Source organism: Glaciimonas sp. Gout2 (assembly GCF_035018905.1).
GTDB lineage: Bacteria > Pseudomonadota > Gammaproteobacteria > Burkholderiales > Burkholderiaceae_D > Glaciimonas.
In genome coordinates this window covers 1-50,102 of the sequence record NZ_JASJXA010000034.1, presented here as the reverse complement: position 1 = coordinate 50,102, position 50,102 = coordinate 1, and the positions used below count along the sequence as shown (strand labels likewise).

Sequence of the window (50,102 nt, the reverse complement as noted above, 5' to 3'; positions counted from 1 at the left end):
GGCGATAGCCCGCTAATTCTTGCCGATTGAATTTCTCTGCCGGAATTTATCGAGACGGCCGTGGGAATACGCTTACTGTTATTGACCGCGCACCATATTTTGTATGGTGGCCCAATTTTTCAGGCCAAACCAAGTTTAAATAACAGCATTATGATCAGATGTTGATTCCGATTGATGCCGTTTGAAGTCTTTGACATCTGCGGCTGCTTCTGCCGGCATTGTACTCACCTCATCAGGAGTAGTCGCCGGCGCTTGCGTCACAACGTGCACAGGACGTTGTTTTGGTGCGAAGTTCGGAACCACGGCACCGCGCGAGGATACGTTTTTCCCTGTGGCAACATCTTGCAGGCGACGATACTCGGCAAGTACACGACTGCCGTAGCCGCCATCATTGGCAAAAGCCGCCGCACCAACGTAACGTTTTAGACCAGCCTCAACTGAGCCGCCTTGAACGACGTAATCCTTCAGGATGAGCGATCCGACCTTAATATTGGCAGCTGGATTAAGGGCCGCTTTTACACCACCAAAGTTCTCAAATTTTTCTTGATGAACTTTTGACATTACTTGCATGAGTCCTTGCGCGCCAACAGGACTTTCGGCAAACGGGTTCAATCCCGATTCGATCGCCATCACGGCTAAAATCAGAAGCGGATCAAGTTTGGTTTCCTTAGCAGTCTTGTACGCGGTGCTGACAAACATATTCGTCGCGTCACTGGCCACGCGATAACGTTTTGACAGCCAGTTGGTGACCCACTGTTGCTGATGCGCATCCGACGTTTTCATAATTGGGCTCTTTGCTTTACCCAATTGAGGCTGATTTGACGGGTTCTGCGCCACTGTCTCAGCGATTGCAGCCAGATTATTGGCGGTACGCGCTTCAGTATCAACCACATCGCTCTCATCGACTGCTGATACCGCTGGCAGCGCAGACCGTATCTGGCTAGTCGGCATAAATGCCGAAAGACCTTTAAATCCGTCGACTAACTCTGGTTTTGCGACTAAGGTTGTTACACCGATAACGGAAATCAGTCCAACCATTAGCACAGCCATACCTGCCATGCCAGTGCTACCAATGACGTCGCTTACGGTGCTCCGGGCAGTCGATAGTGCATTTACTGTCAGACTGGCAGATTGAGTGCCTAGTTGTTTTACTGCATCTAACGGTGTTTGATGAGGGCCGACTCTGACCCTTGTAGTTCCTACTTTTATTGATCGTGCTAACAAATTGAACCTCCTGTATCGTTGCGTTGCATGCAGCGGCCCAAATGGGCGCATAAGCCAAAACATCGGCTAAATCCCGCATACAACGTAATCAATATCGCTTGGCGCTTCCTTGAGCCTGAAAAGGCTCCTACTTATATATGGCGCAAAACAACGTTTTGTTTGCAGTCGACTGGTGGTTAGGAAAATCACATTCGGTTTAATGTGCCGACCAGTTGCAAACAAATTTTTTGGGAAGGCTGATGCCTTTTGCTACATTCCTTAAAATATCATCGTTTAAAAATGATATTTGGGACCCCAAATCCCGTGTGTGGTGAGAGCTGAAAATGCGGTGGAAAGGGCGTTTCGACCCCTGTTGACTTCACCTAGACTGCCGCGCATTGTAGGGGGCGGTTTATATCAAGTCAACACTATAGAACATAGATTCTATTACTTTTAAATCTAATGATTGCAGGTGTACGGGGGTAAAAGTCAATAGAATCAATGGCTTGGCTGAAATGCTTAAATTGTAGGCTTCACAAATAGAAACACTCAAAACCCATGAAATATACCGATTTACGTGATTTTATTGTCAAGTTGGAGCAGTTAGGAGAGTTGAAACGTGTTTCTGTCCCCGTTTCTCCCTTTCTTGAAATGACGGAAATATGTGATCGGACCCTTCGCGCGTCCGGTCCGGCATTGCTATTTGAAAGCCCCACTGGCCACACAATTCCGGTTTTGGGTAACTTATTTGGAACTCCTCGACGTGTCGCGTTGGGTATGGGGGTCGACGATGTCAGCGAGTTGCGTCGTATTGGGCACGTTTTGGCACGCTTGAAAGAGCCAGAGCCTCCAAAGGATTTTAAGGATTTATTGGGCCTGGGCTCTTTAGTGAAATCGCTATGGGATATGGCGCCTAAAGAGCGTCGTTCGGCACCATGTCAGGAAATAGTCTGGGAAGGTAACGATGTTGATCTCGCAAAATTGCCAATTCAGCATTGCTGGCCAGGGGATGTTGCACCATTAATTACATGGGGCCTGGTGATTACTAAAGGGCCGCATAAAAAACGTCAGAATCTTGGTATTTACCGCCAACAAGTGCTGTCGCGGAATAAGGTCATCATGCGCTGGTTGGCGCATCGCGGTGGTGCGCTTGACTTTCGTGAGCATGCAATTGCCACTGGCGGCAAACCGTATCCAATAGCGGTCGCGCTCGGCGCCGATCCCGCTACTATATTAGGAGCCGTGACGCCGGTTCCGGACAGCTTGTCTGAATATCAGTTTGCAGGATTATTGCGTGGCAGTCGCACCGAGTTGGTAAAAGCTGTTGGATCTGAATTGCGCGTTCCGGCTTCGGCAGAAATTGTGCTGGAAGGCCATATCAATCCAGACCCCAATCATCCTTCTGGCTATGAAATGGCGCTTGAGGGGCCGTTCGGAGATCACACCGGTTATTACAACGAGCAAGATTATTTTCCTGTATTTACGATTGACCGTATTACGATGCGCCCGTCACCGATTTATCATTCGACTTATACCGGTAAACCGCCCGATGAGCCAGCCGTACTCGGCGTGGCGTTAAATGAAGTTTTTATTCCATTATTGCAAAAACAGTTTACTGAAATAATCGATTTTTATTTGCCGCCGGAAGGATGCAGTTACCGCATGGCCGTGGTTCAAATCAAGAAGGCGTACGCCGGTCATGCCAAGCGTGTGATGTTTGGCGTGTGGAGTTTTTTGCGGCAGTTTATGTACACCAAGTTTATTATTGTGGTCGATGAGGATGTCAATATTCGCGACTGGAACGAAGTAATCTGGGCGATCACGACACGGGTTGATCCATTGCGCGATACCACGCTGGTCGATAACACGCCGATAGATTATCTGGATTTCGCTTCTCCGGTCAGTGGCTTAGGAAGCAAGATGGGGATTGACGCCACGAATAAATGGCCCGGTGAAACGACGCGCGAATGGGGGACAACTATTTCGATGACGAAAGAGGTAAAGGCGCGCGTGGACCAAATTTGGCAAGAGATGGGTTTATAGGCTGTCGACAACCCGCTTCTAGCCGGTTGCATTCAATTGAATTTTTGATGAGGCAGCGTTACCACGAAAAAAAAGCTTCCATTTGTCGATGATGCGGTACAATCTGGGCTGGCGGGCCCCTGCGCATTGTGGCATGGTGAATCTGGTCAGGTCGGGAACGAAGCAGCCACAGCTATTTCCCGCAAGTGCCGCAGACAAGGCTCGCCTCTTAATTTCTCGCGGTTTTTCTTGTTATATTCTTTATATTCTCTTTCCGCACGTGCTTGAGCGCTGGCCAAGCTTCATTTAGCTGAGAATTGCATCACCAGTATTAAGTTGTCATTGCTGGTTTGTGCATCCTACGTCTTAAATAATAACGATTATCACAGGATCGGTCTGCAACTAAAAAGTTGCTGGCTTCAGTCCGTTTGTTTATTTCTATTGTTTATTTTGCGTTATATTTGCAGGATATTTCAATTTGGTCGCATCTACACTTTTCAGAATCCTCCTATGCGCGTCTCCTATAAGTATTCTCTTATTTTAGCGGGACTGGCATTGGTCGGTTCGGCTAGTTATTTTGGCCTTCGCGGAAAACCTTCTGGCACTGCTCAAGTCAGTGAACAAGCCCCGCAAATGGTCAGAACCAGCATAGCAGAACAAAAAACCATACCGATTACGGTAGCGGCCAACGGATATGTTACCGCTATCAATACTGTAGACGTCCGCCCACAAATACAAAACGTAGTACGACAGGTTCATGTACGCGAGGGGCAGGACGTCAAGGCCAACCAGCTTCTGTTTACCCTCGATGAGCGTAGCGATACTTCTGGCGTGGATAAGGCCCGGGCGCAACTGGCGATGGATAAAGCTAATCTGAATGACGCGGAAATGGTGTTAAAGCGCAATCAGGATTTGCTGGTACAAAAATTTGTCTCGCAAGCGGTGGTGGATAGCGCGACGAACAAAGTTAACTCTCTGCGTAGTGTGGTGCAAGCCGATCAGGCCATGGTTCAGTCTAGTAGTATTGCTTTGGGCTTTAATCAAATTAAGGCCAGTATAAGCGGTCGCATCGGCGCTATCAGCGTGCATCCGGGCAGTTTGGCCCAGCCAAGCGGCGTGGCGATGGTTACGATATCTCAACTGGATCCGATAGCAGTCAGCTTTTCACTGCCGGAAAGAGAACTCCAATCGATCCGAGCCAGTTATCCAAATGGTGACGCACCGGTCACGGTGCAAATATCCGCTACGCAACAGTTGGTTGGTAAATTGATTTTTATCGATAATACGGCCGATACGCAAAGCGGCACTATTCGCATGAAAGCGCAGTTTGACAACGCCAAACGCATTATGTGGCCCGGCACATACGTTAACGTACGTCTGGTTTCACGGACGTTGACCGACGCTGTGATTATTCCTGCGCAGTCTGTTGTGACAGGCCCAACCAACAAGTTTGTCTATTTGGTTAGTGCGGATAACACGGTCAAAATGCAAGCGCTTGAGGTCACTGAAATTACAAATGGGCACGCCGCTGTGACTGGCTTGACGGTAGGTAGCCGCGTGGTCATTGAGGGCATGCAAAACTTGCGCTCCGGAGTGTTAGTCAAAGAATCGCAGACGAAACCGCCAGCAACGGGGCCAGAAGTGGCTATTTGATTTCATTGCTCTGAACGTAGCTAGTGCCAACTCACTTTTTTAGCGAAAAGCAAAAATGCAGAAGTGGCGCATTCCCGAACTAAAGTCTGGTAGAAATCCGAACATGGCCGAAATATGGTTGGTCCGATCTAATGAGCAGAAAAGATTAATGTGAATATCTCCGAACTGTGTATCCGTCGCCCCATAATGACCGTGCTGTTATCGGTGGCGATCGTCGTACTTGGCGTTTTTTCCTATTCGAAACTGCCGATCGCGGCGCTACCGAGCTACAACACGCCGGTGATTAACGTCAGCGGGTCATTGCCCGGTGCAAGTCCCGAAATCATGGCGGCATCGGTGGCGACGCCATTGGAAAAACAATTTTCGACGATTCCGGGGCTGGCGACTATCAGTTCAACCAATACGCTAGGCAGCACGTCCATCACGCTGGAATTTAACTCAGACCGTGATATCGACGCGGCAGCAGTCGATGTGCAGGCGGCACTCTTGCGTGCCCAACGCAATTTGCCTGTGGAGATGACCTCTTTACCGGCCTATCGCAAAGTCAATCCAGCTGATGCGGCAGTGTTATTGCTGGGATTGACGTCTCCGTCGCTTTCTTTAGCGGACTTGAATGACTACGCAGAAAATCTGATCTCGCCTTCGCTGTCGACCATCGCCGGTGTTGCGCAGGTGGCGGTGTATGGCCAACGCCGCTATGCAGTGCGCGTGAAAGCGAAGTCGGATCAATTAGCCGCACGTAACATGACCATGGACGAATTAGCGATTGCCATCAAAGCGGCGAACGCGAATAGTCCGGTTGGGGTATTGGATGGACCACGTCAAAGTTTAACTATTCAGGCCAATAAGCAATTGGCTAACGCGGCAGCATTCTCTGATCTGGTGATCAAAAGCCAGGATGGTTCCAGCATGCGCCTCAAAGATGTGGCCGAGGTTGAAGATAGCGTCGAATCCACCAAAAGCGGAAGTTGGGTGAATGGCGAACCATCCATCGTACTAGCCGTTCAGCGTCAGCCCGACGCTAATACGGTAGCGGTGGTGGATGCGGTAAAGGCCACTTTACCGCAATTTAAGTTGCAAATGCCAGCGTCAATTAACGTACATATATTAAACGATAGATCAGTCTCAATCAGAGATGCGATTGCCGACGTTAAACACACATTGTTGCTGACGGTGGTGTTGGTTATATTAGTTATTTTTCTATTTTTGAAGCGCTTGTCGGCGACGGTAATTCCCGTACTTTCGCTGCCGATTTCATTGATTGGATGTTGTGCATTGATGTTGTGGTTTGGGTATAGTCTGGACAACATATCCTTGCTGGCAATTACGATCGCGGTTGGTCTGGTGGTGGATGACGCCATTGTGATGCTTGAAAATATCGTCCGTTATGTTGAGCAGGGAATGGACCCGATGACTGCTGCGCTTAAAGGGTCGAAAGAGGTCGGATTTACGATCATCTCTATTTCCATCTCACTGGTCGCGGTCTTCATCCCGATCTTTTTTATGCCTGGCGTGATAGGCTTGATGTTTCATGAATTCGCTGCTGTCGTCTCATTGGCGATTATGGTTTCAGCGGTCGTGTCCCTGACATTGGTGCCAATGTTGTGCAGCCGTTATTTAAAACATCAAAATCACGAGCAAGATGGTTGGTTAAGTAAGGGCTTTGAACGCGGTTTTCACGCGGTACTGAATACCTATACGCGCGGTCTCGATTGGTGTTTGATGCATCGGCATTGGGTATTGGGTGGCGCGGTCGCAACATTTGTTCTAACCGGCGTTTTATTTGCCACAAGTCCCAAAGGTTTTTTCCCCACAGAAGATATCGGACAGATCGGCGCTACGGTTGAAGGGCCGCAAGATATATCGTATCCGGCCATGGTTAACATGGTACGCAATGCTTCAGAAATTATCGGAAAAGACGTCAATGTTGAGAGTGTGACTTCGCGCGTCAGCGGCACCAATAGTGGTTCGTTGTTCATTGGTTTGAAAGCCCGCAAGGACCGCGCGACCATGGATCAAGTATTGGAGGGACTCCGTGCAAAATTGAGTGGTGTAGCCGGCATGGCGGTATATATGACACCGGTACAAAATTTGCGTCTCGGCGGTCGTTCCAGTAAGAGTCGCTATCAATACACGCTACAAAGCGTGCGCGCTGACGAGTTGACCGAATGGGCAGAACGGATACAAGTAAAAATGCGCGCTGATTCAATGTTCCGCGACGTTACCAGTGACTCTCAAATGAATGGTCTGCAAGCCAGCATTAACATTGACCGTGATCGCGCCAATGATGCTGGTGTTCAGATTGATGACATTCGTACCGCACTTTACAGCGCTTATGGCGACCGTCAGGTTTCCACGATTTTCACCAGCAGTAATAGTTATCAGGTTATTTTACAAGGCAACAATTCCGGTCATCAGGATGAGGCCGATCTCAGCAAAATTTATCTGCGAAGTAAAACCGGCATCTTGGTCCCCTTGCTCAGCGTGGCCACCGTGAAGCGCGAACCGACAGCGCTTTCGGTGAATCATCAAGGGCAATTACAGGCGGTCACCATTTCCTTCAATCTTGCACCGGACGTGCCACTTGGCAACGCCAGTCAAAAGATTGATCTGATTAAAGCAGAGTTGAGTCTTCCCGCCAGTATCATTGCAACTTACGGAGGTGACGCCGCAGTGTTTCAATCATCACAAAGTAGTCAGGTTGTTTTGCTTGTGTTGGCGGTTGCTGTGATTTATATTTTGCTCGGCGTACTGTATGAAAGTTATATTCATCCGATCACGATTTTGGCGGGTTTGCCATCGGCCGCGATTGGCGCTTTATTGGCGTTACGTATTTTTGGTTTCGAACTGACGCTGATTGCCACAATCGGTATTTTGATGCTGATTGGTATCGTTAAGAAGAACGCGATTATGATGATTGACTTTGCACTAGACGCCCAGCGTAGCCAGGGTTTGAGTCCGGTTGAGGCGATCCGTACTGCCTGTATTTTACGGTTTAGACCAATTATGATGACCACTTTGGCGGCCTTGATGGGAGCGATTCCTATTGCCTTAGGCCTGGGTGCTGGTGCGGAGTTGCGCCAACCGCTCGGCGTGGCGATCGTTGGCGGATTATTAGTTTCTCAAGTGATCACGCTGTTTATTACGCCTGTGATTTATTTATTGCTGGATCGTTACAGTGGCACTGGGCCGTTGCAGTTGATTGGTGACAAGCTTCCGCCAAAGGTGCAGCAAAGTCCTCAGCTGAGTTAGCGCTCAACCATGCCACAAACACCATAATCTGAACGGGTGACTATGTCTGACGCTTTAACAATCAATCCAGCTCGCAGTGCGTTACTGGTAATGGATTTTCAGGCACCTATTTTAGGTTTGCTAAAAGATCCGACACCCGTTCTGACGGCAACTGCTGCAACCATCGCCGCAGCACGCAAAGCTGGTTTACCTGTCATTTACATCGTGGTCGGATTTCGTCCCGGACATCCGGAAGTCAATGCACGCAATAAAATGTTCAGTGGGATCAAGAGTGCGGGATGGTTGGTCACGGACTCACCCGGCGCAGATATTAACGCAGCAGTTAAGCCCGCAGTCACGGATGTGGTGCTGCTCAAACATCGGGTTGGCGCTTTCAGCACGACTGCGCTTCAGACTATTCTAAAAGCGCGTGATATTGATACATTGCTGTTGTGCGGCGTCTCTACCAGCGGCGTCGTATTGTCGACTACCCGCGATGCGGCAGATGCTGACTATCGACTTTTTATTGTAGAGGATGGTTGCGCAGACCCAGAAGCGGAGGTTCATCAATTGCTGATGCAAAAAGTATTTCCGCGTCAGGCCGAAGTAGTGCGCTCGGAGCAAGTGTTAGCTGCACTGGCTTAATTTAGCTTTTTAATGGTTGAACTGCGGTTCGTACGCTAAATCCGATCGTCGTCATGCCGTCCGTGCAGGACGCAAATACGCTACCGCCATGCATTGTTGCCACCGCTCGGACTATCGCCAGACCCAGTCCGTAGCCATGCTGTTGGCCTTGATCGTGGCGTGCAGCATCTACGCGATAAAAGCGATCAAATAATCGGTTTAAGTGTGATTCTGGAATCGGTTCGCCCGGGTTCGAAACCGCAATTTGTATCACGTCGTTTTGCTGCGTGATCGTCACGATAATCTGTGCTTCGGCGCTCGAATGTTGAATCGCATTTTGTAGCAGATTGCTCATGGCGCGACGAAATAGCGCCGTTTCTATAGGCGCTTCTACGTTCACATCGCCAGCGATACACACCGTCATGTGAGAATCATCCAGAATGCATTCAAAGAACTCCACTGTTTTACTGACTTGAAGCGCGATCGACGCCACAATCAGACCCGTAGCGTGCGTTCCCTGGTCTGCTCGTGCTAGAAATAGCATATCGTTGATGATCGACCGAACGCGTTCCAGATCCTCCAAATTCGATTGCAATACGTCTTGGAACTCAGGTGCAGTGCGCTCTCGCGAGAGAGCAACCTGAGTAGCACCGATTAAATTTGCCAATGGTGTGCGTAGCTCGTGCGCAACATCCGCATTGAATCCTTCAAGTTGTGTGTACGCGTTTTCGATCCGGTCAAGCGCACCATTAAAGGTCGTCGCCAAATTCGATAGCTCGTCTGGTAATCGGGCGACTTGCAGCCGCTGAGAGAGCGCTTTTGGACTCAGTATCTGGGCTTCGTTGGAAAGTTGTTTCAATGGGCGCAAGCCAACTTGGGCGATCCAATAGCCGAATAACATGACAAGTACAACACCCGCCAGCGACAAACTGATCAACGCAATGACGAACGCACGCAAGGTATGAAAATATGGTTCTGAGTCTATACCGACGATCAAACGGACAGGCGGTCGTTGCTCAAAAGCGTCAATGGTTTTGGTCATCGTTAGTAAGGGATATTCGCGCTTGCGAAGCTGCATGGTGCCCAAGCCATCACGATCCCGCTGCAAATCGTCTATTTCAGCCAACCCCCTACCGTACTGAAAGTGGGAGTCGTCGCTTAAAACCCAGAACCGTCTACTGCCGTCGGTCGGCGTTAGAGTATCCAGTTTTGCCTGAACACGTGGCCAGCGTTCTGCGCTGCCGTTATGTTCAATCATGTACTGCATGTCTTGGAATATCGTATGCAATTCTTCTTGCTGATGTCGTTGAAGTTCGCTGTGGACGACGCTGTAAAGAGACGCGCCGATGAGTGAAAACGTCAACAAAGCAGCGGCGGCAAACATCGCTACAAGACGGACTGTAATAGAGCGCTTCATTCGGACTTTTGATCCTTCCTCAGTTCCAACACGTAGCCCATTCCGCGAATGGTGTGGAGTAACTTTGGACTAAATGGTATATCCATTTTGGTTCGAAGCCGTTTGATAGCGACTTCCACGACATTGGTATTGCTGTCAAAATTCATATCCCAGACCAGTTCGGCGATCGCCGTTTTGGATAAAATTTCACCTTGTCGGCGCGCGAGCACAACCAATAATGAAAATTCCTTGGCGGTCAGATCGATGCGGGTCGCACCGTCTCCGCGATAAGCTTTACGGCTCAGTAGATCAATTTGCAGATCGCCGATACGTAGTTGGACAGGTTCCTGGGTTCTCCCACGTCGGGTTAAAGCTTGCAGTCTCGCCAACAGTTCGAGAAATGAGAACGGCTTGATCAGATAATCGTCGGCGCCATCATGCAAACCTTTGATCCGGTCCTCAACGTGGTCTCGCGCTGTCAGCATGATGACCGGCGTGTGCTTGACGGTGCGCAGTGCGCGCAATACAGAAAATCCATCAATTCCGGGCAACATCACATCCAGCACGATGACATCGTAATCGTGTTGCAATGCTAAGTGCTGGCCATCGACGCCGTTGTGCGCCAGGTCGACTGTACAACCTTGTTCCGTCAATCCTTTAAAAAGATAATCGGCAGTCTTTAGTTCATCTTCGACTATGAGAATTTTCATACTTGGATCAGTCTCCGGTACTTCACTTATATTGTATCGGTAACGCTCACGGTACTTTTGGCGTATCTTAGATTCATCCAAAGTTACCGTGCTTGAAGCTCATTTAACAATAATTCGACAACACTTCTAGACCGATTAAAAAGCAACTCCCTATTGTTACTCAAGTACCGGCGAAGCGTTCTTTGCTGCTGCCTTACGTTCTTTGCGCTCTTTCTTACGACGTTCGTACCAGAAGTGAGTGCGATCCAGATACAGGTAAATGACCGGCGTGGTAAATAGCGTTAAGATTTGCGACAAAATCAAACCGCCCACCATTGCATAACCCAATGGACGACGCAATTCCGACCCTGCGCCGTGGCCTAGCATCAATGGCAATCCACTCAATAGTGCGCACATCGTCGTCATCATGATGGGACGGAAGCGTAGCAAGCAGGCCTGGAAAATAGCATCTTCCGGCGACATTCCTTTTTCGCGTTCGGCCGTGAGCGCAAAGTCCACCATCATGATGCCATTTTTTTTCACAATCCCGATCAATAATATGATCCCGATTAATGCAATCACACTGAGATCATAACCGCCTAACATCAAAATCAACAGAGCGCCGACTCCCGCCGAGGGCAGTGTAGACAGAATCGTCAGCGGATGGATGTAACTTTCATACAGCAAGCCGAGCACAATATACACGGCAACCAACGCTGCGGCGATCAAGTACGGTTGTGACGAAAGGGAATCGCCGAATGCTTTTGCCGCGCCCTGAAAGGCACCGCTTAATGTGTGCGGAACGCCCATTTCTTCTTGCGCTTTTTGAATTGCAGTAACGGCGTCGCCAAGCGCTACGCCCGGAGCCAGATTGAACGAAATCGTCACAGCCGGAAACTGACTTTGATGGCTAATCGATAGATAGCCGGTCTTGGTTGTGTCCACCTTAATAAAAGTTGATAACGGAATCTGTTGTCCGGTCAACGGCGAGGTCATGTACAACTTGTCAAATAATGCAGGATCGGTCTGCAATTTTGGCGTTACTTCGAGTATCACGTGATAACTGTTTACCTGCGTAAAATATTGCGCGACCTGACGCTGTCCAATGGCGTCATAAATAGTGGAATCAATCAACGCAGGGGAAATGCCAAAACTTGATGCACGTGCGCGATCAATGGTCAGGGTCGCCGTTGCTGCCGCATTTTGCTGATCGGAGGCGACATCGGTCAATGCCGGTAATTGACGGAAGCGCGCTAATAATTTTGGTGCCCACACATCAAGTTCTGATAAGGAGGAGTCGGTAATCGTATATTGATATTGGGTGCGGGATAAACGTCCTCCGACGTTAATATCCTGGCCGGCCTGCAAGAACAGATTGACGCCCTGAACTTTAGCAAGCTGCGGACGCAATCGTGTAATCACCTCGTCAGCAGTCGAAGTACGGCCTTCGTCTTTTGGCTTCAGGCTAATAAAGAAATTGCCAGTATTGAACGTTGTCTGCCCTCCGCTCATACCGAAACCGGTCACATCCGGATCCTCGCGAATAACGTCGGCAAGCTTCAACATTCTGCCATTCATCGATGCAAACGATGCATCCTGTGCGGACTCCGCAAAGCCGAAAATAAAGCCGGTATCTTGTTGCGGGAAAAACCCTTTAGGAATAATCACGAACAACACCACTGTAGCGACTAAAGTACAAATAAATACGCACAGAGTAATGAACTGATGGCGCATGACAACATGCAGACCGCGTTTATAGCCATCCAGCATCGCATCGAATCCGCGCTCAAATAATAGCGCCAGGCGACCGTGTTTTTCGTCATGATGATTGCGCAAAAAGCGTGAACAAAGCATTGGTGTTAACGTCAGTGAAATAATCACCGATATCACGATGGTCAAGGTCACAGTGATTGCAAATTCGCGGAACAAACGTCCAACAATGCCGCCCATCAGGAGCAGTGGAATAAACACTGCTATTAATGAAACCGAAATAGAAATAATCGTAAAACCGATTTCACCCGCGCCTTTATACGCTGCTTCCATCGGTGACATGCCTTCTTCCACGTAACGATAAATATTCTCCAACATCACAATCGCATCATCGACTACAAATCCCACCGCAATGGTGAGCGCCATTAGCGACAGATTGTCGAGACTAAAGCCGATCAGATACATAACCGCTGCTGTGCCCATTAATGCCAATGGCACGGTGACACTGGGAATTAATGTTGCTGGGATATTGCGCAGGAACATAAAGATAACCATCACCACCAACGCAATTGTCAGCATCAGCGTGAGTTCTACATCCAGCACGGATGCGCGGATTGTTTGCGTGCGATCTATCAGCGTGTTGACGCGCACCGAGGGTGGGATTGCTGCCTGCAAGCGTGGCAACGCGGCCTTGATCCGGTCGACTGTTTCGATCACGTTGGCGCCCGGTTGTTTGGTAATCGCCAGCACGATCGAGCGTCCATTGATCACTGTGCTGTCGGCTGGTGCGGCTTTACCTGCATAGGCCCAACCGGCAACTTTCATGTTTTCAGGCGCATCAATTGCAATACCGATGTCACTGACACGTATCGGCGCCCCGTTTTTGTACGCCAGCACCATGTCATTCCACGGTTTGGCTTTAAGTAATTGGTCGTTGGTATAGACGGTAAAGCTTTGCTTGTCGCCATCAATCGTACCTTTTGGCTGATTGACGGTCGTACTGGCTATAACGCCACGAATATCTTCAAGGTTCATGCCCAGCGCTGACATTTTGGTCGGGTCAACTTGAATCCGAATCGCAGGCTTTTGTGCGCCACCGATATTCACTAATCCAACGCCGGTAATCTGCGAAATTTGTTGCGCCAAAATATTATCGGCGTAATCGTTGACTTCAATTAGTGGCAGAGTCGACGATTGCACAGCCATGACCAGAATCGGTGAATCGGCCGGATTAATTTTGCGGAAGGTAGGCGGGTTCGGTAAGTTAGCCGGTAGTTGACCGCTGGATGCATTAATAGCAGCCTGCACGTCAAGTGCGGCCGCATCAATATTCCGGTTTAAATCAAACTGCAGCGTAATTTGAGATGATCCAAGCGCACTGGCTGAGGTCATTTGCGATAAACCGGCAATCAATGAAAACTGACGCTCCAATGGTTGGGCAACGTTGGATGCCATGGTTTCAGGGCTAGCGCCCGGCAGATTCGCAGATACCTGAATCGTTGGAAAATCAACCTGCGGCAACGGGGCGACCGGCAACAACGGCCAGACCGCAACGCCTACCAGCATAATAGCAATCGCTAAGAGCGTCGTCCCAATAGGACGCTTTATAAAGGCTGCCGAGATGCTCAATTAGTCGCTCCTTTTGCTGGTGCGACCGGCGTATTGGTTTCAATAATCTTGACGCCAGGTTTGAGCTTATATTGGCCGTCAATGACCACCTTTTCGCCATTTGTCAGGCCGGTATCGATAACCGCTACACCTTCCTGTATTTGTGCGACATGCACCGACTGTGCTTTGACGCTAGTGTCGGGATTCACGACATAGACGTAAGTACCATCCTGACCGCGTTGAACTGCCGCGGCCGGTAACGTTAACGCCTGCGGGATGTCAGTCAGGTAGAGACGGACGTTGACATATTGTCCCGGCCATAACACATGAGTCGGATTCTCAAACGTTGCCTTAAGCTGCACTGTCCCTGAAGTGGTATCAATCTGGTTGTTAAGCAAACTCAGGCGACCTGTGGCTAGTGCCTGATTACTCTGCCGATCATAGGCAGCGACTTTCAGCGGCAATTGATTTCCGTGAAGGGCCTTATTAATTGCTTGAAAGTTTTCTTCGGGCAATGTAAATAAAGTGGTGATTGGATCGATTTGGTTGATGACGACCAGACCATTGGTGTCCGTGGCGTGCACAACATTGCCTGCATCGACTAATCGCGCCCCGACGCGACCACTGATTGGCGCGCTGATAGTGGTGTAGCTCAGTTGCACCTTGGCATAACTGATCTGCGCATCGTCGGTTTGTATTGAAGCTTCGAGCTGCGTCACTAACGCTTTTTGCGTGTCGAGTGTTTGTTGGGTGGCAGCATCTTGCTGACGTAGCACGGTGTAACGTTGCAAATCCAGTTTGGCATTGCTGCTTAACGACTGGTCTTTCGCTTTTTGTGCTTGCGCTTGTTCCAGTTGTGCTTGCAATGCACGTGAATCGATTTGTGCTAACAATTGTCCTGCCCTCACATCCTGGCCTTCAATGAAAGCAACTTTCTGCAGTTGACCATCAATCCTGGTTCTGACGACGACCGTTGCATTGGCAGTGACGGTGCCAACACCGCTCAGATAAATTGGCATGTCTCGCTGTGTGACCAGCGCGGTTGTTGCTTCGACCGGTGGGATCTGATTAGCGACAGGAGCAACAACTTTGTGCTTTACCTTCCAGATACCGACAGCAATCAAAATCAAAAGAACAGCGCCAATGATATGTGTTGAGCGGCGGCGGAAAAATGGTGTGGACATGTGGTTACTCACGAAATTAATTGGTTTTATTAGTTTGGATAACGGGTTTGTTCTGAGTGTTTTGTGCGGTAGGGCCAATAGCAGGGCTATTTAGCGCATCCTTGTTCATGGCGTCTTTGCTTAAAGCGCGCACATCCCAACCGCCGCCGATGGCCTTGATCAAACCGACACTGGCTACCAATTGGCGTCCGCGTATTTGCACGGCGGTGCGAGCGTTAGTCAACGCTATTGTTTGTGCGGTGGCAACACTTAAGTAGGTCGTAGTACCAGCCTGGTATTGGCTCAGCGCTAACCGTTCAGACAGTTGCGAGGCAGCGACGGCCTGATCTTGCACGGTGCCCTCCTGATCCAGTACATGCAGCGTCGTCAGATTATCTTCGACGTCCTGAAAGCCGCCCAAGACCGTTTGTTTGTATTGTGCAACTGCACTGTCATAAGATGCGATGGCCTGATCACTATGCGCGCGCCGTAATCCGCCATCGAAAAGTGTTTGCGCCAGCGCACTACCAAGCGACCATACGCGGCCTGGCGTATCAAACCAGGTCGCCAGGCTGCCAGCAGTAAAAGCGCCGCTGGCATTCAGCATCAGAACAGGGAAATAGGCTGCCTTGGCAACGCCTATATTGGCATTGGCAAGCGCAGCGCGGCGTTCGGCGGCGGCAATATCCGGCCGTCGCTCCAGAAGATCAGAGGGCAGGCCGGGCGGGACGATGGGCAAATGCGCGACTAAAGGTGACAGTGAGGCGGACGGTATGGCGGGAAGCGAAAAGGCTGCCGGTGATTTACCGGTCAAAATGGCTATTGCGTGTTCCAATTGGCCACGCTGTGCGTTTAGATCGATAGCCTGCGCTTGGGCTGTTTTTAATTGTGCTTCGGCCTGCGCAACGTCAGAGCGTAAGGCGACACCTGCGTTGTACTGACTTTGAGTCAGTTTAAGCGAGCGCGTATAAGCCGCATCGGTGCGGGCATATAAATCTTTAAGTTGATCGGTTATCCGCAGTTGCAGATAATCTTGTGCCAATGTGGCCTGAATACTCAACCGTGCTGCAGCAAGATCGGCTGCACTTGCTTGCGTACCAGCTTCGCCTGATTCCACCGCGCGTCGCACGCCACCCCAGATGTCCGGCTCCCAACTGGCGTTGATAGAGGCATTGTAGCTATTGCCCTGTGAGGCCACGCCACTGCTGATGGTTCGCGCACGACCCGCTCCAATGCCGACGCCTGCGGTTGGCCAAAAACCTGAGCGAGCGACATCAGCGGTGGCACGTGCCAGACGATATTGGGCTTCCGCCTGACGGATATTTTGATTGGCACGATTGGCTTCAATGATGAGCGCATTGAGCGTGCTATCGCCATACATTTCCCACCATTGCTGGTTGGCATCGATTTGTTGCGGGGTTGCCGTTTTCCAGGCGGTATCTTCTTTAAAAGCGCTTGGAGTATCGATTTGCGGCCGTATGTAATCCGGCCCGACTGCGCAGCCACCCAATAGTGTAATCGTCAGTAATGTGACTGCGGTGACTGCGGCCGCCCTAACAGATACTTTTACGGCAGAAGGGCGGGTCAGATGGGCGTGTTGACAGGGATAAAATGTGGTCGAGGTCATGGCCTGCATTGAGCGGTTGGGCTATCGGACGGAATGCCCGTCCGTCAATGCAAGTAGCTGCCGGACTGGCATGTTTACCACCGTACTTTAAGCGCCGCCAAGGGACGACAGGCTGTCATGAATATGACAAATTTGTCAGTTTCAGATAAAAAATTCTTTAGGGCAATAAATACTACTTAGTCAGCGGCTACGCGTAGTTGCAAGCACACAATACGCGGTTACATTTTGGTGTTATTTTCTCTTCCGTGTCGAATACGCAAAGCGCTAATAATTGTCGCGAGCAACGTGGCTGAAGCGGCAATCCAAAGCGACAAATGGACCGCACTGGCATCGATCAACGCAGAGTTAATCGGAGAAGTAATATTCACTGAGGAATCAGGTGATGCACTTAGCGTGCTAGCCAGATGACTGCTTGCCGCCGTTAAAGCGATGGCGACCATCGCTGCACCCAGCGATTGACCGAACGTGCGGGCGATTGCCAACACGCCGGAAGCTGTACCGCTGCGCGAACGCGGTGCATTGGTCATCATTTCGCGGTTGTTCGGGCTTTGAAAAAATCCAAATCCTAGGCCACAAATAAAGGCGCGCCACAAAATATCCATCACCGATGGATGCGGGCCAAGACAGGCCAGTAACACCAGGCCGATTGTGTATACAGCCAGACCGCAAGTGGACAGTAATGCCGCCGGGTAGCGATCAGCGAGCCGTCCGGCGATGGGCGCAGTAATCACGATTGCCACGGGCCACGGTGTAAATAGGGCTGCCGACATTAGTGGACTGAAACCATATGCGCCCTGAAATAAAAATGGTAGCGCAATAAACGCAATGCCTTGACCGACGAATGAGCACAGTGACGTGGCCACGGCCATCGAAAACCGAATCGAAGAAAAAATATCGAGTGGTAATAAAGGCGCGGGTGCACGTTTTTGTCGGAAAATAAAAAGCACTACGGCGATAAGGGCAACAATGGCAAGTACCAGTTCGTTGAACAAGCTATCGTGTCGGGACAATCCGTCCACTGCAAGTACGATGGCGGCTAACGCTAGCGCCGAGAGAACCGCACCGGCCACGTCAAATTTACCGCCGCGACCACGGTCAGATGGCAGCACGCGTCGCGCTAATGTCAGCGTAAGGATGCCGATCGGAACATTGACCGCAAATAGCCAGGGCCAACTCAATACCGATAGCATCGCGCCGCCAATAGCCGGACCCGCGGCTAAGGAGGACGCGACCACCATGGCATTGATACCAAGTGCCGATCCAAGTAGACGTGTAGGAAAAATATTACGATAAAGCGCTGGACCGATACTCATGGCCGCAGCCGCACCTATTCCCTGGATAAAGCGCAATATATTGAGCGTCGTTAACGACTCAGATAAAGCGCAACCGAGCGAACTAAGCGTAAACAGGAAAATGCCGCCCATATACAAACGGCGAAAACCAATCACGTCGCCGAGCGAAGCAAAGGCCACCATCGTCATCGCACCAGCTAGAATATAGGCGTTCGCAATCCAGACAGCCGCCGACGGGACGACGTGTAAATCACGCGCAATGATCGGAAGTGCAACGTTGACAATAGAGCCGTCCAGGACCGTCATTCCGGTACCCAAAATCATGACAATAATGGCGACGCGTCTCTGCGCGCCAGAAATTCCATCATCACCTTCTACATCGCTAAAAAGTCTGCTCATATTGCTGGACGCTGAAGAGTGTGTTGCCGAGCCGTCGACAGATGATGATGCGAAATAAGAAAAAACACGGAGAAGTCCAGGTTGGCAGGCGATTGAGAGGTGTGCGGTAGTGCGGAATTATTACATGATGCACAATTTTTTGCCGACGCCGGTCTTGTAATGTCATTTTGTCCACGACATTTTTAATTTTTTTTTGACGAACAGAAGATTGCGTATATCGGAACGGGAACAAAGCTACGATGACCACTACACGATAATTGCGTGCTTTTTTCAGTAAGAATTGCCTCCGATTGAGGTATAATTCGAATTTCCCGCATGTGCCGTTCGGCACCATCCGCAATGACCAAGTTTGTATTTGTTACTGGCGGCGTCGTGTCTTCCCTAGGTAAAGGGATTGCCGCCGCTTCCCTCGCCGCGATCCTCGAATCGCGTGGCCTAAAAGTCACCCTCATTAAGCTCGATCCGTACATCAACGTCGATCCAGGCACCATGAGTCCGCTCCAACACGGTGAAGTTTTCGTCACCGACGATGGCGCTGAGACTGATCTCGATCTCGGCCACTATGAGCGTTTTATTACAACGCGCATGAAGAAAGTAAATAACTTTACTACCGGACAGGTCTATGAGGCCGTTATCCGCAAGGAACGTCGTGGTGAATACCTCGGTAAAACCGTGCAAGTGATTCCGCATATCACCAATGAAATTCAGGACTATATTCATCGCGGAGCAGAAGGCTTTGACGTGGCGCTAGTCGAAATCGGCGGTACTGTCGGAGATATCGAGTCGCTACCGTTTCTTGAAGCAGCACGCCAATTAAGTTTGCGGGCTGGTCGCAAGGCTGCCGCATTCGTGCATTTGACATTGGTGCCTTATTTGCCATCTGCCGGTGAACTGAAAACCAAGCCAACCCAGCATAGCGTACAAAAATTGCGTGAAATCGGTATATTGCCCGACGCCCTCTTGTGTCGTGCAGACCGTCCTATTCCGGATGAAGAGCGGGCCAAGATTTCGCTCTTCTCAAACGTTGAAATGGCAGCGGTGATTTCAGTGTGGGATGTCGACACAATCTATAAAATTCCTCAAATGCTCCATGATCAGGGACTGGATGCGATCATTTGCGAAAAGCTCGGCTTGACACCAAGTCCTGCTGACCTGACGATGTGGACCAACCTTGTCAGTGCGCTGGAAAATCCAAAACACGCGCTGACAATCGGCATAGTCGGAAAATACGTAGATTTAACGGAGTCGTATAAATCTTTGACGGAGGCCTTGCGTCACGCCGGGATCCATACAGAATCGCGTGTCAACATTGAATATCTGGACTCAGAAGAAATCGAAGCCAATGGCGCGAATTCACTGATGAAATACGATGCTATTTTAGTACCAGGCGGATTTGGTAAGCGCGGTGTAGAAGGTAAGATCATGGCGGCGCGGTTCGCTCGGGAAAACAAAATACCTTACTTGGGTATTTGCCTGGGTATGCAAGTGGCCTTGCTCGAATATGCACGTAATGTAGCCGGCTTGACATTGGCAAACTCAACCGAATTTGACGAACAGACCGAGCAGCCTGTCGTTGCACTCATCAATGAGTGGCAAAATCACGACGGCAAAGTTGAAACGCGTGATGCGAATTCAGATTTGGGCGGAACGATGCGTCTGGGTGCTCAGACTTGTCAAATCAAACCAAACACGCTAGCTTCTGAAATCTACGGTTCAACCGTGACAGAGCGTCATCGTCACCGCTACGAGGCCAACAATCATTATCTGGACCGTATCGAAGCGGCCGGTTTAGTGGTTTCGGCACGTACGCCTACCGAAGATTTATGCGAAGTGATGGAATTGCCGCGAACTGGAGAACATGCGCATCCTTGGTACGTCGGCGTGCAATATCATCCAGAATTCAAGTCGACGCCGCGTGATGGGCATCCATTATTTATTTCGTTCATTTCTGCAGCGTTAGCACATCAGCAAGCCGTTGTGAGTAATGCAAAGACTTAAAGCATGACTATGATCCATTTAGCTTAAAATTTAGATATGCGTCATCATCTTGGAATGATGGCGTATCACTTTTGTTAAGCTACATTAGCCGAGCTACATTATTATTGCGTTACATGAATCGCCTTAAGGCGAGAGTCGGTGGTCAGTCTGGCAATATTGGAATAGCCAAAAAGCGACTTCTCCTCATACTTTTTTTTGGGATGCTTTTTAGGCAACAACCGAGATACTAAGCTGAGGATTAATCTAAAGCATGAGGTTAAGTACGAATTCAGGCACTAAGTGAGACATGAAGTGAGACATTTAGTCACGTATTAATTAAGACGCATCATTACGGAGATAGAAATACATGAGTGCAATTGTTGACATCATCGGCCGCGAAATCATTGATTCACGCGGCAATCCAACTGTCGAATGCGACGTCCTGCTAGAATCCGGCGTGATGGGGCGTGCATCGGTCCCATCCGGTGCTTCGACTGGTTCCCGGGAAGCAATCGAATTGCGTGACGGCGATAAAAATCGCTACGGCGGTAAAGGCGTATTGACTGCCTGTGAACATATTAATACAGAAATTTCTGAAGCGATCATGGGTTTGGACGCTAACGAACAAGCATTCCTCGACCGGACGCTGATTGATCTTGACGGCACCGAAAACAAAGGTCGTTTGGGTGCCAACGCCATGCTGGCAGTTTCAATGGCAGTCGCTAAAGCGGCGGCTGAAGAGGCCGGCTTGCCACTGTATCGTTATTTTGGCGGTAGCGGTGCGATGCAAATGCCTGTTCCGATGATGAACGTGATCAACGGCGGCGCGCACGCAGACAACAACCTCGATATTCAAGAGTTCATGATCATCCCGGTTGGCGCTCCTAGCTTCCGTGAAGCGATTCGTTACGGCGCTGAAATATTTCACGCGTTGAAAAAAATCCTGCAAGAAAAAGGATTGACAACATCAGTTGGTGATGAAGGCGGTTTTGCCCCTTCAGTTGCTAGTCATGAAGAAGCGCTGAAGTTGATCATTCAGGCGATTGAAGCGGCTGGCTACGAGCCAGGTACACAAGTCGCACTGGGCCTGGATTGCGCAGCCAGTGAGTTTTACAAAGATGGTAAATACGTGCTGGCCGGTGAAGATATGACACTAACGAGCGCGCAATTCACCGGTCTGCTGGCATCGTGGTGCGACAAATATCCGATCATCAGTATCGAAGACGGCATGGCCGAAGACGACTGGGATGGCTGGAAACTTCTTACCGAGACTTTGGGTAAGAAAATACAGTTGGTTGGTGATGATCTGTTTGTGACCAATACCAAAATTCTGCGCGAAGGCATACAAAAAAATATCGCGAACTCGATCTTGATTAAGATCAACCAGATTGGTACGCTGACAGAGACGTTTGCTGCGATTGAAATGGCGAAACGCGCTGGCTATACTGCGGTGATCTCGCATCGTTCAGGTGAGACCGAAGATTCTACTATTGCGGATATCGCAGTTGGTACAAACGCATTGCAGATCAAAACCGGCTCAATGTCGCGTTCCGATCGGATGGCGAAGTACAACCAACTGCTGCGTATTGAAGAAGATTTGGGTGATATCGCCAGTTATCCGGGTCGTGCTGCTTTTTATAACTTGAAGTAAAAGTATTGCGAATTGCCTTATGTAAATCCGGCCAGCGAGTTAATTTAATCGCTGGCCGGATTTGCATAAATTGAATATGGATTGTTAATGCGTCTTATCGCTATTTGCCTTACTGTGTTGTTGGCGTTGATCCAATACCCTTTGTGGTTAGGAAAAGGCGGCTGGCTGCGAGTCGCTGATATGGGGCAGCAAGTCACCACTGCGCATGAAAAAATCGTCGAGCTGAAAGCAAGGAATGCCAAGCTGGATTCGGAAGTACATGATTTGAAAGAAGGGACCGGTGCTGTCGAAGAGCGCGCTCGTACTGAGTTGGGCATGATCAAACAGGATGAAATTTTCGTCCAGATATTAGATCCGAACAATACTGAACTGGTATCGACGCTGAAGGAAGCGCAACTATTGTCAGACAAGGTGGGCGCTGCGATACCGGGCAAGACAGAAGATAAAGCGCCAAAGAAGACCACGGGTTTGAAGTCTGCTAAGCCTGTTCATCCGACCGCTAAGCGAGTGTTGAAACAAGCACAAGTCAACATTGCTCAACGGGTGGCGCAGCAAGTACGGGACTAATCTGTCTACGCTTTAGCTAGCGTTAAGTGCAACAACTGAAATTCCCCAAGATCATTCCATCCAATTTATATCTTGCAAGATTGCCAGCGCCGGTAACCCTTTAAGGTATCGGGCTGGATCGTGATCTTTACAATAGGAAAGGGCACTCCCTTTGCCTGTTGCTAATGCTTATTACCTACGAATTAATACGTGCTTAATGCTTAATATTTCCGGTACCTAACAAGGTCTCTACAGGTGCACTGATAGCGAAAAGGTGCGCGCAGTCGACTTTGTCAAATGCATAATTTTGACCGCAAAAATCGCAGTCGACCGATACGTTGCCCAACTCAGCAATCGCTTCATCAACTTCTTTTTGTCCCAGCATCTGCAGCATGTTGCCTACCTTTTCTCGTGAGCAGTTGCACACAAAACTAGGGTGTTGTGGTTCAAAAACGCGGACTGTTTCTTCCCAGAATAAACGTCGCAATAATGTCTGAATATCGGTCGATAGCATTTCAGCGGGACGTAATGTCGCACCCAGCATAGACACGCGATTCCAGCTTTCCAGCGGGTCTTCTTCAGTAATGCCAATCCCGCCATGGTTGGGCAACTTTTGTAATAGCAAACCACGCGAGACGTTGGCATCAGCAGCCAGCCACAACTTTGTATCAAGTTGCTCTGAACGCAGCATGTAATTTTCGATCACCTCCGCAACGTTATCGCCATCGAGAGGCACGATTCCCTGATAGGGTTGTTGTCCTGGCATTTTGTCTTGCGGATCAAGTGTGATGGCAAAACGACCATGACCGTTGACATTCACCAGTTGGGCCAATGTAGCACCATCCTCTACTACCGTATCGGGGACTAGTTTTGCTGTGGCGCGCATCTGCAACTTGGCATCGCATTCGACCACCAACAGGCGGATCGGGCCATCCCCGTGAATTTGCATCACGATCACGCCATTGAATTTCAAATTGGCGCTCAACAAGGCGGCCGCTGCCATCATTTCGCCCAGCAAATTAGTCACTGCTGGCGGATAGTTTCGACGCGCCAATACCTGCTGCCAAGTGTTAGAAAGTTCAACCAACTCGCCTCGAACCGAGGCGTTTTCGATCATAAATTTTTGTAGATTATCGTTACTCATATCCATTACGTTCTTTGTACCTTTTTCGGTCATTACTCTCTAGCCGATTTTTTTAAGTTGGGTTTTATATTCCTGACCGCGTTCGGCGTAAGTTTGCGCGCCTTTTACCAACTTGGCGATTTCTTCTTCCGTTAACATGCGGGCCACCTTGGCTGGCGTTCCCATAATCAATGCATTATCGGGAAAGACTTTGCCTTCGGTTACCAGAGCACCAGCGCCAACCAGACTATTTTTACCGATCTTGGCACCATTGAGTATCACAGCCTGTATCCCAACCAACGAGCCATCGCCAATGGTGCATCCGTGCAACATAACTTGATGACCGATAGTGACATTTTCGCCAATAGTAAGGGGATAGCCGTGATCAGTATGCAAAACTGAGTTTTCTTGTACATTGCTGCCGAGACCGACCGTAATCAGTTCGTTGTCTCCACGAATGGTAACGCCGAACCAGACGCTGGCTCTGGCCTCAATCTTAACCTTGCCAATAAGCGTCGCGCTCTCTGTGATGTAGGCGGATGGGTCAACGTCGGGGCAATGTTCGCCAAGTTGGTAGATACTCATAATTCTCCGTAGAATGTGGGTGTTTGTTTTGATCGGTGACAGGATCGTTTTGTAGATTATTTAATTGATTATATTTATCTACTTTATTCCTGCACCAGGTTTTGACGAAATTTATTTACATTTTACGCCGCGGTTTGTTGTAACTTAAATCGCAATTATTCCTAAAAATCCTATTTTACCGCTGCTAGCATGAAGAGTATGTCTGAACCTATTTTTGTTGTTCCAGAAGCAGAGTTACCACCAGTATTATCGCCTGAACTGTTGCCCGAGTTGCGTGCATCGGCCTTGCGCTGCTTGCTATTGCGCGATCCTGCGGCAAAGGTATTGGAGGTAGCGGCATTAAACGCTGATTTCAAAAATAACACCCTTACATTGGATGCGCATGCTTCGCTGGTGGGTGAGGCTGAAGCAGGCGCGATTCCGGGTCGCCCGTCTCGGCCCGAACTCGTATTGCCTAAAACATTGAAGCATCGGTCCATGCGCACCGAGGAAGGCCGCGCCGCACTGATCCACGCGCTGGCACACATTGAGTTCAATGCTATCAATTTGGCGTTAGATGCTGTGTGCCGTTTTCCTGCTATGCCGGACCAGTATTACACTGACTGGCTGAGTGTCGCGGTGGAGGAGGCGCAACACTTTGGCATGTTGGCGCGACATCTGCAGACCTTAGGGTTTGCCTATGGTGATTTCCCCGGGCATAACAGCATGTGGGAAATGGCTGAAAAAACAAAAGATGACATTTTGGCACGCATGGCGTTGGTGCCGCGTACCCTTGAGGCGCGTGGATTGGATGCCACACCCGCTGTGCGGGCAAAAATTGCGCAGGCCGGAGACTTAGCCGCGGCCGAGATTCTCGACATTATTTTACGGGAAGAGGTGGGTCATGTCGCGATTGGTAACCATTGGTATAACTGGCTGTGTAAAGAGCGCCAGCTTGAGCCGATTGCAGCCTTTGCCAATCTGGTAGTCCAATATCAAGCACCGGTTTTGCGTGGACCTTTTAATTTGGACGCACGCCGCGCGGCAGGATTTTCGGAAGAAGAACTGGCGGTATTGCAAAGCGGCTAACCAAGGGATTCGAGATTTGACGTAGCTGGATTGTAAGGCCCCTAGTCTTTAATGATACCAGCGTCTTTTTCCTGGCGGCTTTACGCTTTCCACCATGTCTACTAATTTGGTCCCCGCCAGTCGGTCATGCAAAAACTGACGCTGTGGGTCAAGATAAATAGTGAGTGACCATAAAACAAAATTCAAAACGGGAACGATTGCCAGCATCCAGGTGTGCGCGCCGAAAGCCCAGGCGAGCATCAATCCAGGAAGAAACCATAGCCATGCTAACAAATAGCGCGCCAAAGCGTCTTTTGCCTTCATTGCGCTACCATCTTTATTGATCAACTGGAGTCGCCAGGTTTTCATAGCCAGCGTTTGACCACCGTGACTCCAGCACCAGACAAAATACGCGGTCAACACCACGAATAGCCATATTTGCTGGCCGTGCCGCAAATACAATGCGTTGCGTTGCTGTAGCAATGTCGAAAAAAGCAAACCGGCGATGAACAGGATGCCAAACAGCAGCATTGCCTCGTACATCATGCTGCCAAAGCGCCTTTTAAGCGATGGCGTTGCGGGTTCAGTGGAAATAACGGTATCGTTGGATGGCGCGGAAGGATTCAAGGTGCGATTATTTCTTTGTACGTGTGGCGATCAATATAACCGACTTATAGCTTACTTTTAGCCGACTTACAGTGCTGACTATTCGTCAAATTTTAGCATCGACCGCTTCGGCAATGTCGTGACCTATCCAGATCTGATTTAATGGCCAACTGCATCAACGGCCGATGCCGGACTCGCAGTTTGCGCCGGCGCTGGCACCGCAGCAGGCACTGGTTTCGGTGCCAGCTGAATTGGTTTTGCTTCTTTAGGTTTGGTTTGGGGCGACAGCACTTGCGCAGTGATGCGCTTGCGGTTATTTGCCGCCGCCGCTTCTGCTGCTAATTTTTGTTTTTCTGCTTCCGGCAATTGTTGATATTCTGCCCAACGTTTCGCTCGTTGCTCGGTGTCCAGTCTTCTGTTCCTAGCGTAATTTTCACGCACGACCCGCCGTTGTTCAGGTGTCAGATTTACCCAATCATGCATTCGGTCCTGAACCCGTGATTGTTCGGTAGGACTCAGGCTGGCAAAACGTTTACTGATCTCAACCCACTTTTTTCGAGTGGAGAGTTTTAAGCTATTCCAGCCAGAAGCCAGCGGCGCTAATATCAGTTTCTGTGCAGCAGTAAGATCTTCCCATTCGGCTTTGCTGTCGGTCGGTTTGTTGACCTTTGATGGATTGGCAGGTTTTGGCTTGATCGCCAATTCGCCTGTCGCCTTACTGTTGTTGCCTACAGTACTTGTGCTGGCGCTCGCACCAAGGGCATCGGCAGCATGTGAAGGACGCATCAGCACCGACGCAGAGCTCATTATTAACATTAATACTGTCAATAAGGTAAGCATAAAAGTACGCGATTTAGCAAGGTGCTTTAAAGATAGAAGTTTACCTATAGATGTGGCTTTGCTATTTGACAGCGCAGTCGCTGCAAGTCGCTCTTCATTATTTTCTATTGTTGGTATTAGCGCCATTCTTATTCTTCGTGTTTGGCAAGATAAGTATCAAAACCTCGGTCTAAATAAGCGGAAGGCGGGACTTCATCAGCAAGTACAGCGGCGTCAATAGCCGCAATTTCGGTTATACGATGTTGTTGCTCATACTGATACAGGCCGAAAAATAGCACAACGCCAGTAAGTATCGGCGCAGCAACGCCTAGTCGCGTCCACCATGAAGTAGCTTGTGGGAAAAAGCTATTTGCTGTTCCTGCAACAACATTTTGGTGGGCGACAACGCGTAAAGGTTTGTCGGCTTTCTTGCGAGACAAGGCCATTTGACGTGCAGCGGCCAGCCGGTCCAATGTGGCTGTCGGCATGTCGTCGATACGCTCATTAAGCGCGTGGCGTACTTTGTACGCAAAATTGATGTCTTTACTGCTCATAAACTTATTCCTTTGGCCCTAAGCGCTTGTGCCAGGGTGTGTGTAGCACGAGAGCAGTGTGTTTTTACACTGCCTTCAGAGCAACCCATTGCGGCGGCAGTCTCGGCGACATCCATGTCCTCCCAATAACGCATCAGGAACGCTTCCCGTTGACGCCCAGGCAGCTTTTGAACCTCTTGATCAATGATTTCGAGGATTTGTTCTCGTTCAAGCTGGGACGAGCTGGACTCAGCAGCTTGCGAGCCGTCCTCTGATTCATACGTTTCAAGCACGTCATAATCTTCGTCGCTGGTCTTATCGTGACCCATGCTCGAAAAAAGACTAACCCACGTGTTGCGTACTTTTTCACGCCGAAAATAATCGAGGATCGTGTTTTGCAAGATGCGTTGAAACAACATCGGTAACTCGGCAGACGGTTTGTCACCGTATTTTTCCGCAAGCTTGATCATCGCGTCCTGGACAATGTCCAGCGCTGACTCGTCCTTGCGGACTGCGTACACCGCCTGTTTAAAAGCGCGTCGCTCTACGTTTTCGAGAAAATCTGAAAGTTCTTTATCGGTTGCCATGCATTGTGGCGCGCGTTTCACCGTGTGTCATACAGAGTGTCATTCGCTGCCAGCCAGTGAAAGTTGTTCAGAATTTTGCTGCGTTGTTGCGGGCAAACTAGTTTCTAACGCGTCCTGAGTAATCAAAGAGTATTAGTTCGCTCGTAAGCGCTGACTAATTTATTGATGCATCAGGTTGAATCGTTAAAAAAGGGATTTTTAAACTGATCGAATGCTATCAAAAATACAGTGCTCGTGGGGCAATAATACGTAGTTGTGTTCAAATTAGGAAGATTTCAAGAGGGTTTCGTTGAATTTGCCTTGACCAAAATGAAAGTACGCATTATGGTATCACTCCACTTCAGCATCCTGAAGTGGACCCATGGTCTTTTCGCGACCAGCGCAAGATGCTGATTAGTGACAAGACGCGCTTCATATTTGAAAGCTGTTTGCTCTAACCCGTGCCACAAGCGCGAGAGAATGGACGTGTTGCTTCAAGGTAATTGGCTGAACGAGTCGCGCGAAGCGACATTTTGAATCGTATCTACGGGTACGCAACGAAATGTTGTGAAGGCACAAAAAAGGAATGCCAAAATCCATGTAGCAAGCCGCCGTTATCATTAGGAGAGAGCATCCGATCAATTTCCCATGGACCTTGAAAGGACATAGAAGCATGAGTCAAGATACAAATTTGCCCATTAGCGGCGCAGAAATTTTAGTTCGTTGTCTGGCAGAAGAGGGCGTCGAGCACGTTTTCGGCTATCCAGGCGGCTCGGTGTTATACATTTATGACGCCATATTTCAACAAGATAAATTTCAACACATACTAGTTCGTCACGAGCAGGCTGCGATCCACGCTGCTGATGCCTATTCGCGCAGCTCGAACAAAGTCGGTGTAGCGATTGTCACCTCCGGTCCCGGCGTCACCAACGCGGTCACTGGCTTGGCAACTGCGTATATGGACTCGATTCCGATGATCGTGATTTCGGGTCAGGTTCCTTCCTATGCTATCGGTGAAGATGCTTTTCAGGAGTGCGATACCGTTGGTATTACACGTCCTTGCGTTAAGCATAATTTCCTTGTCAAAGATGTCAAGGATCTGGCTGAAACGGTTAAAAAGGCATTTTATATTGCCACTACCGGTCGTCCTGGACCGGTGCTGATTGATATCCCTAAAGACATCACCATGCATCGCCATGTATTTGCGTATCCGAAAGAAGTCGAGATGCGTTCGTACAAGCCTGTAGATAAAGGTCATTCAGGACAGATCCGCAAAGCACTGCAATTGTTGCTAACTGCTGAACGCCCGATGATTTATACCGGCGGTGGCGTGATTCTGGCGCATGCATCGCCAGAGTTGAACCGTTTGGTTGATCGTCTTGGCTATCCTTGCACCAATACCCTGATGGGATTGGGTGGTTACAAAGCGTCAAGCGATAAGTTTGTCGGTATGCCAGGCATGCACGGCACTTACGAAGCCAATATGGCGATGCAGAATTGCGATGTATTGATTGCTATCGGCGCGCGTTTCGACGATCGCGTGATTGGTAATCCTAAACATTTTGCTAGCAATGCACGCAAAATTATTCATATTGATATCGATCCATCGTCGATTTCCAAACGCGTCAAAGTCGATATTCCAATCGTCGGTAACGTAAAAGACGTTCTGCAAGAAATGTTGGCTCAGCTAGAAGCTGCTGAAACCAAGCCAAACGCTATTGCTTTGGCTGCTTGGTGGACGCAGATTAACCAATGGCGTTCACGTGATTGTCTGAAATTTGAGAGTTCGTCAGAATTTATCAAGCCGCAATCTGTCGTGGAAAAAGTTTGGCAGATTACAGACGGTGATGCGTTTATCACATCGGACGTTGGTCAACATCAAATGTGGGCAGCGCAATATTATCGTTTCGATAAACCACGTCGCTGGATCAATTCCGGTGGTCTTGGCACGATGGGTGTTGGCTTGCCGTACGCCATGGGTGTGCAGATGGCGAACCCTGGTTCTACTGTCGCTTGTATTACCGGCGAAGGATCTATCCAAATGTGTATCCAGGAACTGGCGACCTGCAAACAATATCACTTAACGCCAAAAATCATCCTTCTGAACAATCGTTTCCTCGGCATGGTGCGTCAATGGCAGCAAATTGATTACGGCTCCCGCTACTCTGAGTCGTATATGGATTCGTTGCCTGACTTTACCAAACTGGTCGAATCGTATGGCCACGTCGGTATGAAAATCGAAAAACCTGGCGATGTCGACGGTGCGCTGAAAGAAGCGTTTGCCATGAAAGATCGCTTAGTGTTTATGAACTTTATTACTGATCAAACCGAAAATGTCTGGCCGATGGTGAAGTCGGGTAAGGGCTTGACTGAAATGCTACTCGGTTCGGAGGATCTGTAATGCAACATATTATTTCCGTACTGCTAGAAAACGAAGCCGGTGCACTCTCACGCGTAGTGGGTTTGTTCTCCGCTCGTGGCTACAACATTGAAACATTGACGGTCGCACCGACCGAAGATGCAACCCTGTCACGGATGACCATCGTGACAAGGGGTTCAGATGAAGTGATCGAACAGATTACTAAGCATCTGAATCGTCTGATTGAAGTCGTCAAAGTGGTCGACCTGACCGAAGGCGCGCATATCGAACGCGAACTCATGCTGATCAAAGTACGTGCGGTCGGCAAGGAGCGTGAAGAAATGAAACGCACTGCGGATATCTTCCGGGGCCGCATAATTGATGTCACGGATAAGTCTTACACTATTGAATTGACTGGTGCCAAAAGCAAGCTGGACGCCTTTATAGAGTCGATAGACCGGGCTTCAATTTTGGAAACGGTCCGTACCGGTGCCTCGGGCATTGGACGCGGAGAACGTATCTTAAAGGTGTAAAAGTTTCGTGTCAGGGATGATTTAATCATGTCTGATGCGTCATTCTTATGTGCATAAGCGGTAATGCGTGAGATGTAAAGCAAGACTGAAAAAGTCACGCTTTCGGATGTGTTTCCACTAACTGAATGTATCGAACTGATTTGGATTGTCTAAACAGTTCTCTATCAATTGAATTATTACTAGGATTAAAAATGAAAGTTTTTTACGACAAAGACGCTGACCTTTCACTGATCAAAGGCAAAAACGTTACTATCATCGGCTACGGTTCACAAGGTCATGCGCACGCGCAAAACTTGAATGACTCCGGCGTTAAAGTGACTGTTGGTCTGCGCAAGGGCGGCGCATCGTGGGATAAAGCGGTCAATGCAGGTTTGAAAGTTGCTGAAGTCAATGATGCTGTTAAAGCTGCAGACATCATCATGATTCTTTTGCCTGATGAAAACATCGCCCAGGTTTACGCGGAAAATGTTGCTCCATACGCAAAGCAAGGCGCCACACTGGCGTTTGCGCACGGTTTCAACGTACATTATGGCCAAGTAACACCACGCGCTGATTTGGACGTCATCATGATCGCGCCAAAAGCACCAGGCCATACTGTTCGCCAAACATACACACAAGGTGGCGGCGTTCCCCACCTGATTGCCATCTATCAAGACAAATCTGGTACTGCACGTGACATCGCTCTGTCGTATGCAACTGCAAACGGTGGCGGTCGCGCTGGTATCATCGAAACTAACTTCCGTGAAGAAACTGAAACAGACTTGTTCGGTGAGCAAGCAGTTTTGTGCGGTGGTGCAGTTGAACTGATCAAAGCTGGATTCGAGACATTGGTTGAAGCTGGTTATGCACCAGAAATGGCTTACTTCGAATGCCTGCACGAATTGAAACTGATCGTTGATCTGATCTATGAAGGCGGTATTGCCAACATGAATTACTCAATCTCGAACAACGCTGAATACGGCGAATATGTTTCGGGCCCACGTATCGTCAACGAAGAAACAAAAAATGCAATGCGTGCGATTCTCAAAGACATTCAAACTGGTGAATATGCAAAGAGCTTCATCCTTGAAAACAAGGCTGGCGCACCAACGTTGATCTCCCGTCGTCGTTTAAATGCAGAGCACCAAATTGAAGTTGTTGGTGAAAAACTGCGTGGCATGATGCCATGGATTAAAAAGAACGCAATGGTGGACCAAACTAAAAACTAATACAGTTTTTAGTTTCAAGAAAGGTAGGGCATCATTGCTGTAATCGCTTGCAAGCGACTACAGCGTGAAGTCGACAAGCTGTGCACACGCACAGCTTTTTTTGTTTACCACCCTCAGGATCAAAAAAAGAGCAATCATCGCTCAAACCAGATACCAAGTCTCAGCATCAAGAACTAAGAAGCAGGGGAGCGGTCATACTCGGGCTTAGAATCAGCGCCTAGTTTCGAAAGTAAGTATTTGGCCTGTTAAGCAAACAAGGGGGCGCATTTGCGTCTCTTTTTGCTATAAAGTCGTGATACCTGTCGTTGAGAGACATTGTGAGTCGTAATTAGTCATTTATTTATCAATCCGAAAAATCATCCCCACATAGCATGACAACAACGGTTTTTAAAAAGCCCCATTTTGGTAAGCCCGATCAATCTTGGCGGGCGCGACTATATACAGTCATTTTTGAGGCTGACACTGTTGCCGGGCGGCGTTTTGACACAGGGCTATTAATTATCATTGTTCTGAGTGTTGCCACGGTTATCGTCGATAGCATCGGCACAATTCGGGCTCGCGATTTTTTGATATTGAACGGATTGGAATGGCTATTTACCATCCTCTTCACGATTGAATATGTCGTTCGTTTGCTTTGCGTGAAGCGGCCGTTGCGCTATGCGACAAGCTTGTTTGGGGTGATTGACCTGTTGTCGATATTACCCACATACCTGGCTATATTGTTGCCCGAGTTTCACTTCCTCATTGATGTGCGGTTGCTGCGGATGTTACGCGTGTTTCGAGTCTTAAAATTACCGCGTTATTACGATGAATCGCAGGTTTTGTTACAGGCACTGCGTAATAGTCGGCACAAGATATTTGTGTTTCTCGGTGCCGTGATCATCATGAGCGTCATTCTTGGAACGATCATGTATGTCATTGAGGGACCGGAGAATGGCTTTACCAGTATACCTGTCGGCATGTATTGGGCCATCGTGACGCTGACTACCACCGGGTATGGCGATATCCATCCTAAAACGCCATTCGGACAGTTGATTACCTCCATGGCCATGTTGCTCGGTTACGGCATCATTGCTTTGCCGACAGGCATTGTTGGGGTAGAGCTGGCCATGAGCATGATGCGAGGGACACCGACCACGCGCACTTGTGTAAATTGTTTAACTGAAGGTCATGAAGCTGACTCGTTATTCTGTAAACATTGTGGCGAAGCATTGCCACCTTATCAATATGATGCCATCGCCACTTCCCCGCCGCGGAAGTAAACATTTGGTTAAATCATCTGCTTCATCCCATAGAATAAATCTATGTGAATTTAGTTGGCAATGAGAACTAAACCGGAATGCCGTCATCAAAGTGGCAATCTATCATCTTGTTGTTACAACTTCATGAGCTGTGAATCCTATTGAGATTCACATCTCTAGTACAAACCTCTATTTTTGGGAAAATACTATGTCGCCATACCGTAATTTAGTGGTTTTATCCGTGTTGGCAGTCGCTAGTCTGAGCGTATATGCACAAACTAAAGTGCAGACGACCGGGGCTTTAGTCGTCGTACCTGCTTACGGTGAAGTCAAGCACGTCAATGACGAGGTGCGCGTGACCTTCACTATTGAAGAGCAGGATAAAGACAAAGCCGCAGCGGCCTCGCGCGTGAACCAGAAGATGAAACAGGGAGCCGAGATCCTTAAACGGCAAGACCCTCAGGCTATCCTGCAGACGCGCGGTTATTACACCTATCCGGTTTACCCTGAAGAGACGCAGCCTCGAACCAATACCAATAAACCACGGCAACCCACTGGTTGGCGTGTCGGTCAATATCTGGATGCCACCACAACCAACTTGAATACTTTGCCAAAGACCGTCGCTTCAGTGCAAAGCGTGCTCGGACTGAATGGTCTACATTTCAGTCTCAGTGACGCCACCAGCAAAAAGATGGACGATCAGCGGATCGCCGCTACCTATCTGAATTTGAATGAGCGAATCGGTTCTATTGCACGTGCTATGGGGCGCAGTGAGTCGGATGCGGTACTGGACACGATTGATTTTGAAGGCTCTGGAAACTATGCGCCAGAAGCCGCCATGCCTAAAGGCGCAATGATGATGCGCTCGGTATCAATGGATAGTGCGCCAGTGGAAGAGCCAAGCTTCGAGCCAGGTGAAACGACATTGACCATGCGCGTGGTTGGCAAAGTGCGCTTCAAGTGACAATTCGGGTCGCCACTTCCTCAGTTGGATTGTCGTCAGACCGAGATCGGGTCGCCTGTATTTTTGCCGTTTCGTCGTTCGCGTGCCAAAAGTCGCGCGCTAATGGCGGTGTCCGATTGTTTTCAAGCTATTATGGAATTAGTTACTGATTGCAATGCAAAGGGTTACATTTGCCCCTCGCTCGACTAGAATAGCCTCGCTATCAAATTTCTATCATTTCTTTAAGACAATCCGGAGCGCAGTTGAATAATTACCCACATCCTATTATCGCCCGCGAAGGTTGGCCGTTTCTCGCCATTGCTTTTGCCGTGGCGTTGCTGATCAGCTTTTTCTCGATCGGTTGGTCCATTCCTTTTTGGATTATTGCCTTATTCGTATTGCAATTTTTTCGTGACCCACCACGCGTGATCCCACAAATCCCTGGCGCGGTAATTTCTCCTGCTGACGGTCGTATTGTGGTTGTCGAAAAAGCCCATGATCCTTACGCTAATCGTGAAGCATTAAAAATCAGCGTTTTTATGAATGTTTTTAACGTCCACTCAAATCGTGCGCCCGTTGATGGCAAGATCGAAACGATGCAGTATTTTCCGGGCAAGTTCGTCAACGCGGATTTGGATAAGGCATCGATTGAAAACGAGCGTAACGCATTGGTAATCACTGCAAAAAACGGTCAGACAGTCACTTGCGTTCAGGTTGCAGGATTAATTGCACGCCGTATTCTTTGTTATGTCAAAGTTGGTGATGTTCTTGCGCGCGGACAACGGTATGGATTTATTCGTTTTGGTTCACGGGTTGACGTCTACTTACCATTGACTGCGACACCGAAAGTTGCCGTAGGCGATAAAGTCTCAGCAACAGAAACCATTTTGGCTGAATTTTAAGTTTCGCCAAAGAAATCTGTAAGACTAGTCGCGGCTAAACAATGCCTGATGCCAATGCCTGAGGCGTTTGGAGTAATCCAAGCGAGTCGCGCAAGTCAACCGCGCTTCAACCGTGCATTGTTTATCCCGACCTTTAGCAAGGCCGTATGACCGGTTGTGATAGCTTTATTGCATCATCATCACCACAAATTTGATTTATAGATTGAAACGGAATTCACATGGCTACTTTCCCACGCCGAAAGGCGAAGAGTAACGTTGCACAGTTCCCAAAGGCATTACGCGCAAAAAATTCTTTGCGACCGTCTTATCAGGATGATGACGAAGATGACAGCCCGGCGCGGCCAAGTCTGAGACGTCGTGGTGTTTATTTATTGCCCAATGCATTTACGACCGCTGCGCTGTTTTGTGGCTTCTATGCAATTGTTATGGCGATGAATTTGAAATTTGATTATGCATCGATTGCGATTTTCGCAGCGATGGTACTCGACAGTCTGGATGGTCGCGTGGCTCGCATGACTAATACCCAGAGCGAATTTGGCGCGCAGTATGACAGCTTGTCGGACATGGTTTCGTTCGGTGCTGCACCTGCACTCGTCGTGTATGAATGGTCATTGCGTGGAATGGGTAAATTGGGTTGGCTTGCAGCGTTTGTGTATTGCGCTGGTGCGGCCTTGCGTCTTGCCCGCTTCAATACCAATATCACCGTCGTCGATAAACGTTATTTTCAAGGCTTGCCAAGCCCAGCGGCGGCAGCACTTGTCGCGGGATTTGTCTGGATTATGGATGATCTTGGTTTTGTCGGTGCTGACTTAAACTGGGTGGCGTGGGGGATTACTTTATACGCTGGCCTGACCATGGTCACGAACGTGCCTTTTTATAGCTTTAAAGACATTAATCTGCGTAAGCCGGTACCGTTCATTGCTGCCTTTGTCGTCGTACTGATATTAGTGGTTATTTCAAGTGCACCGTCGAAGGTTTTGTTTGGCCTGTTCGTGCTGTATGGACTATCCGGTCTGGGCGTCTATTTTTGGCGCTTATTCAAAGGTAAGCCAGTCAGCATACTGCAAACCGAACACGAGCCCGATCATGATCATGAGCGAGAGGACAGGTAAGTAAATTTATACCAGGTGCTGCAATAGTTACGTTGCTCAACAGCCGCATGGCTTTATTAGCGCGTAAAAATAAGTCAACCCATGTCTTTATGACGGATTTTGATTCTATGTAGCAAATAGAAGTGGAGATGGTGCTGCGGTGGCGGTCAGTTGGCTGCGGCGCGTTTTACTAAAATGCGGACTTTGATTACCTATCGTTGTCCTGCGGCTTCGCATCCAGCGCCGGCGATGGGTGATTTCCTACCAAATTCCAATAGTTAATCTTTTTTAGTTTGAAAAGATGGTTCTTTTTTAGAAAACGGTAATGGTGCATGTTGTTGCGTGCGCTGGGATATAGTCATTTATTAAACCTTACAATTGATTATTATAGGATTTACGCAAAACCGTCCCATCAACGGGCTTGCTAGCCCGGCCGACGAAGACAGTATGTGAATGTCGGGCCTCGTAAGTGGCTATGAAAGCCCAATGCAGTTGGGGCGGTTTTGCGTAAGTCTTATAATAAGTAAACATTCAGGAGCACAGCATGGCAGCCAACTCACCCGAAAAATTGATCATATTCGACACCACGTTACGTGATGGTGAGCAATCTCCTGGTGCATCAATGACCAAGGATGAAAAAATTCGTATTGCCAAACAGCTGGAGCGGATGAAAGTCGACGTGATTGAGGCTGGTTTTGCCGCGGCCTCGCCTGGTGATTTTGAAGCGATCAAAGCGATTGCTGGTATCGTCAAAGATTCGACCGTGTGCTCGCTGTCCCGTGCCAATGATAAAGACATCGCCCGTGCCGCTGAGGCTTTAAAGCCAGCTGAGCGCAAGCGCATACACACATTTCTGGCGACTTCACCATTGCATATGGAGAAGAAGCTGCGCATGACGCCCGATCAGGTCTTTGAACAGGCTAAGATGGCGGTGCGCTATGCACGCAATTTCACCGATGATGTGGAGTTCAGTCCCGAAGACGGTAGCCGTTCTGACATGGATTTTCTATGTCGCATATTGGAAGCCGTGATCAAAGAAGGTGCGACCACCATCAACTTTGCCGACACGGTCGGTTATGGCGTGCCCGAACTGTACGGACACATGCTGAAAACCTTGCGTGAACGGATTCCCAATTCGGACAAGGTTGTCTGGTCGGTTCATTGCCATAACGATTTGGGTATGGCGGTTGCCAACTCGCTCGCTGGCGTGATGATCGGTGGGGCGCGTCAGGTTGAGTGTACGATCAACGGCCTCGGCGAACGCGCCGGCAATACCGCATTGGAAGAAATCGTGATGGCGGTCAAGACACGCCGCGATTACTTTAATCTCGACATCGGCATCGATACCACGCAAATTCTTGCTGCGTCACGGTTGGTCTCGCAGATTACCGGTTTCATCGTACAGCCTAACAAAGCCGTGGTGGGCGCCAACGCGTTTGCACATGCTTCCGGTATCCATCAGGATGGCGTACTGAAGGCACGCGACACCTACGAAATCATGCGCGCTGAAGATGTTGGCTGGAGTGCCAACAAAATTGTGCTTGGCAAATTGTCCGGGCGCAATGCGTTTAAGCAGCGTCTTCAAGATATGGGCATTGATCTCGATTCTGAAACTGAAGTAAATGCTGCTTTTGCGCGTTTTAAAGAATTGGCTGATCAAAAGGCGGATATTTTTGATGAAGATATTATTGCATTGGTATCCAGCGAACAACAATCGCATGAAAATGAGTATTATCGGTACGTTTCCTTATCCCAACATTCAGAAACTGGCGAAAAGCCAAGCGCCAAAGTGACCTTCTCCATTGACGGTCAAGAGGTGACTTGCGAAGGGCAGGGGAACGGGCCTGTTGATGCCATTGTGAATGCTATTGAAACCAAAGTGGCGAGTGCTGCTGAACTGCTGTTGTTCTCGGTTAACGCGATTACCACCGGCACGCAATCGCAGGGTGAAGTTACCATGCGCCTTTCTAAAGCCGGGCGAATAGTGAACGGTGTTGGCGCTGATCTGGATATCGTGGTCGCTTGTGCAAAAGCCTATTTGACGGCGTTGAACAAGCTGCATTCACGTGCGGAAAAATTGAATCCGCAGTTGTGAGTTGATATAAAGCGCAGCTGTTTTTACGGCAGCTGCGTTTGGCGTGAGTAGAGTGTGCAACATCAGTGCACCAGTTGCACACTTCCCCTTTTAAAGCACTGCTGTCATCGTGGTATCTGTACGTTGTTCGCATTCTCTGCTGAACAGGCTTTACCGCCAACGAGCAGCCTTCTCAGACCTTCTCTGCCCTGACATAAAACTTATTTATTCTCACTCTGCAATTGCGCCCACAAGCGCGCCAGATAAGGATCTTGAAGTCCATCCTTAAGCAATCCCTCAAGCGTATGTTGCAAATACTCTCTTGCTGGCCCGTATAAACCGCTCGCATCCCGTAAATGCGAGACGACGATCGTGTCAGACAGGCGTCCAGCATAGCCAGCATGATGACGGTTCATGACAAACGCCAGCGCTTTGACCTGATGCGGCTGATGGTCCGCCGTTTCTGGCAATCGAATGGATAGCCAACGTGGCAGATACGCGCCGGTCAACATTTCACGCCGCCACAACATGCGCAACTCGGTTTCGATATCGGCGGCCGGTATGCGAAAAGCGACACCATGACAGCATCCGCCTCGGTCCAGTCCCAATACCAATCCCGGTTTATCGAGCGTGCCACGATTGATATTTGAATATAAATAAAATCCTCGGTGATAGCCGTGCAAAGTAGCGCGCCGCCGCTGCGTAAATAGCACCATCGGATTCCAGATCAGCGAGCCATAACCGAACAGCCAGATATCACCATGCGTTGTCGGTAACGACGCCAGCATCCCGCGCCAGGAAGCTTCTAGCGCCTCTTCCGATAGAAACGAAGCAGCAATAGGTGTGTTGATTAGCGCGCTACGCAAGCGGTCTTGTTCCAGGTCTTGGCGGGTGATACTCATGTCCGTTAGGATAAGCTTGGCACGCTACTTTGCACAAGTGAACGTAACATTTGCAGATAAATTTTCCACGATTTTTTAGTGCCTCAATCCCCAGAAAATACCAATCGATTCAGTGCCAATGGGTTGCGTATTATTTCAAAAAACTATGATAGTTTTTAGTATCAATGCGCGCAACCCTGTAAATATTGTCTAAATAGTACGCCCCAAAGTGCGTCTTCGAGGAAGTATTCCGAGCGGCTGCAATTCTCAAAGGCGGTATCGCCGCTACATTCACATAATGTGTGGCGACGAAGGGATTATTTGTTGGCAACAATCGTTGCCGACGAGTGCATCAGAAGAACGTATGAACAACATCAATGACATCGAACTCAGCGTTAACCACCGCTATTTGTCGCCATTTATCGAAAGTCAGACACGGATGAGAAATATCGAAAGCGACCATGTCACCGACTTTGATATCGTCGCCAGCGGCGATTTCCATGTAAGCATGCTGATCCATCATTCCCGTCAGTTTCCAGTGTGAGGGTGTTGCGCCAGGTTTACTGGTTCCGGGACGATAGTGCTTTGCTGGTTGCGGCAATCCGGCATCGAAGGCTGCATCCCGTTTGCCAAGCGCGATAATCGCTTTGCCCGGTTCTGGGAGAGATTGTACGTAAGCCCATAATTGCAATGCCGGTAACAGACTCGTACGCATTTGTCGGGCAACCGGATTGCGGGTTTGAATCTGTTCTTGCGATGCACGATAAACGCCGACGTCATGCGTCAGATAGCAGCCGGGCCGAAGGATGACATCCAATGGCAAGCCGATGTCAGCTTTAGAAAATTCCTCCGCCACAACGTCGTACCAGGCAGAACCAGCGCCTGTCAGAATCACTGGGCGCAGCGCAGCGCGCTCGCCCAATTGACCGGATTTGGCAATATCGCCGAGGCAAGTAACGGCACGTTGCAAAAACTGTCGAATATCTGCTTCTTCTTTCAATACGCCCTCATAAAGCTCTACGCCAGCCAGAACGATGTGACCTTTCCAGTGGGCGATAGCTTCGAGTACGGCAGTTTGTTGCTCGGCATCACGGACGCCAGTGCGACCGCCATCAGAACCTAGTTCTAGCAGCACGTGTAACGTCTGGTTGCGTGCTTTGAAGAAACTGCCGAGCAAATCAACGCCCGCAGCCGAATCCACTAAACAACAAAATTCGAATGATGGATCAGTCAGCAAATGGGAGACGATCACCATATTCTGTTTGCCGACCAGTTGATTTGCCATGATCACGCGGCGCACGCCATGTTCATAGGCCACTCGGGTTTGGTGCGCAGTCGCTAATGTAATACCCCATGCGCCGCCAGCTAGTTGACGTGCAAACAATGCTGGTGCCATCGTGGTTTTGCCGTGTGGGGCTAACTTAACGCCGTATTCGGTGACAAATTGTTGCATCCATGCGAGATTGTGTTGCAGGCGTTCTTCGTACAGCACGGCGGACGGCAAGCTGACTTCCTCGCGCAGTAAGTTCCAGCGCAAATCCTTGACAGCAGCGGTTACAAGCGGTTGTTCAAAATCTCCCAAACCTTTGTTCAGAGGCAGCAAAATCGGATTGACAATGCTGTCGTGATAGTTTGTATCATTCATTGATATTTCCTTCATTTATATCGGAGATAGGTAAAATATTGCAACAAAAAATTGACATTTTCTATTCATTTTTCATTCGTAAATAGAAAATATTCTGCTTCTGATATAAAGTAACACAAAAGATATTCGTCGCGTGGTAAAGTTGTTTAAAATTGATGCGCGGCAGATTTTAGAATAGGTCATATTTCAGATAGGAAAAGAGAGCGCATGCCACCCAATTGGTCGCCTGCTATGGCGCGTGCCATAGCAAATACGGTTACAGAAACATTCGATATCGTGTCTCGTATTTCCGAGCGCAGCGGACATCTGCGGCTGGCCGAGCAAAAGGTTGCCCAAACGATTTTGGCCGATTTGCCGTTCGCCGCGGCAGCAAGTATCGGCACGTTGGCAACACTTGCCGGGGTCAGTCAAGCCAGTGTGACACGTTTCGCGAGAGCAATCGGATGCCGCGACGTACGCGACATGAAAATGAAGTTGGGACAAGCCACCGCGATTGGCGAGCGATTTTTACGCGCTGAATTGCCAGCGCCAGAAGGGCGCGTGCCACAGATCGCAGACATTATTTACGCTGATATTGGCAAAGTACTGGAAGTCAATCGAACTCTGCTGAATCAAGATGCATTGCAGCATGCCGCGCGCTTGTTACTGGATGCTCGCATGATTTACGCGTTCGGTATGGGTGGTGGTTCCACCATGTTATCTGACGAGGCGCGTTATCGGTTGGTACGTTTGGGGAGGCCCGCAGCCACCTATCACGATGCCTTGTTGCAACGCATGGTGGCCGCTACGTTGGACAAAAATGACGTGGTATTAGTGTTTTCAACTACAGGAAATGTGCCCGAGTTGCTTGCCAGTTGTCGGGTGGCAAAAGAGTACGGCGTGCGTCTGGTTGCGATCACCGCATTAGGTTCGCAACTGGCGAAGATCGCCGACGTATTACTGCCCCTCAAATCGCTTGAAACCGATTTCATTTTTAAGCCTTCGTCGTCACGCTACGCGATGATGATGGTACTAGATGTACTGATGGCTGAACTGGCTTTATTGCAAAAAGATCATAGTCAGGAATTACTGCGACGGCTGAAGTTCACGCTCGATACACACCTTGGAAGCGGCAACCGTGAACCGTTAGGAGACTGAAATGAATGGCGAAACAAATAAGCAAGAGGCCAATAGCGCCAAAAATAGCAGTAATACAAGCTGTGATACATTAATCCGCAACGTATCGTTGATCGACGGCAGCGGCGCAGTTCCCTTTAGTGCTGATGTTGCCCTCATGGATGGGCGCATCCTGCAAATCGCAGCAGTCGGTTTGCTGGACGTTTGGCAAGCGCCGCAAGTTATTGACGGAAGCGGCAAGGTATTGAGTCCTGGCTTTATCGATGTGCACACGCATGACGATACCAATGTCATTCGCCAGCCAGAGATGTTTCCTAAACTATCGCAAGGCGTGACCACCGTCATCGTTGGTAATTGCGGCATCAGCGCCGCTCCGGTCAGCCTCAAAGGCGCACCGCCTGATCCGATGAATTTGCTGGGCGAGTCAGACGCTTTTAGTTATCCCACATTCGCCAGTTATGTCGCAGCAGTCAATCAAGCGCAACCATCCGTCAATGTCGCGGCCCTGATCGGACACACAGCATTGCGCAACAATCAAATGGATCGTCTTGATCGCGCAGCTACGGACCAGGAAATTAACGCCATGTGCACGCAATTGCGCGAAGCATTGGCACATGGCGCGTTGGGTCTGAGTACCGGCCTTGCTTACGGCAACGCGATCAGTGCGCCAACTTCCGAAGTGATGGCGCTGGCCGCACCACTGGCCGCTGCCGGTGGAATCTATGCGACCCATTTACGGAGTGAGTTTGCCGAGATTCTGGAAGCAATGAACGAAGCTTTTGAAATCGGTAAACATGCACGCGTTTCGGTCGTGATTTCGCATTTGAAATGCGCCGGTGTTGATAACTGGGGGCGCAGCGGAGAAGTGCTTGCGGCACTTGAACGGGCGCAACGTTATCAGCCGGTCGGCTGTGATTGCTATCCTTATACCGCAAGTTCATCCACGCTGGATCTGAAGCAAGTCACCGATACCATTGATATTCAAGTCACTTGGTCCGTGCCACATCCCGCCATGGGCGGCAAGTTATTAGCAGCGATAGCGGCGGAGTGGGATGTTGATTTGCTGGAAGCAGCGCGGCGTTTGCAGCCAGCCGGTGCCGTGTATTACGGCATGCATGATGATGATGTTGACCGCATTCTCAGCCACCCTGCAACGGTGGTTGGATCGGATGGATTACCAAATGATCCATTGCCGCATCCACGTTTATGGGGCGCTTTTCCACGGGTGCTTGGCTATTACAGCCGTGAAAAAAAACTTTTCCCCTTAACTGTCGCCATCAACAAGATGACTGGCTTGTCAGCGCAACGCTTTGGATTAACTGAGCGTGGATTGGTGCGAGAAGGGTACTGGGCCGACCTCGTGTTGTTCGATCCTGAAACGGTACGCGACGCAGCGACTTTTACTGATCCAATGCAAGCTGCCGAAGGCATCGAGGCGGTTTGGGTGAATGGTGTTCTATCGTATCGTGGCGGCACAGAAAAGGCCGCCACCGGTCAACGTGCCGGGCGATTTTTGGCACGGTCGGGTACGTAGGTCGTTACCGCATTTTCAACAAGCCATGCAAACAAACAATTAAGCAAGCAACACCACAGTAGTACATATCAATTTTTAAAGGAAAGAAAATGACAATCAAACGATACGGCGTAGAAGGCGGTACTGGAACAGGTGGTCAGCATCTGCCATTTGCGCGCGCGGTTGAGGCGGATGGCTGGTTGTATGTATCCGGTCAGGTCCCGATGGTCAATGGCGAGGTAATTGATGGCGGCATTGTCGCCCAATCGCATCAGGCGATTAAGAATGTCCTCGCGATTCTGACCGAAGCCGGTTATGGTCCCGAACACGTCATTCGTTGCGGCGTCTGGCTTGACGACACACGCGACTTCCCATCATTCAATCGTGTGTTTAAGGACTACTTCGGTGCCAATCCACCGGCGCGCGCCTGTGTCCAGTCGGCGATGGTGGTCGATTGTAAAGTGGAAGTAGATTGCATCGCCTTCAAACGCTAGCATTAAGTCTAAAAAGACAAGCGTAGTGGATTTGCTGGCGGGGCTTGTCAACGGGTAGAAAAAGCATCAAAAATAACCAACTGACGTGATATAAAGAGCATCGTTTAAAAAACCAACCTGAAACTGACCTTGCCCATTGCAAATAGTCGCCATTATTTAACACGGAGCGCCGCCCAAAAACAGCGCCACCAAATGGGAAATAGTGGTATCACTTACCAAGTGCATTTGCTGAAGTGGCAGGCCGGTTATCTGAAGTGCTCACCTTAGGAGATAGTAATGGAGATGGTTCAGGGAAACATGCTGCTAGCGTACGCACTGATCGCAGTGATTACGCTGGTAGTATTAATTGCAAAATTCAAGATGAATCCGTTCATCGTATTGATCGTGGTATCCGTCATTTTAGGCGCTGCGGTAGGCATGCCAATGGGCACCATTGTTAAGTCATATGAAACAGGCGTCGGTGGCGCACTCGGTCATATCGCACTGGTCGTCGGTCTTGGCACCATGTTCGGCAAGATGATGGCAGAATCAGGTGCGGCAGAACGGATTGCCAACACACTGATCGGTGCCTTTGGACAAAAGAACGTCCATTGGGCCATGATGGTGGTCGCATTGATCGTCGGCTTGCCGGTGTTTTTTGAAGTTGGTTTTGTGTTGCTCATTCCGATTGCCTTCAACGTTGCCAAGCGCACCGGTACTAATATGATTTTGGTTGGTATCCCGATGGTGGCCGGTTTGTCGGTCGTCCACGGTTTGATTCCTCCGCATCCGGCTGCACTGTATGCGGTAACGGCTTACAACGCTGACATCGGCCGCACAATTGTGTACGCGCTCATCGTTGGTATTCCTACTGCGATTATCGCTGGCCCGTTGTTCGCAAAATTGATTTCGAAATTTGTATTTCCGAATCCAGACAATCCACTCTTGGCGCAATTTGTAGAAAAAGACAGTAACCGCGATTTGCCAGGTCTGGGCATTACATTAGCGACGATTCTGTTGCCAGTTGTATTGATGCTGTTAGGTAGTTGGGCAGACGTTTTCTTTACGCCAAAGACTTTCCTCAACGACTTTTTACGCCTGATTGGCAACTCCGTCATCGCATTGTTGATAGCCGCCCTGGTCAGCTTCTACACCTTCGGTAAAGCACGCGGTTTTGATCGTGAAGCGATTCTTAAATTCACAACCGAGAGTCTGGCACCCATCGCTGGCATCACCCTCATCGTCGGTGCAGGCGCTGGTTTCGGTCAAATCCTAAAAGACAGCGGCATCTCAAATGCTATCGTCGGCATCGCCACCAGCGCGCATTTATCGCCTTTGGTTTTAGGTTGGTTTGTCGCCGCACTTATTCGTGTCGCCACCGGCTCTGCCACCGTCGCCATGATCACCGCCTGCGGCATCGTCGCTCCTATCGTCTCCAGCGTTGCCGGTACGCGACCAGAACTGATGGTATTAGCAACCGGCGCCGGTTCGCTGATTTTGTCGCACGTCAACGATGGCGGATTCTGGTTAGTGAAAGAATACTTCAACATGACAGTCACAGAAACTTTCAAAACCTGGACCGTCTGCGAAACTCTTATCTCGGTACTTGGCTTGTTGTTTACGTTGGCATTGTCGATGGTCGTGTAAGTATCCCGCACCCTCTCCGTACAAATGGAGAGGAAGTGCGTAAGAAAAATACCGATTTATCGGTATTTTTTTTCGTTTTAGAAAAGGCACTGACATTCCGTCGTGATAACAAAAAAAGCTAATAAAAAGATTAGGGCAAACTGAAGCACATCATCAATGAATGCTGTTGCTGTTGCAGGCGCAGCCACAGTTGACGTTGCCTTTGACCTTGCAGGCGCAGCCACAGTTGACGTTGCCTTTGACCTTGCAGGCGCAGCCACAGTTGACGTTGCTTTTGACCTTGCAGGCGCAGCCACCTTTGACGTTGCTTTTGACCTTGCAGGCGCAGCCACCTTTGACGTTGCAGTTGATTTTGAAGTGGCACTTGACCTACCCCGACATTGACGCTGCCAAGTTTTTCGGGTGTTAGTCGGGAATTGTTGGAAGACATGTTTGAGCGTAGCGAGTTGGTCTTTCAACCCGACTGACACCCGAAAAACTTGGGAACCCGAAGGGCTGCGTCTCTGCGGTCGCCTTTTCTTTGGTGCCTTTCTTTTGGCGAAGCAAAAGAAAGACACTAGCTGTCGGGCTACCCCCGACAAGCACCCACGGAGCGCCAACCGTTTAAGTTATCAACCATCCATCCATGGCAATAACATCCAGTAAAGAAAAAATGGCCACTTTCGGCAAAAGAAAGCGGCCACTTTTACCCAAGCGTGATCCGATAAAACTAACGAATTTAATCGACGTCTAGGGATGTTTTAAGCGCCAGTCGATCAATCCGCCTCTCAGCATTCTCAGCCAGCATCTGAGAAGACGTCAACGCCAATCGCAGCAAGCGCTCCGTAGCAAGAACAGTCAACGTAGGCGCATCACTCGTACCGCGATCCGCATTGCTCAAATGGACCAAATCAATACAAGTCTGAACACCGCGGCAGACGTCCACCGTCAGCGCATAAAATTGCGCGGCCCGATCATTCTGATACTCGTGAGGCAGCCAAGAAAAAGGCTGATGAAATGCTTCCGAATCTGATGATGATGGCGGGATCGGCTTACTCATGATTGCCCACCCGTGTCGGTGTGAGTAATAAGGCGTGTGATGGTTTCTGAGCAGGCAAAGATAGGCATGTTGTGACTTCCGTAGGTGGCAGTAAAACCGCGCCCTGTCGTCAAACAGGGTGGGCAGCAAATGGCAAGGTTGACGAACCGATACCTACAGCAACCGGCAACCCGAAGGTTCCCCACCATTGCCACCCAATGAAGGCGCAACAAAGGTAGACGCACGAAAAAAAACGGCATTGCGCCGTCTGTGCGCTGTAGGTATGTCAGGTCGTCAAACCAGTTCCCCTTTTTCTCAGGGACCAACAGAGTATAAGACATTGCACCATCTTTTGCGAAATTTTGATGCAACCACAATATAGACAATCCACGACCACACAACCAACAAACAAAATGGCCGCCTCCCATTGTAGGGAGCGGCCATTTTCTGCCTGAACCAAATATCAGCAACAAACAACGAATAAATTACAACTCAATCCGCGTCCCCAACACCTTCAAAAACTGCGCCAACCAAGCCGGATGTGCCGGCCAAGCCGGTGCAGTCACCAGATTGCCATCGGTATGCGCTGCCGTGATATCAATCTCCGCATATATTCCACCAGCCAGTTCTACTTCTGGCGCACAGGCTGGATAGGCCGAGCAGGTTTTGCCTTTCAAGATACCAGCGGCAGCCAGCAACTGCGGCCCGTGACAAACCGCTGCAATAGGTTTGTTAGCCGCGTTGAACTGCTGAACGATTTCGATCACGCGTTTGTTCAGGCGCAGATATTCCGGTGCGCGACCGCCGGGAATCAACAATGCATCGTAATCGGCGACATTGACATCAGAGAAAGACGCATTCAGGGTAAAGCGATGGCCGGGTTTTTCGCTATAGGTTTGATCCCCCTCAAAATCGTGAATGGCGGTTCGAATACTGCTACCGGCAGATTTTTCAGGACAGACCACATCGACGACATGACCGACCATCTGTAAAGCTTGAAAAGGCACCATCAGTTCGTAATCTTCGACGTAGTCGCCGGCAATAAACAGAATTTTTTTTGCGCTCATGATGATTCTTTCAGTAGAAAGTTGGTGAGGAAATGGGTGATAAGTACGGCACTGATCCTGAAAAACTGTGTGATTGAAAAGAGTATAGCGAGTTGGTGACAGCGATATGACAGCGGCGTTGGGGCGGTAAAGCGGCGTTCACATAACGTTATACAAATGCTGAATTTACTTTATAGTAATTTTTCCTAAATTCAAATATAACGTAAAAAGTTAACTAGAGTGGAACAGTTCCGGCAGCGAAACAATAAAGTTTACCATGCCACTTGGCCAACTTTATTGTGCGCCTCCCACACTATTTTGTGCTATTTTTTATCAAGATTTAGTGGTTTTTTTAGCGCGCTGATCCTTGCTTGGTACCGTGACCAGTCACCCGCGCCGCCATCGCCCGTTGCACAACATCGCGCGACAAGCGCCAATAGAGCAATGCGACCAACGTTGATAAAAAAGCAAAACCCATCATGCCAGCGTACAAGTACAGCATCTTATAAAGTTCGATCCCCACACCATACATCAGCATGCTGACGATACCCATGGCCGCGGCGACCGTGCCTTTGGAGATATCGCTTTCTGTTAGCGTAAATCGGACCATCACCGCGACTGATAATCCTTCGCCAAAAGAGATCAGGCTGATCCCGAGTACTAGAAAGTAGGGCGTTTTGAATATCGCAGAGCCGACTAGCATCACGACGATGCCGCATGCAATGGGATACATTGCATACTTGACCGACGTGCCGAGGCGCCAGCGATCTGCTTGCGTGGCAAGCACAAGATTGCCAGCAATCAGGCTGCCGAAAACAGGTATTTGCCATAAGCCATACTCAATCACGCTTAAGTGTCCGTCTGCGACCAAAATCAGCGGCGACATAGCGATCCAGCCGATCAACGGTACGGCGAGCAAGGGAATAGAAAGGGCGCCCATCAAGAAATAACGATTGCGGAATACTTGCTGATAATCGTGCCAAATGTGTATGAGCGGTAGCTTTTCCTTGCGCGGTTGAACAGTCTCTGGCATGTGCAGGGCGAGGCCAATCAACGCGACCGATGACACCGCTGCGATGAAAACAAACACCATGCGCCACGGCCACATTTCGATCATGAAGGCCCCCGCGACCGGACCGATAAGTGGCGCGATTAGTGCGACGTTGGCCATCATGGCAGTGACTTTGACGGCTGATTTTTCTTCAAAAGCTTCCTGCACGACGGCGTAACCGACCGAGGAGATGAAGCATAAACCAATCCCCTGGACCACGCGCAAAATGATAAAACTCTCAATGCTATTGGAGAATAAGGTTGCCAGGCAAGCAAGGATAAAAAATACTGTCCCTCCCAACATCACGGGACGTCGTCCTATGCGATCAGACAACGGACCAAACAGCCACTGGAATAACGCGCCACCTAATAAGAAGGCGGTCATCGCAGACGCCATCCATGCCTCGCTTGCACCAAACTCTCTGGTGACCGTCAGCATGCCAGGCTGGATCATGTCGTTGGCGATGTAGACAGAAAATTCAAATAACACCAATGCCAGCGGGAACATCAGCGTTGAGCGATTGAGTGAGGATATTTTTTTCATTATTTTTTTAATAGCATTGGGTAACGCTGAAGAGTGGAGCATTGCACAAATGCGTGTTCATTGCTCGTATTTGGAAAGTAGTGACGGCACGGATGGAGCTTACATTGGCTGCGACCAAATGCGATCGTCAATGGCCGCGGGCGACTGTCGAAGAGAGTGCTCTATCTGTCGAAACAAATGGCGCGCTATAAATATTTTATTTTTGGATGTTGAATAGTACTTTGCTTGGTCATGATCCGTAAATTATCAGGCGACTGTGAGGAAATTGAGTTTGAGAGCGCATTGTTTTTATAAGCAGTTTATTTTAGACGCGTGCCGAGGTGTTATTTTAAATTTGTTGGCGTCATTTTTTTGTTTAAAAAATGCATCGCTGGTGCGCAGATGTTAGTAGCGGCAGTTTAAAACGCCGTCAGAATCGGCCCGTCATTATTTGGTCAGCATCTTTAGTCAGCATCTTTAATCAGAGCCTTAGTTGATTCCCGCGCAACGACGCTGTTTAAGATTGGGATCGTGCCAGACGCGATAACTGATCCAAGTTGACTTCGACCATTAATTTGTAATTTGGTTCAGATAAAATCTACAATAACCAGATAAGCCCGTAGTAAAACAGGGTGGACAACATCCGAGACAACGGCTAGCAAAACCACTGCACGTTCATTAAGAATCTGTGAGCGCTCTGAATAATTTAATTCAAAATTTATGCAGAAAATCGAAAATAAATATTGAAAAAAAATTCTGTCGGTTATGC

General features: G+C 49.2%; 39 protein-coding genes, 1 other RNA gene and 1 pseudogene. 21 read left to right on the top strand and 20 right to left on the bottom strand.

Features of this window, described 5'->3' with window-relative positions; all coding sequences use genetic code 11:
* Positions 1-135: 135 nt before the first annotated feature.
* Positions 136-1,224, bottom strand: a complete 1,089-nt coding sequence (locus tag QN379_RS18725; RefSeq protein WP_323507290.1) for a lytic transglycosylase domain-containing protein — start codon at positions 1,222-1,224, stop codon at positions 136-138.
* Positions 1,225-1,761: 537 nt separating this feature from the next.
* Here QN379_RS18725 and ubiD point away from each other — a divergent pair.
* The 5 genes from ubiD to QN379_RS18700 all read left to right on the top strand — a co-directional run bounded on the left by ubiD (position 1,762) and on the right by QN379_RS18700 (position 8,754).
* Positions 1,762-3,246, top strand: a complete 1,485-nt coding sequence (ubiD, locus tag QN379_RS18720) for a 4-hydroxy-3-polyprenylbenzoate decarboxylase (RefSeq protein ID WP_323507289.1) — start codon at positions 1,762-1,764, stop codon at positions 3,244-3,246.
* A 110-nt stretch (positions 3,247-3,356) separates the two neighbouring features.
* Positions 3,357-3,455, top strand: an RNA gene (gene ffs / locus QN379_RS18715) — signal recognition particle sRNA small type.
* A 280-nt stretch (positions 3,456-3,735) separates the two neighbouring features.
* A complete protein-coding gene (locus QN379_RS18710; protein WP_323507288.1) occupies positions 3,736-4,878 on the top strand; it encodes an efflux RND transporter periplasmic adaptor subunit in 1,143 nt (380 codons plus the stop codon).
* A 150-nt stretch (positions 4,879-5,028) separates the two neighbouring features.
* Entirely contained in the window at positions 5,029-8,130 is a 3,102-nt protein-coding gene (locus QN379_RS18705) for an efflux RND transporter permease subunit (RefSeq protein WP_323507287.1), read from the top strand.
* Between the two features lie 42 nt (positions 8,131-8,172).
* Positions 8,173-8,754 (top strand): isochorismatase family cysteine hydrolase, encoded by a 582-nt coding sequence (locus tag QN379_RS18700; protein WP_322237260.1) that lies wholly within the window; start codon positions 8,173-8,175, stop codon positions 8,752-8,754.
* Between the two features lies 1 nt (position 8,755).
* Here the strand turns inward: QN379_RS18700 and QN379_RS18695 are convergent, their stop codons facing one another.
* The 6 genes from QN379_RS18695 to QN379_RS18670 form a co-directional block, all read right to left on the bottom strand.
* Positions 8,756-10,150: a heavy metal sensor histidine kinase gene (locus QN379_RS18695; RefSeq protein ID WP_322237262.1), complete on the bottom strand. Its 1,395-nt coding sequence runs from the start codon at positions 10,148-10,150 to the stop codon at positions 8,756-8,758.
* Positions 10,147-10,839 (bottom strand): heavy metal response regulator transcription factor, encoded by a 693-nt coding sequence (locus tag QN379_RS18690; protein ID WP_323507286.1) that lies wholly within the window; start codon positions 10,837-10,839, stop codon positions 10,147-10,149. Before QN379_RS18690 ends, QN379_RS18695 begins: the two co-directional genes overlap by 4 nt.
* Before the next feature lie 156 nt (positions 10,840-10,995).
* Positions 10,996-14,157 (bottom strand): efflux RND transporter permease subunit, encoded by a 3,162-nt coding sequence (locus QN379_RS18685; protein WP_322237266.1) that lies wholly within the window; start codon positions 14,155-14,157, stop codon positions 10,996-10,998.
* Complete coding sequence (locus tag QN379_RS18680; RefSeq protein WP_323507285.1) at positions 14,154-15,320, bottom strand: efflux RND transporter periplasmic adaptor subunit; 1,167 nt, start codon at positions 15,318-15,320, stop codon at positions 14,154-14,156. Before QN379_RS18680 ends, QN379_RS18685 begins: the two co-directional genes overlap by 4 nt.
* A gap of 16 nt (positions 15,321-15,336) precedes the next feature.
* Positions 15,337-16,926 (bottom strand): efflux transporter outer membrane subunit, encoded by a 1,590-nt coding sequence (locus tag QN379_RS18675; protein ID WP_323507284.1) that lies wholly within the window; start codon positions 16,924-16,926, stop codon positions 15,337-15,339.
* Positions 16,927-17,144: 218 nt separating this feature from the next.
* Positions 17,145-18,617: an MFS transporter gene (locus QN379_RS18670; RefSeq protein WP_323507283.1), complete on the bottom strand. Its 1,473-nt coding sequence runs from the start codon at positions 18,615-18,617 to the stop codon at positions 17,145-17,147.
* A gap of 339 nt (positions 18,618-18,956) precedes the next feature.
* Between QN379_RS18670 and QN379_RS18665 the strand changes: the two genes are divergently transcribed.
* From QN379_RS18665 to ftsB, 3 genes and pseudogenes are all read left to right on the top strand, one after another.
* Complete coding sequence (locus tag QN379_RS18665) at positions 18,957-20,615, top strand: CTP synthase (RefSeq protein WP_322237274.1); 1,659 nt, start codon at positions 18,957-18,959, stop codon at positions 20,613-20,615.
* Positions 20,616-20,961: 346 nt separating this feature from the next.
* Positions 20,962-22,245: a phosphopyruvate hydratase gene (gene eno, locus QN379_RS18660; RefSeq protein WP_322237276.1), complete on the top strand. Its 1,284-nt coding sequence runs from the start codon at positions 20,962-20,964 to the stop codon at positions 22,243-22,245.
* A gap of 87 nt (positions 22,246-22,332) precedes the next feature.
* Positions 22,333-22,605, top strand: a pseudogene (ftsB, locus tag QN379_RS23735) (cell division protein FtsB); the annotation flags it as partial.
* A 400-nt stretch (positions 22,606-23,005) separates the two neighbouring features.
* Here the strand turns inward: ftsB and hslO are convergent.
* The gene (gene hslO / locus QN379_RS18650) at positions 23,006-23,935 is read right to left on the bottom strand and encodes an Hsp33 family molecular chaperone HslO (RefSeq protein ID WP_322237281.1); all 930 of its coding nucleotides are present in this window, start codon (positions 23,933-23,935) and stop codon (positions 23,006-23,008) included.
* A gap of 39 nt (positions 23,936-23,974) precedes the next feature.
* Positions 23,975-24,499: a gamma carbonic anhydrase family protein gene (locus QN379_RS18645; protein ID WP_322237284.1), complete on the bottom strand. Its 525-nt coding sequence runs from the start codon at positions 24,497-24,499 to the stop codon at positions 23,975-23,977.
* A 198-nt stretch (positions 24,500-24,697) separates the two neighbouring features.
* Here QN379_RS18645 and QN379_RS18640 point away from each other — a divergent pair, with 198 nt between their 5' ends.
* Entirely contained in the window at positions 24,698-25,567 is an 870-nt protein-coding gene (locus QN379_RS18640) for a ferritin-like domain-containing protein (protein WP_322237287.1), read from the top strand.
* Positions 25,568-25,615: 48 nt separating this feature from the next.
* On the opposite strand, the gene QN379_RS18635 is transcribed toward QN379_RS18640, so the two are convergent.
* The 4 genes from QN379_RS18635 to QN379_RS18620 all read right to left on the bottom strand — a co-directional run bounded on the left by QN379_RS18635 (position 25,616) and on the right by QN379_RS18620 (position 28,091).
* Positions 25,616-26,173 (bottom strand): RDD family protein, encoded by a 558-nt coding sequence (locus QN379_RS18635; protein WP_322237289.1) that lies wholly within the window; start codon positions 26,171-26,173, stop codon positions 25,616-25,618.
* Positions 26,174-26,311: 138 nt separating this feature from the next.
* On the bottom strand, positions 26,312-26,959 hold the full coding sequence (locus tag QN379_RS18630) for a DUF3106 domain-containing protein (protein WP_323507281.1): 648 nt from the start codon (positions 26,957-26,959) through the stop codon (positions 26,312-26,314).
* A gap of 161 nt (positions 26,960-27,120) precedes the next feature.
* The gene (locus tag QN379_RS18625) at positions 27,121-27,525 is read right to left on the bottom strand and encodes a DUF3619 family protein (protein WP_322237293.1); all 405 of its coding nucleotides are present in this window, start codon (positions 27,523-27,525) and stop codon (positions 27,121-27,123) included.
* The gene (locus QN379_RS18620) at positions 27,522-28,091 is read right to left on the bottom strand and encodes an RNA polymerase sigma factor (protein ID WP_322237295.1); all 570 of its coding nucleotides are present in this window, start codon (positions 28,089-28,091) and stop codon (positions 27,522-27,524) included. Before QN379_RS18620 ends, QN379_RS18625 begins: the two co-directional genes overlap by 4 nt.
* Positions 28,092-28,743: 652 nt before the next feature.
* On the opposite strand from QN379_RS18620, the gene QN379_RS18615 reads away from it, so the two are divergent.
* The 8 genes from QN379_RS18615 to QN379_RS18580 all read left to right on the top strand — a co-directional run bounded on the left by QN379_RS18615 (position 28,744) and on the right by QN379_RS18580 (position 38,442).
* On the top strand, positions 28,744-30,471 hold the full coding sequence (locus tag QN379_RS18615; RefSeq protein ID WP_322237297.1) for an acetolactate synthase 3 catalytic subunit: 1,728 nt from the start codon (positions 28,744-28,746) through the stop codon (positions 30,469-30,471).
* A complete protein-coding gene (gene ilvN / locus QN379_RS18610) occupies positions 30,471-30,962 on the top strand; it encodes an acetolactate synthase small subunit (RefSeq protein ID WP_205319759.1) in 492 nt (163 codons plus the stop codon). Before QN379_RS18615 ends, ilvN begins: the two co-directional genes overlap by 1 nt.
* 191 nt (positions 30,963-31,153) lie before the next feature.
* Positions 31,154-32,170: a ketol-acid reductoisomerase gene (ilvC, locus tag QN379_RS18605; protein WP_322237301.1), complete on the top strand. Its 1,017-nt coding sequence runs from the start codon at positions 31,154-31,156 to the stop codon at positions 32,168-32,170.
* A 371-nt stretch (positions 32,171-32,541) separates the two neighbouring features.
* Positions 32,542-33,432: an ion transporter gene (locus tag QN379_RS18600; RefSeq protein ID WP_322237304.1), complete on the top strand. Its 891-nt coding sequence runs from the start codon at positions 32,542-32,544 to the stop codon at positions 33,430-33,432.
* A gap of 187 nt (positions 33,433-33,619) precedes the next feature.
* Positions 33,620-34,375: an SIMPL domain-containing protein gene (locus QN379_RS18595; protein WP_322237306.1), complete on the top strand. Its 756-nt coding sequence runs from the start codon at positions 33,620-33,622 to the stop codon at positions 34,373-34,375.
* A gap of 242 nt (positions 34,376-34,617) precedes the next feature.
* On the top strand, positions 34,618-35,256 hold the full coding sequence (locus QN379_RS18590; protein WP_322237309.1) for a phosphatidylserine decarboxylase: 639 nt from the start codon (positions 34,618-34,620) through the stop codon (positions 35,254-35,256).
* A 218-nt stretch (positions 35,257-35,474) separates the two neighbouring features.
* A complete protein-coding gene (pssA, locus tag QN379_RS18585) occupies positions 35,475-36,368 on the top strand; it encodes a CDP-diacylglycerol--serine O-phosphatidyltransferase (protein ID WP_322237311.1) in 894 nt (297 codons plus the stop codon).
* 523 nt (positions 36,369-36,891) lie between these two features.
* Positions 36,892-38,442 carry a 2-isopropylmalate synthase gene (locus tag QN379_RS18580; RefSeq protein WP_322237314.1) on the top strand — a complete coding sequence of 517 codons (1,551 nt, stop codon included), beginning with the start codon at positions 36,892-36,894 and terminating at the stop codon, positions 38,440-38,442.
* Positions 38,443-38,642: 200 nt separating this feature from the next.
* On the opposite strand, the gene QN379_RS18575 is transcribed toward QN379_RS18580, so the two are convergent.
* Together QN379_RS18575 and QN379_RS18570 are read right to left on the bottom strand one after the other, a co-directional pair.
* A complete protein-coding gene (locus tag QN379_RS18575) occupies positions 38,643-39,323 on the bottom strand; it encodes a gamma-glutamylcyclotransferase (protein WP_322237317.1) in 681 nt (226 codons plus the stop codon).
* A gap of 331 nt (positions 39,324-39,654) precedes the next feature.
* Positions 39,655-40,947, bottom strand: a complete 1,293-nt coding sequence (locus QN379_RS18570) for an amino acid deaminase (RefSeq protein WP_323507280.1) — start codon at positions 40,945-40,947, stop codon at positions 39,655-39,657.
* A 207-nt stretch (positions 40,948-41,154) separates the two neighbouring features.
* On the opposite strand from QN379_RS18570, the gene QN379_RS18565 reads away from it, so the two are divergent.
* The 4 genes from QN379_RS18565 (at position 41,155) to QN379_RS18550 (ending at position 45,696) form a co-directional block, all read left to right on the top strand.
* Positions 41,155-42,084, top strand: a complete 930-nt coding sequence (locus QN379_RS18565; protein ID WP_416186820.1) for a MurR/RpiR family transcriptional regulator — start codon at positions 41,155-41,157, stop codon at positions 42,082-42,084.
* Between the two features lies 1 nt (position 42,085).
* Positions 42,086-43,597, top strand: coding sequence for an N-acyl-D-amino-acid deacylase family protein (locus tag QN379_RS18560; protein WP_323507279.1), 1,512 nt, complete (start codon positions 42,086-42,088; stop codon positions 43,595-43,597).
* Between the two features lie 89 nt (positions 43,598-43,686).
* Positions 43,687-44,070 (top strand): RidA family protein, encoded by a 384-nt coding sequence (locus QN379_RS18555; RefSeq protein WP_323507278.1) that lies wholly within the window; start codon positions 43,687-43,689, stop codon positions 44,068-44,070.
* A gap of 276 nt (positions 44,071-44,346) precedes the next feature.
* Positions 44,347-45,696 (top strand): GntP family permease, encoded by a 1,350-nt coding sequence (locus tag QN379_RS18550; protein WP_322237325.1) that lies wholly within the window; start codon positions 44,347-44,349, stop codon positions 45,694-45,696.
* A 130-nt stretch (positions 45,697-45,826) separates the two neighbouring features.
* Here the strand turns inward: QN379_RS18550 and QN379_RS18545 are convergent, their stop codons facing one another.
* The 5 genes from QN379_RS18545 to QN379_RS18525 form a co-directional block, all read right to left on the bottom strand.
* On the bottom strand, positions 45,827-46,126 hold the full coding sequence (locus QN379_RS18545; RefSeq protein ID WP_323507277.1) for a hypothetical protein: 300 nt from the start codon (positions 46,124-46,126) through the stop codon (positions 45,827-45,829).
* A 288-nt stretch (positions 46,127-46,414) separates the two neighbouring features.
* A complete protein-coding gene (locus tag QN379_RS18540; protein ID WP_322237328.1) occupies positions 46,415-46,735 on the bottom strand; it encodes a hypothetical protein in 321 nt (106 codons plus the stop codon).
* A gap of 464 nt (positions 46,736-47,199) precedes the next feature.
* Complete coding sequence (locus QN379_RS18535) at positions 47,200-47,781, bottom strand: DJ-1/PfpI family protein (protein ID WP_322237330.1); 582 nt, start codon at positions 47,779-47,781, stop codon at positions 47,200-47,202.
* A gap of 331 nt (positions 47,782-48,112) precedes the next feature.
* On the bottom strand, positions 48,113-49,354 hold the full coding sequence (locus tag QN379_RS18530) for an MFS transporter (RefSeq protein ID WP_322237331.1): 1,242 nt from the start codon (positions 49,352-49,354) through the stop codon (positions 48,113-48,115).
* 566 nt (positions 49,355-49,920) lie between these two features.
* Positions 49,921-50,102: hypothetical protein (locus QN379_RS18525; RefSeq protein ID WP_323507276.1), on the bottom strand; the 182-nt coding region annotated here is incomplete at its 5' end.

Coding starts and splice junctions, on each gene's coding strand:
- ubiD (WP_323507289.1), top strand. CDS start 1,762: ATGAAATATACCGATTTACGTGATTTTATTGTCAAGTTGGAGCAGTTA.
- QN379_RS18710 (WP_323507288.1), top strand. CDS start 3,736: ATGCGCGTCTCCTATAAGTATTCTCTTATTTTAGCGGGACTGGCATTG.
- QN379_RS18700 (WP_322237260.1), top strand. CDS start 8,173: ATGTCTGACGCTTTAACAATCAATCCAGCTCGCAGTGCGTTACTGGTA.
- QN379_RS18695 (WP_322237262.1), bottom strand. CDS start 10,150: ATGAAGCGCTCTATTACAGTCCGTCTTGTAGCGATGTTTGCCGCCGCT.
- QN379_RS18690 (WP_323507286.1), bottom strand. CDS start 10,839: ATGAAAATTCTCATAGTCGAAGATGAACTAAAGACTGCCGATTATCTT.
- QN379_RS18680 (WP_323507285.1), bottom strand. CDS start 15,320: ATGTCCACACCATTTTTCCGCCGCCGCTCAACACATATCATTGGCGCT.
- QN379_RS18675 (WP_323507284.1), bottom strand. CDS start 16,926: ATGACCTCGACCACATTTTATCCCTGTCAACACGCCCATCTGACCCGC.
- QN379_RS18670 (WP_323507283.1), bottom strand. CDS start 18,617: ATGAGCAGACTTTTTAGCGATGTAGAAGGTGATGATGGAATTTCTGGC.
- QN379_RS18665 (WP_322237274.1), top strand. CDS start 18,957: ATGACCAAGTTTGTATTTGTTACTGGCGGCGTCGTGTCTTCCCTAGGT.
- eno (WP_322237276.1), top strand. CDS start 20,962: ATGAGTGCAATTGTTGACATCATCGGCCGCGAAATCATTGATTCACGC.
- hslO (WP_322237281.1), bottom strand. CDS start 23,935: ATGAGTAACGATAATCTACAAAAATTTATGATCGAAAACGCCTCGGTT.
- QN379_RS18645 (WP_322237284.1), bottom strand. CDS start 24,499: ATGAGTATCTACCAACTTGGCGAACATTGCCCCGACGTTGACCCATCC.
- QN379_RS18640 (WP_322237287.1), top strand. CDS start 24,698: ATGTCTGAACCTATTTTTGTTGTTCCAGAAGCAGAGTTACCACCAGTA.
- QN379_RS18630 (WP_323507281.1), bottom strand. CDS start 26,959: ATGAGCTCTGCGTCGGTGCTGATGCGTCCTTCACATGCTGCCGATGCC.
- QN379_RS18625 (WP_322237293.1), bottom strand. CDS start 27,525: ATGAGCAGTAAAGACATCAATTTTGCGTACAAAGTACGCCACGCGCTT.
- QN379_RS18620 (WP_322237295.1), bottom strand. CDS start 28,091: ATGGCAACCGATAAAGAACTTTCAGATTTTCTCGAAAACGTAGAGCGA.
- QN379_RS18615 (WP_322237297.1), top strand. CDS start 28,744: ATGAGTCAAGATACAAATTTGCCCATTAGCGGCGCAGAAATTTTAGTT.
- ilvN (WP_205319759.1), top strand. CDS start 30,471: ATGCAACATATTATTTCCGTACTGCTAGAAAACGAAGCCGGTGCACTC.
- ilvC (WP_322237301.1), top strand. CDS start 31,154: ATGAAAGTTTTTTACGACAAAGACGCTGACCTTTCACTGATCAAAGGC.
- QN379_RS18600 (WP_322237304.1), top strand. CDS start 32,542: ATGACAACAACGGTTTTTAAAAAGCCCCATTTTGGTAAGCCCGATCAA.
- QN379_RS18595 (WP_322237306.1), top strand. CDS start 33,620: ATGTCGCCATACCGTAATTTAGTGGTTTTATCCGTGTTGGCAGTCGCT.
- pssA (WP_322237311.1), top strand. CDS start 35,475: ATGGCTACTTTCCCACGCCGAAAGGCGAAGAGTAACGTTGCACAGTTC.
- QN379_RS18580 (WP_322237314.1), top strand. CDS start 36,892: ATGGCAGCCAACTCACCCGAAAAATTGATCATATTCGACACCACGTTA.
- QN379_RS18575 (WP_322237317.1), bottom strand. CDS start 39,323: ATGAGTATCACCCGCCAAGACCTGGAACAAGACCGCTTGCGTAGCGCG.
- QN379_RS18570 (WP_323507280.1), bottom strand. CDS start 40,947: ATGAATGATACAAACTATCACGACAGCATTGTCAATCCGATTTTGCTG.
- QN379_RS18565 (WP_416186820.1), top strand. CDS start 41,155: ATGCCACCCAATTGGTCGCCTGCTATGGCGCGTGCCATAGCAAATACG.
- QN379_RS18560 (WP_323507279.1), top strand. CDS start 42,086: ATGAATGGCGAAACAAATAAGCAAGAGGCCAATAGCGCCAAAAATAGC.
- QN379_RS18555 (WP_323507278.1), top strand. CDS start 43,687: ATGACAATCAAACGATACGGCGTAGAAGGCGGTACTGGAACAGGTGGT.
- QN379_RS18550 (WP_322237325.1), top strand. CDS start 44,347: ATGGAGATGGTTCAGGGAAACATGCTGCTAGCGTACGCACTGATCGCA.
- QN379_RS18545 (WP_323507277.1), bottom strand. CDS start 46,126: ATGTCTTCCAACAATTCCCGACTAACACCCGAAAAACTTGGCAGCGTC.
- QN379_RS18540 (WP_322237328.1), bottom strand. CDS start 46,735: ATGAGTAAGCCGATCCCGCCATCATCATCAGATTCGGAAGCATTTCAT.
- QN379_RS18535 (WP_322237330.1), bottom strand. CDS start 47,781: ATGAGCGCAAAAAAAATTCTGTTTATTGCCGGCGACTACGTCGAAGAT.
- QN379_RS18530 (WP_322237331.1), bottom strand. CDS start 49,354: ATGAAAAAAATATCCTCACTCAATCGCTCAACGCTGATGTTCCCGCTG.